This is a genomic window from Pseudomonas sp. MHK4 (assembly GCF_054600775.1).
On record NZ_BAAIAK010000001.1, the window covers coordinates 454,776 to 512,446 of the forward strand.

Here is a 57,671-nt window from a genome sequence, read left to right on the forward strand (position 1 = left end):
GCAGCGCATCAAGCTGCAAGACATCAATGTCGCCTTCGATGAGATGCGTCGCGGCGAGCTGGCGCGTTCGGTGATCGTCTTCGATCAATGAGTGCCGGGTGAGCCGTCGGGGCAGGGCGCGCAGACGGATTATCGCCCTGAATCCCAATGGCATCGGCGACCTAGCGAATACCAGTCCCCGCCATGGATTCCGGCACCCACTGCGCCGTCGACAGCGGCTCGATGTAGCGGATGCCGCCATGGGGGCCGACCACGCCATTGATGTTGTAGGTGCCACGCGACAGGTCGTACGTCATGAACGGGGTGGCATCCGGGACTTGCTGGTCATAGCTCTGGCTGAAGAAAGCGAAGGAGCCACGGTACAGCTGGCCACGGGTGTCGTACTGATCGGACGCGACCGCGGCCCAGGTGTCTTCATCGAGGTAAAAGCGGCGCTTCTGGTAGATGTGCTTGGCGCCGGCCTTGAGGTTGCCCTCCACGACGTAGACCCGGTGTTTTTCCCAGCGTACGAAATCGGGGGAAATGAAATCGGGGGTGGTCAGCGATTTGGCATCGCGCGCGTAAGTGAGTTTGTAGGTGTTGTAGGGCACGATCATTTCCCGCTTGCCAACCAGCGTCCAGTCATACAGCTCCAGTGCGCGGGCGGTGCCGGGGTTGGGGGTGTCGTAGGCCAGGATCGAAATCTGTTTGACCCGGCGCTGGGCCGGCATGTACTGCCAGGCGCGACCGGGAAACTCCTTGGGATTGGTCGCGTTCTTGAGCATGATCGATTCACCGGCGCGGCGTGCAGGGCCGGTATAGGACAGTTTCAACTGATAATAAATGTCCGAGCTGTTGAACGGCTTCGACATGTTCTCGTAGATCGGGAACGAGACGAATGCCTCGCCGGTAACCGCCAGGCTCGGTACGCCCGCCGTGTCGACGCTCCAGGAGTCGTACTTGGAATGGATGTTGACGCCCTGGTAGCGCAGCAGGAAGTTCCACATCGCCTCGGCGCCCGATTGCGGGATCGGGAACGGCACACCGGGCATCACATTGTCGATGGCGGTCCCGCCGTTGAGGGTCCTGGCGTTGGTGGCATTGATGCGGCTATTGTCCAGGACCGCCTGGGGCAGCGATGCCGTGCGGTGGGTCGGATACACGTCGACGCGAAAACCGGGGTAGCGTCGGGCCAACTCCAGGGTGGTGGCGGTGAGCATGCCCTTGTAGGCGTCAACGTTCTTGCCGTTGATCACCAGCAGCGGTTTTTCGTGGGCAAAGGGGTCAGGGCGCATGCTGTCGCCGGCCTTGAAACTGGCGGGGGCAGTGGTGAGACCACCGCTGTAGGGTGGAATGGAGCCATCGGCATTGCCGGCCTTTTCGGCACCCACCGACGTCAGGCTGGTGCCCAGCCGGGCGGCTTCCTGACTCGATACATAGGCGTTGGCATCGATGGCCAGCGCCATGAGGGGGATGGCGGCCAGCAGACTTTTCACGGATTTCATATTGTTATTCTCCTGCCTGGCGTACCAGGCAACTCGTGACTCAGGGGTCGCGGAGGGAATCCGTCGACTCAATTGCCAGAGACTTTTTTAGTACCTCCATTAAAAAGCCCCCGATACGGGGGCGCTTCGCATTTGACGACAGTTCGTTGACTTTTCATGACAGCGCCGCAGGCTTGCCGAGGAGGCGACACAAGAGAGTCTCCATTGCAGCGACTGAAGTATTGCCACTGCCTCAGGATCGGATCAGTGCATGCACGCGTGAACTGAGTTCATTCAGGCTGAAGGGCTTGGCCAGGACCCGCGTGGTCGCATCGACCGAAACCAGGTTGGAACCGCCCGCGAAACCGGTGATGAAGAGCACCTTGAGTTGCGGGTGTTTGAGCTTGAGCTCGGCGGCCAGGCTGATGCCGTTCATCATGCCTGGCAAGCCGATATCGGTCAGGAGTAGATCCAGGTGCTCCAGTTTCTCTGCCTGGTTGATCGCAGACACGCTGTCCACGGCTTCCACGACGCGGTATCCGGTCTCACTCAAAAGCTCGGAGGCCATTTGGCGTACGGCCGCTTCGTCGTCCACCAACAAGATGGTTTCGTTGTGTCCGGTTGTCTCCGTTGTTTGGGAGGTGTCTGAACTGGTTTTGTTCTCGACCGGCTGTGAATGGTCCGCGGGAAAATACAGGGTCACCGTGGTGCCCACACCGACGTTGCTGTGAACGCGCACCTGGCCCCCCGATTGCTGGGTAAACCCATAGATCATCGAAAGACCAAGCCCGGTGCCTTCGCCAATTTTCTTGGTGGTGAAGAACGGATCGAAAATGCGCGGCAGGATTTCAGGATTGATTCCCGTGCCGGAGTCCGTGACGGATATGCTCACATAGGATCCTGGCGGCATTATCTTGTCGCAAGACGTCGCTGGATCAATGACGCAGCGGTCGACCAGAAGAGCCAGCCTACCTCCGTTGGGCATTGCATCCCGTGCGTTGATCGCGAGGTTGAGCAGTGCATTTTCCAGTTGGTTGAGATCGCACTTGATACGATCATTGGCCTTGAATGAACACTCCACCGCGATGCTTGGGCCAACTGAACGCCGGATCATGTCTTCCAGGTCCGCCACCACTTTGCGAGGTTCGAGCAGCTCGGGATCGAGTGATTGCTGCCTTGAAAATGCCAGCAGGCGTTGCGTCAAAGCGGCAGCGCGAGATGCAGAAGTCATGGCGATGGCGTTGTATCGGTTCAATACCTCGTAGCGCCCGGCATCGATTCGCCGTTGCATCAGCTCCAGGTTACCGATAATGCCAGCCAACAGATTATTGAAGTCATGGGCGATTCCGCCGGTAAGCTGGCCTACCGCTTCCATTTTCTGACTTTGCCGAAGTTTGAGTTCGGCCATCGCGCGTTCGTGTTGTTCGGTTTCAAGCTGCTGGGTGCGTTGAACGATGCGTTCCTCCAGCAGGTCGTTCCAGTCACGCAGCGCGCTCTCCAACTGAACGCGATCGTCGATGTCGTCAATGGTGCCGTACCACTGTTCGCAGCGTCCGTCGCTGCCGAGACTGCACAGCGCACGGATTCTGAACCATCGGTAATCTGCCGAGTGATTGCGCAAGCGGATCTGCGAGTCGAAAGGCTGCAGCGTGGTCAATGATTGATCCCAAAGTTGAATCAATGACGCTTTATCCTGAGGATGAACTGCACTGGCCCATTGACGCCCCAACGTTTGCTCAGGGGTCAGGCCGGTATATTCAAACCAGCGCTGATCAATGGAAATAAGGTCGCCATGGATGTCCGCCGTCCAGGGCCAGAGTGGATTGAGCTCGGCCGCTATGCGGTAGTGCCGTTCGCTTTCACGCAGCTTTTTCTCAGTCAAATGCATGGAAAGCATGGTTTTCGAACGCTTCAAGACTGCGCCAAGCAGGTTGCTGTAGCCCCGAAGAAAATCGATATCGCTATCAGTGAACTGGCGAGGAACCCGACTATCGACCTCAAAGATCCCGAAAGGGCGCTCTCCATCAGCGCCAAGGACAAGCACGTTGACGAATGCCTGTACCCCATTGGCTATTTGAAAGTCGTGATAGCGGAATCGCGTTTCCGTTGAAATATCCGTCGAAATCACCGGACCCTTGGTGTCCAGGGAATGCCGCTCCGGGCTCCCTTCATCGGCCTGCACCCGAACCTTGCCGACCACATCGGGTGCCCAGCCCACGCCATTGCGCACCAGGAAGGTCATGCCATCCTCCTGCAGCAGCATGAATTTGGCCATGTTGGTTTGGAGGGCATCGCCAACCAAACGACATGCCTCGTTGAGAATGTGCTCCAGGTCATCTGACGCCAAGGCCAGCTCGCCAAATTTGGCGAGCACTTTGCGCTGGCGCAGAAGCGTATCCTCGGTTGCCATGTCGTCACCTATGGGCGTTTTAGTATCCGAGGATCGGGAGTTGGCCGAGGTTCAACCGATTTGATCAAACGTAGTCACTTCGGTTTTTTACCTGGCCATGACAACTTTCAAACTGCCGTGATGGTCGAGGTGATAACGCTGCAGGTCCCGCGCCAGGAACAGCTCACCGGTAAAGTGGGCTGCCGCCTCCTTTTGTACATCATCGATGCACGGACTGCGCTCGGGATTGTTCTGGTAGCGCGCACTGAAGTGGGTCAGCACCAGATTGGCAATGCCTGCCGACTCGGCAAAACGCGCCACGGCGGCGGCACTGCTGTGCCCGTAATGCTCGCGGGTGTGATCGATCAGGGCCTGGGTGAAGGTCGCTTCATGGACCAGCACATCCGCATCGCCAGCCACTGCTGCCAACAGTTCAGGGCTATCGTTATCGCCGCAGATAATGATGCGCTGAGCGGGGCGCCCAGGGCGCAGGTAGTGCTGCGCAGGGAATATTCGTCCGGCGTGCTCGATCTCGCGTCCATGGGCCAACTCGCCCCACAGCGGGCCGCAGGGAATCCCGTCGGCCTCCAGGCGTTGAATATCCAGGCGCGGATTGGGATCTGCTTCGGCAAAAACATAGCCATGGCAGGGAACACGGTGGGAGAGGGCAACGGTATTGACCTGAACATTACCGTTTTGCCAGCCATTGAAGGATTCGCTCGCATGCAGGTGCAATTCGAAGGGCAGCCAGGATTTGCTGACGGCGAGGCTCAGGCGTACCCAGGGATGAAGCGCAGCTGGCAATACGATGTCGAGGGGCTCGACTCGTCCGGACATGCCGGCACTGGCCAGCAAACCGGGTAAACCGAAGCAATGATCGCCATGTACATGGGTGATGAAGCACCCGCGCAGGTCGCGCAGAGACAACGGAGTGCGCATCACCTGGTGTTGAGTGGCTTCGCCGCAATCGACCAGGTACCAGCCCCTGCCTGATGATTCGATGAGGGCTGTGCCGCTCACATTGCGACTGCGGGTGGGAACGCCTGAGGATGTGCCTAGAAAAATCAGATCCATGGTCGATCCTTTATTCAGGCATTAACTTCTCGGCCAGCCCGACGATGAGGCCCTCGGGCCCACGGATATAGGCGAGCCGGTACGATGCCTCGTACTGCATCTGGCCAATGACTTCTGCGCCATGGGCCTGCATCCGCGCAACGACAGCATCGATGCCCTCGACGGCAAACATGATGCGACGAAGACCCAGCGCGTTCATTGGTGTATTCACGGGCCCGAACCTGACTGCGTCGGGTGTGTGGAACTTGTCCAGTTCGATTCCCTGCCCATCGGCTGTGCGCAGCATCGCGAGGGTGGCACGCACGTTTTCCAGCCCTATGAGCTTGCCGATAGCAGGCCCTTCAACGGTGGTCTGGCCCTCAAGCGTGAGGCCCAACTCGATAAAAAACGCCTTCACCGCCTCGAGATCGTCGACAACGATCAGCACGTTGTCCATTCGCTTGACTGTCATGGCCTTCGCTTCCTTTCTGTACTGTGTCGCGTATTTGGGGGAATTGGCGTGTGGGTTGACCTGAACAAATGAGTATAGCGAGCAAACAGCCCACCCAGGAGCAGCGTACCTCTTGGCGGATGACGCGACCCCAAAGGGGGGGCGGGTGGGGACATCCGGACATGCCACCCCACCCATCCAAGGGAGGGACATGCACGACTTTCTCTGGGTAAGCTGCCAATACCCGATCCCTTTCGGACTATCGGGGCGCAATGCGTCCAGAGAGGTAAAACTGGTGTATCACAACTTGTTTTCTGTGCCAGGCAGCCCCTGCAGGCTCGATGGCGGCGCACTGTTTGGCACCACCCCGCGCGGCGCCTGGGGCGCGAAACCTTGAACAAAGCACCCCGTACATCCCCGCCATCGCGGACACCGCTGGTTTACCCTTGCGGCGAGCCTCCGGCACCCGGCATGGCCAGGGAGATTGTCCCGGGCGTGTTGTGGCTGCGCATGCCGTTGCCACTCTCGCTGTCGCACATCAACCTGTGGGCGGTACGCGATGCCCGGGGTTGGGCCATTTTTGACAGCGGCATGCACACCCAAGCGACCGTGCAAGCCTGGCGCAGGCTGATTGGCACCGATGCCCCGTTGGGTGAGGCGGGACCCAGTCGAATCCTGGTCACCCATATGCACCCGGATCACGTCGGCATGGCCGGTTGGCTGACCGGTGAATACGGTTGCGATCTGTGGATGACCCTCGGCGAATACATGACCTGTCGGGTGCTGGTCGCCGCAGAAGGGTGCGAGGCGCCCAACGAGCATGTGGATTTCTACCAGCGCGCCGGTTGGGACGCTGGCGCGCTGGAGGAGTACCGTCAGCGCTACGGCGGCTATGGAAAAATGATTCATCCGCTGCCGCAGCAGTACCGCCGTCTGCGCGACGGCCAGACGCTGCGCATAGGCGAGCATGAATGGCAGGTGATCACCGGCTCCGGCCATTCCCCTGAACACGCTTGTTTCTACTGCCCGCAATTGAAGCTGTTGATCTCCGGCGATCAGGTCTTGCCGCGCATCTCCTCGAACGTCTCGGTGCTGGCCACCGAGCCCCGGGCCGACCCGTTGCATGACTGGTTGCAGTCGCTGGAAAAGATCCGCCGGCAGGTCCCCGATGATGTGCTGGTGCTGCCTGCCCATGATGATCCCTTCCAGCGTTTGCATGGCCGACTGGATCACCTGGACCGCAGTCACCGGCGTGCACTGGATCGACTGCAGGTGTTGTTGGCCGAAGGACCCAAGCGAGTCGTCGATGTGTTTTCGGTGCTGTTTGCCCGCAAGATCGATGACGGCGTCCTGTCGCTTGCCACTGGCGAGGCCCTGGCCAACCTGAACTATCTGGTCGAGCGGGGCAGGGTGGTCGTGACAGTGGATGCACAGGGCGTTGCCTGGTATCGGCTTTCATCAATGGAGACAGGCTCATGAAGCCGACCGAATTGGAAACGCTTGAGCAATTGCTGCAGCGCCGCCGCAGCTGCCGCGCCTTTCTTCCACAACCCGTCGACCCTGCGCTGATCACTCGCCTGTTCGCCTTGGCGCAACGCACTGCGTCGTGGTGCAACACCCAGCCATGGCAAGTCATCGTGACCCGGGGCGCCGCCACCGAGCGCTTCCGCGCCGCTTACCTCAACGAGCTGCAGACGGGCTCTGCGGCGCCGGACTTGCCTTTCCCCGATGAATACCATGGCGTGTATCAGCAGCGTCGACGCGAATGCGCACGACAACTGTACGAAAGCATCGGCATCGCGCCGGGAGATCGGGTCGCCAGCCAGCAACAGACCCTGCGCAATTTTTCACTGTTCGATGCACCGCATGTCGCGATCATCACCAGTGATCGTGCGCTAGGCACTTACGGTGCAATCGACTGTGGCGGCTACCTGGCCAATTTGCTGCTGGCAGCCGAAGCACTGGGCCTGGGGATCATTGCCCAGGCTGCGCTGGCCAGCCACTGCGAATTTGTGCGTCGACACTTTGGGATTGACGAGGATCGGCTGGTGGTCTGTGGTGTTTCCTTTGGCTATGCCGACCACGATTCACCTGCCAATGGCTTTTATACAACGCGAGCACCCGCCCAAGAGACGCTGCTGTGGCATGACCGCTGACGATGAGGCATTAACCCTCGCTGCTCGATGATGGACGCTGACTGCACAGAATGAACATGTCATTGCCGTCATCGAACAGGTAGCGCGTCTCGGACAACGACCCCATCCAGTAACTCACGCTGTTTTCCGATCGGAAAATGAACATCCCCAGTGCGCCCGACAGTTCAGGTATCGCGCTGTCTGCTTCGCCCTTGGCGGAACGCACGACATTGATCTGCAGGCGGTGTCCCTGTTGTTGCACTTCAAAGGCACTGTTGCGACGCAGGATGCCCATTTCAGCCCCTGAACCGGTATCGATCAATTGCGCGCGCATGCGCATATGACTGAGCCCGGTGGGCCTCAAGTCCAGTCTGAAACGAGTCGTCAACCACGCCGGACGTGATTCGTACGGCACTTGATGGGCGCTTTCTCCCGTGCACCAAAGATCCGGATTGCTCGTGTGTTCACCCGACAGGCGCCCCAGTGCCACACCCAACAGACCCACGAGTACGAAGGCCAGGCACCACACTGTGTTGGCGATGCGTCTAGTCATTTTGCTGTACGCCAATGCAGCGAGAGCTGGCCGTTTCCAGCACGCCATCGCAAAGAATCTGATCAGCACCACGACGGGACGGTAACAGGTACAGGTGCATGTTTTGCGCCGGGATGCCTAAATGCCCCGCCAGTTCGCGACTGTTGCGGACCATCAGTTGCAGGTGTGAGGTCGCCGGGGGATGTACGTCCTGGGCCGACAGATGTACGCGCACATCATCCATCGTGACGGGCGCGGCGAACGCTGGCGGTGCCACCTCAAGAGAGGGGGGCAGCCAGGTTCTTCCCGAGACAAATGCCAATACGCCCCAAAGAGACAGGGCGAGCCACAAGCCCCAACGCTTTGCCGGTGTTATCGGACGCACTGGCAGCGGTGTCGAATCGGGCTCGGCGGATGCAGGCATTGCCGAGAACGCTGACGTTTCGTCCGGCTCGCCTTCTGCATCGGCCATGGACGATGCAGTAGCCGCAGCCGGGGCGGGCGCCTCGCTGCCCGCCACAACCTCGCCCGGGGCGGGCGCCGTTTGCGCAACGGCTGACAACTCCTCGACGCGCACGCCATCGGCGAGCTTGTAGCCTATGCGAGGCAAGGTCTGGATGAATTCGCGATCGGGCTGCAGTTTCTCCAGGGCCAGGCGCAATTGCCGGATTACCTGGGCCAGGCTGTTGTCGGTCACTTCCAGTCCATATTGCCCCCATGCGCCGGCCATCAGTTCGCGCTTGCGCACCACGGCGCCACCCGACCTGAGCAGCATGGCCAGGCATCGACTGGCAATGGCGCCCAGGCGTAAAGGCTCTTCATTGATGGCATCGACGCGAAACAACAGGAAGTTGTTCTCGTCGAATACCAAGTGATCATCAATCAGCAATTGGCCCATGGCGAGCTTCCGTGCGTGGCAGGACGGCAGGTCGGATATGCGTCGTCGACCTCTAGAGTTAAGCGGCCAATTGTTGCTTTAGCCAACAACTGCGCTGAAAAGGCGCCGAAACTCGTCCGAATCAGGCTTCTACAGAATCGGGCAGGATTTCACTGACATAGCGGTTACGGCCTTGCTGTTTCGCTTGATAGAGCAGCCGATCGGCACGGATCAGCAGGTTCTGGACGCTTTCACCGGGGCCCTGCCAGGCACAGATGCCCAGGCTGCACGTGATGGCAAACTGTTTGCCGGCGTACTCGACGGTCGAATTGCGCAGCGTTTGCAGCAGACGATTGGCCATCTGTTGCGCGCCTTGCAGATCGGTATCCGGCAGCAAGACGAGGAACTCCTCACCGCCGATCCGGGCCACCAGATCCTGTTGCCGTACTGCACGGGTCAGCAACTGCGCGAAAAACTTCAGCACCTGATCTCCGCCGTCATGGCCGTGGGTATCGTTGACCTGCTTGAAATGGTCGATATCCAGCATCAATACGCATATCGGACCCGGGGTGCGCGTGGCGCGCGCCAACTCCATTTCAGCCCGAGTCATCGCATACCGGCGGTTGTACAGGCCAGTGAGAAAGTCGCGGGTGGCCGCCCGATGTTGCTCCACACCGTTATCCATCAGATGTGCCACCAGCCCACTGATCAGCAGTAAACAAGCCATGACGGCGAATGCCAGGATCAATCCCAGGCCGTTCAAGCTCAGGAACTGCGACAGAAAATCCGGGGCCAGTGGCTCGCTGTAGATATGCATTTGCAGCCCATGGTGCAGGTTTGCAAAGTCGCGGGAGAAGCGCTCCTCGCCTCGCACCTGAGGAGGCTGTCCGGTCGACCAGGCAGCATCCGTGGCCGGCAAGTAGGTTGCCTTGCCGGAGGTGAAATGGATGTCGAAATACAAGGTTGGCCCCTGACTCTGCGTCAGGGCGACATGCACGATGAGGCCCCTGGCAAGCGCTGACCCCATTGCCTGGGGCGGCAGCAGTGGTTGCGGCTCCATTCGGGTTTGCGTTTCCTGGATCACGGCGTAACGCCCATCACAAGTAAAACCCAGCTGTTGCCGACTGGTCATGTGGATGGCGCTATCTCTGAGCGTAATTCGAGGCGCCTGCGGCTTGGGCAACGGTGCCATCTGATGAATCGGCACCCGTAGCGTGAACTGTGCCAGCCCGTCGATATCAGTGCTCTGGGTCGCGGTAGAACGCTGTTGTCCGGCAATGAACTCATCTGACAGGCAACCTTTAGGCGGCGGATTGGCCGTCAGCATGGACTGTTGCAGTTTATGGGTTTGCAGATTGTTCAACAGGCCCGAGTACCCCCAGGCGCTACGTTGAGCCAGCAGTGCTTGCTGACTCTCCAACAGCATGTGGTATTGGCGCTCATAGCGATCGACCACGGCAACGACAATAAGCATCGACAAAACGGCCACTGTTATCCAGCAACTGCGCTTGATAGCCTGCGCGTGCCTTACGACCCAGCTCATGATCTTTACTCCGATGTGCCAGTCGGCACCGTTTGTTCGCAACTAAGCTGCCACGCCCCGGCAGCCGTCAACCCACCGCGACCTCAGGGGAGTCCTCGGTAACGGGGTCGGCGTAGCGTTCGGCGATCTGTTCAAACTCTTTTTCAAGGCCGATGAAGGCTGCCGCCACATCCGGATCAAAATGCCGGCCGGCACCGTCCTTGATGATCGCCACGGCGGTCTCGTGGCACATTTGCGATTTGTAGACCCGTCGACTGATCACCGCGTCGTAGACATCGGCGACCGCCATCAAGCGCGCGCTGACTGGAATGGCCTCACCGGCCAGACCTTCGGGATAACCGCTGCCATCCCATTTTTCGTGGTGGCACAGCGCAATTTCCTTGGCGATGCGCAGGAAGGGCACTTGCGCCCCCAACATTTCCTCGGCATTTACCAACGCCTCATAACCCAGTCGGGCGTGGGTCTTCATGACTTCGTATTCAGCGGGCTCGAAGCGGCCCGGCTTGAGCAGGATATGGTCGGCAATACCGACCTTGCCGATATCGTGCAGTGGCGCCGACTTGAACATCAGCTCAATGCTCTGATCATCCAGATGCGCGCTGAATCGAGGGTGATCGCGCAATTTTTCCGCCAACAACTGAACGTAATGCTGCGTTCGTCGCAGGTGGTTACCGGTCTCGTTGTCGCGAGTCTCGGCCAACGACGCCAAGGCCAGGATGGTCACGTCATGGGTGGCTTGCAGCTCACGGGTGCGCGCCAGGACTTCCTGGTCGAGCCAGGTATTGTGTGAACGCAACAGGTCTGCTGCGGCCTTGAGGCGCAACTGGGTCTGCACCCGCGCCAGCAGGGTAGGCGGGTTGATCGGCTTGAACAGGTAGTCGATCGCTCCAAGCTCGAACCCCAGGCACTCATCTTCGTCCTGATTGCAGGCGCTAAGAAACAGGATCGGCACATCCTGTGTCCTGGGATCACCCTTGAGGCGACGGCAGACTTCGTGGCCATCCATCCCGGGCATCATCACATCCAGCAGGATCAGATCGGGTATCGCCCGCTCGACGATCTGCAACGCCTGGGCACCGCTGGTGGCAATTCGCACGTGATAAAGCCCACACAGCAGCTCACTGATCAGCTGCAGGTTGGCCGGCATATCGTCGACCACCAGCACGGTGGGTCTACAGGTAGAGCTGTTCAAGTGGACGTCCTCGTGACGGGTGTCACCGGATGGGTCGGTAAAAGCAGCCGGGGGCAACCCCGCATTTCTGCCAAGTGAGCGCAGTAACGCACGCCTCCCACACCTCTGCTCTGAAATGGGTTGAACTGAGCCGCCGGGCGCTGAAAAACGCTGAAAACTTATGAGCCGCGCGGTTTCAACGGCTTGAACGGCGTATTGCCCGGGTGTTTCGATCCATTCATTGCGCCAGTTGTACAGCTCCCAGGCCCTCTCTCAGACAGACCCGCGCCCGCTCGAAATCGAATTCCATGACGGCGCTTTCCAGTGGCGGGAAGCGATGGGCAAACGCGCCGTGCAATACGTGCGCACCTGAGGAAAAACAGGGTACTGCCTGCGCATCGAAATCACCCAGCAGGGCGTCGAGATCGCGACAGATCCGTTGCAGCTCGACAACGTCGACCGTCGTTGGCGCAGTCTCGTTTTTGCCGGGCAATTTCTCGCGCAATTGCCCCAGCAGTGCGTCCAGGGAGGTAGACAATGCCCGCAGGCCAATTTGCAGCTCATCCACGGGGCGTTTGGCGCGCAGTGCCTGCTCCAATTCACTGGCCGCCTGTGCGACGGCGTCGGCACCGATGGTCGCTGACGCGCCTTTGCAGCCATGGACCAACCACTCGGCTTGAACGAGTTCGCCTGCCGCCAGCGCCGCACGCAACTGTTGCAACAACGGGCTCTGATCGGCCAGGTAGCGGTGCAACAGATCCACATACAGGTTGTGGCGGCCCATTACCCGTCGCAGCCCGGCAACCCAATCCAGACCGTCGAGCTGCAAGGCCGAGACAGCGCCACTCACCGCTGACTCCGGCGTCACCAGGTGTTTTGGGTCGGCCGAAGTCTCAGTGAGCCAACGTCGCACAATGGCGTAGAGCGTCTGCGGCTCGAAGGGCTTGCTGACAAAGTCATTCATGCCGGCCGCCAGACAAGCGTCACGATCACGCTGGCTGGCGTTGGCGGTAATCGCGATAACCGGCAGGGTACTCAGCCCCGGCAGCCGGCGTAGCAGGCGGGTGGTCGCCAGACCATCAAGCAGCGGAATCTGCATGTCCATGAACACCAGGTCATAGCGCATTTCAGACAACCGATTCAGCGCCTGACGGCCATCCACCGCGATATCGACCCAACAACCCACCGCCTGCAGCAATTCGGTGGCCACCTGCTGGTTCAGTTCATTGTCTTCCACCAGCAAGACACGGGTCCCTTCGCCAGCACTCCAATCGCTGTAATGCTCTGCAGCGGTGTGGCCATCAACGACATCGCTGCGGGCCAATGGCAGGCAGACCTCGAACCAGAAGTGACTGCCTTCGCCCAGCGCACTCTGGACGCCGACTTGCCCCCCCATCAACCCTGCCAGTTGCTTGGCAATGGCCAGCCCCAGCCCTGTGCCCCCGAAGCGCCGTGTGGTTGAGGCGTCAGCCTGCTGGAAGCTCTGGAACATGTGTTTGAGCTGGTCGGACGAGAGCCCTATGCCGGTGTCATTAACGCTGAAATACAGCAAGGCATCATCCGCGCCGGCCCGACGCAGGTTCACCTCAACCCGAATCCCTCCACGTTCGGTGAACTTCACCGCATTACTAAGGTAGTTGAGCAGTATTTGTCGCAGACGCAGCGGATCGCCGCACAGACATTCGGGCACATCAACAGCCACGTCGAGGTGCAAATCCAGGCCTTTATCGGCAATGCGTGGACGCACCTGATCGAGCACTTCTTCAAGCAAGCGGACCAGGCTGAAATCGCGATTCTCCAGCTGGAGCTTGCCGGCCTCGATCTTGGAAAAATCCAGGATGTCGTCAATGAGCCCCAGCAAATGGCGGCTGGAGCTTTGGACTTTGTCCAGGTAGTCGCGCTGACGCTCGTCCAGCTGCGTCTTCAACGCCAGATGCGTCATGCCGATGATGGCGTTCATCGGTGTGCGGATTTCGTGGCTCATGTTGGCCAGGAACTCGGCCTTGATACGTGCACTGTCTTCGGCCAGTTGCCGCGCCTGCTGCATCTCGTCTGCCGCGGCTTGTTGGGCGGAAATGTCTTCGATGATCCAGATCGAGCCGCGTGAATGGTTTGCGGATGCGATGGCCCGGGCACTGACGCTGGCCCAGAAGCATCGGGCATCCTTGCGACGAAGTTGCACTCGCTGCTGATAGATTTTGCCGCTGTCCAGCGCCTCTCGAACCTGCGTTTCAAGCGTCTTCAACGATCGCGCGGAAATGACCTGATCCAGCCAGATCAGCGGGGAGCACTGCAATTGCTCGCCCGGCGCATATCCCAATAATTCATCCAGCCGCGAATTGGTCTGTGTGATCAGTCCGTCCTGCACCAGTGCAATGCCATAGGGCGCCGAGGTCACGATGGCCTGCTGCTGTTCGTGCGCTTCGCGCAGGCTGCGTTCCTCCTCTTTGCGCTGGCTGAGATCGCTAATCGCGATGCACAGGCATGGCTTTCGATCCTGTCGCGCCGGCAGCAGGCACAGACGCACCTCGGCAGGAAACTCGCGACCATCGGCACGCCGAGCGAGCAGCTCGGCGGTGCCCGGTACCTTGTTCACACGCACTCGCTCGAGCAGGGCGTCGATGGCCCCGAGCTGGCTGTCTGGCACCAGCGAGCGATAACTCTGGCCCAGCAAGTGGCCGGGGGCGTAACCAAAGACCACTTCGCTTTCGTGATTGGCCAGGATCACACCGTCCTCGTCGAACACCAATAGCGCTTTAGGGGCAAATTCGACGATGCCGCGAAACCAGCTTTCGGTGGCTTCCAGGGACTGCTGGCGTTGTTGCAGAATCAACGCCTGACGCTCCAGTTGCCGGGCCAGCAGGTGGGCTTGCTGCAATAACTGCTGGTTGTGCGTGCGTTGCTCCAGCAAATTCAGCAATATGCCGAGACGATTGGGCAAGCTGTCGAGCAACTTCAACTGGGCAGGATCCGGGCGATGGGCGAAGCCGAGTTCGAGGCTGGCCAGCTGCTGCCCCTGTTGCTGCAGGGGCAAACTGTAGTGCACCTGGCCGGTACGCCTGGCGAACGGCTCCGAGTCGAATAGCAAAACCGTGTTGCACCCCAGCCATTCGCCCAGTTTCTGCTGCACCGCTGCGGCAAAAGTCTCGCGACTGGTGCACAACTGCAACGCTTGCACCAGCTCGCCGAGGTGCCCTTTGACCCAGTGCTGTCGATGCAGCTCTTCATTGACATCGACATACGCATCGAAGGCTTCGGCCAGGGTCACGACTTCAGCAAGTCCCTGGCGCTGCGGCGGTTCGCCAAGGGCTTCGCCTGCACGCAGGCGGCGCATGCGCTCGGACAGGCGCAACAGAGGGATCATCAACTGGCGGCGCAGCAAGACCAGAAACGTCCATAGGCCGGCGCCCAACGTCATCAGCTGCATCAGGACATTGATGTGGCTGGCCAGCCTGGCTTTGTTCCGGGCGGCCTCGAAGTCGCTGTTGAATCGTTGGGTAACGGAGAGGGTGAGTTGATTGAGCGCCTCTGCAAAATTCCACTCGGAGTTGATGTAGGTGGTCCCTGAAAGCAGGGATGGACCCCCTCGGTGCCAGCTCTCTTCCATTGCCTGGCGCTCCATACCCGTCTGCTTGAGATCCATCTCCTCGACCCTGAACAGCAATCGGGTTTCCAGGTCAGTCAGTCCAATCGCGCGAAAGTCCTGCGCCGCTTGCTGGAACGTCCGGTCTTTTTGCCACTTCTGGTTGTATTGGGTCAGAAACAGTTCGTCGCCCGTGCTGACATAAAGGCGAGCCAGTTGCGTCAATTCGCGGTTGAGCGTCGCCATCCGGGCAACGCCGGTCATGGTCTGGTGACGACGATCAGTGGCCCGCTCGGCTTGGGCACCGTAATACTCATCCAGCGTTACGGTGATCAGGCAGGCGATCAACGCCATGCCAAATCCAATCGAGATGAGTTTGCTCAGACGTTCCAGGCTCATGGGGTCTCCTGCGACAACAGCCACGGACAAGCGCCGCAAGCATGGGTGTGCAGTAAACCGTCACGGCGGTGCCGGTGCTGTGAAAACAGCTGATCCCAGCGTATTGATCGATGAAAAACGCTGAAAAGCTGTGAAACGCAACCAATGCCCCCGAGCTGCCGAGTGCAACGAGGCTGCGATCTTTTGATTTTTTAAAAGCAAGGTCAAAAGATCGCAGCCTGAGCATCAGTGCGAATGACGAGGCTCGCCACCACTTCGGGCTATCACCCGCAAATGCAGGGTGGCCGGCTCCAGGCAGCCGCCCGTGGATAGCTGGCCGACCAGTTGCCGGTACAGCTCTTGCCAAGGGGTCTGGGAGGCTGGGATGTTTGGCGTCCACTCGGCGCGGCGGCGGGCCATTTCGGCTTCGTCGACCAGCAGGTTGACCGAGCGCGCGTTGAGGTCCACGCGCAGGCGGTCGTTGGTTTTCAGCAATGCCAGGCCACCACCGACGGCTGCCTCCGGCGACATGTTGAGGATCGAGGGGCTGGCTGAAGTGCCGCTCTGGCGCCCGTCGCCAAGGCAGGGCAGGGAGTCGATGCCTTGCTTGATCAGCGCGGCCGGAGGGGCCATGTTCACCACTTCGGCACTGCCCGGGTAGCCCACCGTGCCTGCGCCACGAATGACCAGGATGCAGCGCTCGTCGATCTCCAGCGCCGGGTCATCGATCCGGGCGTGATAGTCCTCCGGCCCTTCGAACACGATCGCCCGCGCTTCGAAGCTGTTCTGCGCGCCAGGTTCGGACAGGTAGGTCTTGCGAAACGCCTCACCCACCACCGACATCTTCATGATCGCACTGTCGAAGAAGTTGCCGCTGAGCACAATGAAACCGGCGCGGTGCTTGAGCGGCGTTTCAAAGGGGTAGATCACGTCGGCGTTGCTGGTCAGCGTGCTGCTGACGATTTCGCCGATGGTCTTGCCGCTGACCGTGGCGCAGTCTTCGTGCAGGCGCCCGGCTTTCTTTAATTCATGCATGACCGCCGGAACGCCGCCCGCACGATGGAAACCTTCGCCCAGGTACTTGCCGGCCGGCATGCAGTTGACCAGCAGCGGTACGTCTTCGCCAATGCGTTGCCAGTCATCGAGGCTCAGCTCGACGCCCATATGGCGGGCGATGGCAATCAGGTGAGGAGGGCAGTTACTCGATGCCCCCAGTGCCGAGGCCACGGCGATCGCATTTTCGAAGGCCTCACGGGTCATGATCTGCGACGGACGCACATCCTGCATCACCAGCTCGCAGATGCGCTTGCCGGTGGCGTAGGCCATTTGTCCGCGTTCACGATAGGGTGCCGGAATACTCGCGCAACCCGGCAACGACATGCCCAAGGCTTCAGCCAGGGCATTCATCGACAAGGCGGTGCCCATGGTGTTGCAGTGACCCACCGAAGGCGATGCCGCGGTGGTCATTTCCATGAAGCCTTCGTAATCGATTTCCCCGGCGGCCATCAGGTTGCGTGCATGCCAGAGCACAGTGCCGGAGCCGATCAGTTCACCTTTATGGTGGCCATCGAGCATCGGCCCGCCAGACAGGACAATGGCGGGCAGATCGGTGGTCGCGGCAGCCATCAGGCAGGCCGGGGTGGTCTTGTCGCAACCGGTGGTGAGCACGACACCGTCCAGTGGATAGCCGTGGAGAATCTCCACCAGCCCCAGATAGGCCAGGTTACGGTCCAGTGCGGCGGTAGGCCTGCGTGACTGTTCGGCGATCGGATGGACGGGGAACTCCATGGGGATGCCGCCAGCATCACGAATACCGGCCTTGACCCGCTGCGCAAGTTCCAGGTGATGACGGTTGCACGGGGTCAGGTCGCTGCCAGTCTGGGCGATACCAATGATCGGACGGCCCGATTGCAGCTCTTCACGGGTCATGCCGTAGTTCATGTAGCGTTCGACATACAGGGCAGTCATGTCGGCGTGGGCAGGGTCGTTGAACCATTGCTCGCTGCGCAGGCGGCGTCCAGGCGTGTTACTCATGATTCATTTCTCTCTTGTCATTGGATGAATCGACAATCTGTGGTGGCATCAGCGTGCAAGCAGTCCACGGGCGGCCAGGTTGCGCAGCAAGGCACCCACGCCAAAGGTCCATGGCGTTGCCTCAGAGCTGTGGGTCACCTGGTTGTGCAGGCTGCCAAGCAAGGGACTGCTGATACTGACCCGGTCACCCAGTTTGTGGGTGAAACCGCTGCCGACATGATCGCGATCTGCGGTAGGGGCGAACAGCGTACCGAGAAACAGCAGGAAACCATCGGGATACTGGTGATTGGCGTTGAGGGTCTGGCCGGCCAGGTCTTGTGGGTCTCGGCTGATCTGGCTCATGGAACTCGACCCGTGCATCCGGTAACCGTCCTCACCTTGTACCTCAAGGTCGACCACGCAGGCGCGGACATCGTCCAGGCTGAAGTGCTCATCGAACAGGCGGATGAACGGCCCGATCGAGCAGGAAGCGTTATTGTCCTTGGCCTTGCTGAGCAACAGCGCGCTACGGCCTTCGAAGTCCCGCAGGTTGACGTCGTTGCCCAGGGTCGCACCGTGGATCTGCCCGCGGCTGTTCACCGCCAGCACCACTTCCGGTTCCGGGTTGTTCCACTGCGAACCAGGGTGGATGCCAATCCGGCTGCCGCTGCCGACAGAGGCCAGGACCGGTGCCTTGGTGAAGATTTCCGCGTCCGGACCGATACCCACTTCCAGATACTGTGACCACATGCCCTGTTCGATCAGAAAGGCTTTCAAGCGCATGGCCTGCTCGGAGCCTGGAACGATCGAGCTCAGGTTGTCGCCGATCACCCCGTGCACGGTGGCCCGCACCGCTTCTGCCTTGGCGGCATCACCACCGGCCTGCTCCTCGATCACACGCTCGATCATGCTGGCGGCGAAGGTCACGCCGGCCGCCTTGATCACCTGCAGATCCAGGGGCGGCAGCAAATAAGGCTTGGACGGGTCGGCGCCGGGACCGGTGTTGGCCAGCAGGGCTTGGACGCTGGCGATGAAAATGCCGGGCGTTTCGCGTACTGCCGAGAGGGGAGCGTCGGATTCCAGCAAGTCACTCAAGGTCGCGAAACGCTCCGACAGGTCGAATACGCCATCGGTGCGCAGGACGATCGGCGAAGGTCCGGCGATGTGTCCTGGCACCCAGGCACGGCCGATCAAGGTACCGGCCACACCATCGACTGGCAGGGTGTTTTCGGGAGTAAGCATTAGCGACATGGCAATCTTCCTGGTTCGTAAAGACTTCACGCTAGGGCGGCCAGCCGATAAACTCCAATGAGATAATTTCAATAATTGATAACGTGCAGTTATTGCTTCGCGAGGTGTGCCCATGTCGGAACTTTCATTTACCCACTTTTGCGGATGGCTCAAATTCAGGCATTTGCAGCTGATCGACACCTTGGGCCGCACGCGCAACATGCACCTGGCGGCGCAACAGATGAATCTCAGTCAGCCGGCCATCAGCAAGATGCTCAAGGAAATCGAAAGCCTGCTTGGCTTTGCCTTGTTCGAACGCCTGCCGCGCAGCATGCCCCCCACGGCATTGGGTGAGCATGTGCTGCGCTATGCGCAGATCGCACTGAATGATGCGCGCTCGTTCGTCGAACAAATCAGCAGCCTGCGCGAAGGTGGGCACGGCCACCTCAGGATCGGCGGTATTTTCGCCGCCACCGCCGTGGCGTTACCCGAAGCCATCTTGCAGATCAAGGAACGCTGGCCATTGCTGTCGATCGAGGTGGTGGAGCAAACCAGTAACCACCTGATGAAAATGCTCGAGGAAAAAAATCTCGACCTGGCCATCGCCCGTTTCACCGATCAAAGCCAACAGCAACATTACGACTACCAACCACTGGCGCCCGAACCGTTCTGCATCGTGGTCAACGACCGTAACCCGCTGGCCGCTGCCGGCCCCATCCCGTTGCAGCAATTGGTGGACTTGCCGTGGATTCTCTACCCGGTGGGCACACCCATTCGCGGGCGCATGGAACTGGCGTTCGCCGAGGCCGGCGTGGGAATGCCGCGAAACACCGTGGAAACCATCTCCATGCAGACCTTCCTGCAGGTGCTGAAACGCGGGCCCATGATCGGCATGCTGCCCAATGCCATGGTCGATCCACTCCTCGAGAGCGGCCAACTCAAGATGCTGGATACGCCGTTGCACCTGGTGCCACAGGATTACGGCATCCTCACGCGCAAGGGCGAGCAACTGGTGGGGGCAGCCCTGGAATTTGCCGAGATATTGAAGGCCAACGCCCGGCTGGCCCGGGACTCGACGAGCTGAAGACGCCGTCGTGTGCAGGGCTTTTTCGATAACCGATCGTTATCGGTTAATCGGAAAATGCCATTGGGAATGAATCGATTCGCGCCAGTAAAGTGACCCCGTCGATAAAAACAATCAGGCATGTCCACATGCCCAGGGGTTACTCATGCAAACGATATCCGAGCAGTTACCTGCGCAGGTACAAACCAGCGAGCTCGACTTTGAAGACCGGACCTACCGCAAGGTTATCTGGCGCATCCTTCCGGTCCTGCTCCTGTGCTACATGGCCGCGTACCTGGACCGGGTCAACATCGGCTTCGCCAAGCTCGACATGCTCAACGAACTGCAATTCAGCAACACCGTCTATGCCCTGGGCGCGAGCATGTTCTTCTGGGGCTATTTCCTCTTTGAAGTGCCGAGCAACCTGTTGCTGCATCGTTACGGCGCACGCTTCTGGATCGCCCGTATCATGTTGACCTGGGCCGCGATCTCCATGGCCGTGGCATTCACCGTGCCACTGGCGGGCTTCTTCCACATCCAATCGAGCACGATGTTCTACGTGCTGCGCTTCCTGCTGGGCATCTGTGAAGCCGGCTTCTTCCCCGGGGTGATTCTCTACCTCAACTACTGGTTTCCCACCCATCGGCAAAGCCGGGTGATGTCCGGGTTCCTGATGGCCATGCCGATCAGCCTGACCCTGGGCGGCATCCTTTCCGGCTGGTTGATGAACAGCATGCAAGGCGTGCACGGCATGTCCGGCTGGCAATGGATGCTGATCATCGAGGGCATTCCGTCGGTGATCATGGCGTTCGTCGTCATCGTCTGCCTGGCCAACAACATCGACTCCGCCAAATGGCTGTCCGCGGCGGAGAAAGCCTTGCTCAAGGCCAATCTGCAAACCGATAACCAAGGCAAGGCTTCGCGTTTGAGCGAAGTGTTCTTCAATCCGCGGGTTTGGCTGCTGGTCTTGATCCTGCTGACCTTCAACACCGGTTTTTACGGACTGGCGTTCTGGATGCCCTCGATCATCAAGAGCACCGGTATCACCAACAGCTTGCACATTGGCTTCCTGACCGCCATTCCCTATGCCGTAGCCGTCGTGGCCATGCTGCTCAACGCCCGCCACTCCAACCGCACCGGCGAGCGACGCATGCACGCCGCGATCCCTGCGTTCATCGGTGGTGTCGGCCTGATCCTCAGCGCCTTCTTTGCTGACAACCTGGTGCTGTCCGTGTTCTTCCTCAGCATCGCCGCGTCCGGGATTCTCAGCCTGATGCCGATTTTCTGGACCCTGCCGGGGACCGTGCTGTCGGGTGTCGCGGCGGCTGCCGGCATCGGCATGATCAACGCCATCGGCAATCTGTCCGGCTTCACCGGTTCCATGATCACCGCCGTGGCGGAGAACCTCACCGGCAACATCAACAACGGTACCTATGTCCTGGCGCTGTGCCTGTTCGTCAGCGGCGGGCTGATCCTGGCGATTCCCGCATCGATGCTCGGCAGGACTGCAAAAACCGCAACCGCCACCGCGAAGCTGGAGGCTGCATGAACCTGCACAACAAACGCGTGCTGATCACCGCAGCAGGGCAGGGTATCGGCCTGGCCAGCGCCATGGCCTTTGCCCAGGCCGGCGCCGAGGTGTTTGCCACTGACATCGATATCCAGGGACTGGCCGGCGTTGAGGGCATCACCGCCATCACCCTGGACGTGACGTCAGCCGAGGCCATCAGCGAAGCCAGCGAGCGTGTCGGTGGACTGGACGTGTTGTTCAACTGCGCAGGGTATGTGCACAGCGGTAACATCCTGGCGTGTGACGAAGCGTCCTGGGCGCGTTCGATGGACATCAATGTCACGGCCATGTACCGGATGATCCGAGCCTTTCTGCCGGGTATGCTGGCACGTGGCGGCGGATCGATCATCAACATGTCTTCAGTGGTCTCCAGCGTCATGGCCGTGCCCAACCGCTTTGCCTATGCTGCCAGCAAGGCAGCGGTGGTGGGGCTGACTAAAGCCGTTGCCGCTGACTTCATTAGCCAGGGTATTCGCTGCAATGCGATTTGCCCTGGCACAGTGGAGTCGCCGTCGCTGCGCCAGCGCATTGGCGCCCAGGCTGCGCAGCAGGGGGTTGACGAAGCACAGGTCTATCAGCGATTTCTCGATCGCCAACCCATGGGTCGAATCGGCAGCGCCGAAGAGATTGCCCGGTTGGCCTTGTACCTGGGCAGTGATGCGTCCTCATACACCACCGGTGGCGTGCACGTCATCGATGGCGGCATGAGTATCTGAATTGCGGTTTGTACTTTCAGTTTAAGCAGGAGAAGCACATGAAACTGTTGCGTTATGGCGAAAAAGGTGCGGAGAAGCCCGGCCTGCTGGATGCCGACAATCAAGTCCGCGACCTCTCGGGCCACGTGGCGGATATCGCCGGGCAGGTCCTGAGTCCTGAAAACCTGGCAGCGCTGGCCGCTATCGATCCGGCCAGCCTGCCGATCGTTGCCGGGCAGCCGCGCATTGGTGCTTGCGTGGGGCAGGTCGGAAAATTCATCTGCATCGGCCTGAACTACGCCGACCATGCGGCCGAGTCGAACATGGAAGTGCCCAAGGAACCGATCATATTCAACAAATGGACCAGCGCCATCTGCGGCCCTGACGACAACCTCGAGATACCACGGGGCTCGCTCAAGACGGATTGGGAAGTGGAGCTCGGCGTGGTGATTGGCAAAGGCGGGCGCTATATCGATGAAGCGAACGCCATGGAGCATGTCGCTGGCTACTGCGTGATCAACGATGTCTCGGAGCGTGAATGGCAACTGGAGCGTGGCGGCACCTGGGACAAGGGCAAAGGCTTCGATACGTTCGGCCCGCTCGGCCCGTGGCTGGTCACCCGCGATGAAATTGCCGACCCGCACTCGCTGGACCTGTGGCTGGAGGTCGACGGACACCGCTACCAGCAAGGCAACACGCGCACGCTGATCTTCAATGTGCCGCAACTGATTGCCTACCTGAGCCGCTGCATGAGCCTGCAACCGGGCGATGTGATTTCCACTGGCACGCCGCCGGGCGTCGGCTTGGGCATCAAGCCACAACCGGTCTTCCTGCGTGCGGGGCAGACGGTTCGCCTGGGCATTGCGGGGTTGGGCGAACAGCGACAAGTGATTGTGCAAGCGGATTGAGTTATCAATAAACAGACCCTCCTGCTCCCAATCGCGCCCGACAACGCGCGCCCATTCAACTGAAAGCGAGATCATCGGTGCTCAGAAATGTGACGGACATGGATCTGCGCCTGTTGCGCATTTTTTCCATCGTCGTGAAGTGCGGTGGGTTTACGGCTGCGCAGGCCGAGTTGAACATGAGCCAGTCCAACATCAGCACGCACATTTCAAGCCTGGAAAAACGCCTCGGTTATCGCATCTGCGAGCGCGGCAAGGGCGGGTTTCGCTTGACCGAAAAAGGCCAGCGAATCCTCAAGGCATCGACAGCGTTATTTGGTGCGGTGGATGCCTTTCGCGACGAGGCACAGGATCTGGCCGGGCGCCTGGTGGGTGATCTGTATCTGGGCCTGGCCGATAACATCGCGACCTTGCCCACCGCCCGGATCGATGCGGCCATCGGCCGTTTTTATCAGCGCGACCATGACATGCATGTGCACATCTTCGTCAACTCGCCCACGGAGTTGGAGTTGGCGGTCATCGATGGGCAACTGGACCTGGCGATTTCCTATTTCAGCCGGCCGTTGCCGACGCTGGCCTACCAGCCGTTGTACAAGGAAGAAATCGGTATTTTCTGCGGGCATAAGCACCCGTTGTTCTCGGTCGATGCGCCCACTGTCGAACAGCTGCGGGCCAGTGACTGGATCAGGCATGGTTTCCTGCCGGCCGACCAGGTCCTGCCGGTGGCACCCGAGCGCGCTTCCGCCACCGCCCATCATATGGAAGCGGTGGTCCATGGCGTACTGGCCGGGACACACCTGGGGTATCTCCCGGCCCATTACGCCCGGCCCTGGCTGGCGAGCGGTCAAATGCGCGCGTTGAATCCGGCGACGCTGCGCTACGAGGTACAACACAGCATGATCACCCACGTCGGACACCCGCAAAGCGAAGCCGTGCGAGCCTTCATCGATGACTTGCTGGCCGAGCACAACCTCTAAGCCTGTCAGCCAAGGCAGCGGGTGATGTGTTTGACCGACTGATAGGCGGCCAGGCCCCACGGGCCCAGCTCGCGACCGATGCCGCTGCCCTTGGTGCCGCCCCAGGACGTCTCGACGAACACCGCCTGGATCGAGTTGATCCAGACGTGCCCGACCTCCAGGGCCTGGGCGACGCGTTCGGCGCGAACCAGATCGGCGCTGATGACGGTAGCCACCAGGCCAAAGCGGCTGTCGTTGGCCAACGCCAGTGCTTCTTGCTCGGTGGAGAAGCGACGGGTACACAGCACCGGGCCGAAAATCTCTTCGGTCCACAAGCGGCTGGTTACCGGCACGTGCGCATAAATCGTCGGGTTGACGAACCAGCCCGGGTCACGCTGCACGTCGCCGCCGGTCACGCAATGCAAGCCTTCGCTGCGGGCGATGGCAAAGTATTGCGACACTTTTGACCATTGCGCCTGACTGGTGAGCGGGCCCATATCGACTTCGCCGTTCAGCGGATTGCCAACCCGCAGCGTTTCGAATGCGCTTTTCAGACGCAGCATCAATGCATCGGCGATGCTGTCCTGGACGAGCAGACGCGAGGTCGCCGAGCACATTTGCCCGGCATTCCAGCAGATGCCGGCGACGATCCATTCAACGGCCTGGTCGAGGTCGCAATCGTCGAACACGAGAATGGCGGACTTGCCTCCCAGCTCAAGCGTCAGAGGGCGGCAATGGGCCGCCGAACTGCGCATGACCTGGCTGCCGACGGCATTGCTGCCGGTGAACGACAGCTTGTCGATACCTGCATGGTTGCTCAGCGCTGCGCCAACTTCGGCTTTGCCGCCCACGATGTTCAGCACGCCCGCGGGCAGGCCCAGAGCATCGGCGATATGGCCGTAGGTCTGCTCGATCAACGGAGTGATCTCCGACGGCTTGAGTACCACCGTGCAACCGGCGGCCAGTGCCGGTGCGAGCTTCCAGGCACTGGTGACCAAGGGGAAGTTCCACGGCACGATCAAGCCGACCACGCCCACCGGATCAAGGCGCGTGTGGGCCTTGAAGCCCGGAACGGCCAGCGGCACATCGCGGTCCTGCCGGTCGTCCAGTCCTTGCGCCAGGCCGGCGTAATAGCGAAACGTGGCGACGGCATCGTCGATGTCCACCACGGCTTCATGGCGGGGTTTGCCATTGTTCTGCATCTGCAGCGTGATCAGTGCTTCGCGGCGCGCTTCGATCTGTTCGGCAAAACCATTCAAATAAGCCGCGCGTTGCGACGCACTGAGGTTGCGCCAGCCGGACAGTGCCTGGCGCGCAGCGGCAATGGCTTGATCGACTTGCGCAGCACTTGCTGCAGTCAGCTCGGCAAAGGGTTGGCCCAGAGCCGGGTCGAAGACGGTGATGCACTCGACACCTTCACCCGCTACCCAGTGTCCGTCGATGTAATGAGCGGCCGTCATGGTTGTACTCCCCGAAGAGCGCCCTGAACGGCGTTGCGGAAAATCTGGCTGTAATCGTCTGCGCTCAGGACGCAGGCGTTGGTGTCCGATGAAGAAATGTCGGCCAGTGCCTGTTCTCCTACCCAGGACGCTGCATCGGCATCAAGACCGATTTCAGCCAATGAATGAGGAATGCCGAGGCGTTGGCGCAGGTCCAGCACCCAGTCGAGAAAGCCGTCGAAATCGGCTTGCGGCAACTCCAGATAGCGCGCCAGGCGCGCGATGTCCGGGGCAATCGTTTCCCGGTTGGCAATCAGGACATAGGGCAGGAGGATTGCGTTCAACAAGCCGTGGTGTTTGTGATAGCGGGCGCCCAGTGGATGGGCGAGGGCGTGCACACCGCCCAGGCCCTTCTGGAAAGCCACGGCGGCCATGGCGGAAGCCACGAGCATGCCTTCGCGCGCGACCATGTCCTGGCCATTGGCATGGGCATTGATCAAGTGCTGCTCGATCAGGCGAATGCCCTCCACTGCAACGCCTGAAGACATCGGGTGATACAGGGGCGAACAAAAGGCTTCAATGTGATGGGTCAAAGCGTCCATTCCAGTTGCCGCCGTCAGGGTGGGCGGCAGACCTCGGGTCAGGATCGGGTCGAGAATCACGGTGGCCGGGAGCAGTTCCGGGTGGCTGATCACCCGTTTGATGTTCTCTTCGCGGTGGGTCAACACGGCTTCGCGGCCCAGTTCCGAGCCAGTGCCGGCAGTGGTCGGCACCGCAATCAAAGGTGGCAACCCCAGGCGCGGAAAATCCGCCAGGGTGGGGTAGTTGGCGATGACCTGCGACCATTCGAAGCGTTGCAGACCTTGCCCATCGACGACCGCCAGGCTGATGCCCTTCGCGGCATCCATCGCGCTGCCACCGCCCAGGGCGATCAGTGAATCATGCTTGCCGGCCTCGAACGCAGCCACGCCTTGGGCCACGTCCGCCATGCTCGGGTTGCTGGCGACTTCGCTGAACACGCTAAATGCAATATCAGCCTGGGTCAGGTGAGCCTTGAGCAGCGCCAAGGGTTCCAGGGACAGCATGCCAGGGTCGGTGACCAGCAAGGGATTGCGCATGCCCAGCAAGATGCAGCGTTCTGCCAATGCATCGAGCGCACTCGGTCCGCAGAAAATATCCGTGGGGTAATTCCAATAATGAAGGGACATCTGAAACTCCAGATCGGCAAGGCGCAGGGGAGGCGCCTTGCACGGCATGACAAGGGCGTTATTGAACGTGCAGGTGAGGGCTGACGGTGCGTTGATAGGGTTTGGCATAGATCATGTAGATCAGGCCCAGTACCGCCAGGATCGAGAACACCAGGATCACCGCCCAGACCTGAAACCACGGTGCACCGGGTGGTGCGAGCGATTCCCGTGGCCAAGCCACGTTGATGCTTTCGAACACCAGCCAGAAGAACGCGGCGAGGTTGATCGGCACACCCCAGCGACCGAGGCTGAACACGCCAGGCTCGGCTTTCCATTTACCGCTCAGGCGAGCGAGCAGGGCGCAGGTCACCACGATCAGAAACACCACGAAGAATCCGCCGCTGCCAAACGCGATCAGGGTGCCAACGGCCGTGGCGTTCAAGCCCAGGGCCAGGCCGAAGCTGGCAAACAGCGTGCTGAACACCATGGCGGCGAAGGGCACTTTGCGCTTGTCCACGCGGCGCAACAGCGTTGATGCGGGGAGGATCGAGTCCCGTGCCATGCCGAACACCGCGCGGCCGATGTAGGTCTGGACCGAGACGACGCACGCGATGAACGCTACCAGCACGATGCCCACGAACGGTCGTTCCGACCAGGTGCCAAAGGCATCGACGACCGCGGGGGTGACCGGGTCGACGACCTGGCCGGACACCATCGCCGCGGTGTCGGTATAGGACAGCGTGACAGCGAACGCCGTGAGCATCACGGTCAACCCGACCAGAATCATCGAGCGCAAGATGGCACGCGGAGTCGATGTGCGGGCGTCAGCGGTCTCCTCTGACACTTGCGAGCAGGCATCAAAACCGAGGAACGCCCAACCCCCAACGGCCATGGCTGTCAGGAAGCCCGACAGGTAGGAACCGTCGGCACCCTGCGTAGATGTCAGGCCTTCAAATACCAACGACAACGAATGGTTGCGAAAGAACAGCAGCAACAATACGCCGATGCCGATGGAGGCAATCGCCTCGGCGATGATGCCGGCATTGACGAAATATTTGAGCGGGTTGATCCCGAACAGATTCACCCCAAGCCCCAGCAGCAACAGCATGGCACCACTGAACACCTGGGCGTTGGCGGAAGGTGGTAAGCCTGTGAAAAACAGCCACAGCCAGAAGCCGCCCAAATAGGCCACGGTGGTTAACGAGGCCAGTGCAGAGGCCAGGTACATGAATCCGGTAAACCACGCCCAGCGATCGCCCGCCAGACGCTTGACCCATTGGTAGCAACCACCGGCAAGCGGGTACTGCGAGGCCAGCTCGGCATAGACCAGGGCCACGAGCAACTGCAACGCCAGGCACAACGGCACGATCCAGACCCATGAGGGGCCGACACTCATGGCACCCAGCGACATGACCGAATAGATGCCGACCACGGGCGAAACCGTGGCGAAGCCGACCGAAAATGATGACCACAGAGACAACCCCCGGTGCAGCTCCTGGGCATAGCCCTGGCTGTGCAGCAGGTGTTCATCGGCGCTTTGCCGTGTAGATGACATAGGAATTCCTTGAGTCGGCAGACACATTTATTTTTAGGATCGCCTTGTTTGTTCAGGCGTACCGACGAAACGAGCTCCTTCGGGAAAGGAGTCATAAAGAGCTTAAGGGGGCGAAACATCAAAGAAAATTCATATGTTTAGAGGCTGACATCTGGATTTATTGATGTATTGGAGAAAGGTACCGGTACCTCTGCGCATCCCCTGTAGGCGCTGTCGAGTGCAACGAGGCTGCGATCTTTTGATTTTTAAAAAGCAAGATCAAAAGATCGCAGCCTGCGGCAACTCCTACGCGATACACGCGGCCATCAACCGGCGGGTGCACGCCTTAAAGGCGCGACCACGATTATCGGCGTCGATGCAGTCGCCGAACGCATGAGCGTCGCCAAACAACTGGGTGCAACCCATGTGGTCAATTTCAAGGACGGCGATGTGGTTGAACAGATCATGGCCCTGACCGATGGGCGTGGCGTCGATGTGTCCATCGAGGTACTGGGCACCCAGGGGACCTTTGAATCGGCGCTGCGGATTCTGCGTCCGGGTGGTCGGCTTTCCAGCCTGGGGGTTTATTCCACCAACCTGCGCATTCCGCTGGGCGCTTTCGCTGCCGGTCTGGGCGACTACAGCATCATCACGACCTTGTGCCCCGGCGGCAAAGAACGCATGCGGCGATTACTCCGTAGAGCCGATTGCAACCTTTCGCCCCAACCTGCGAATCTGCCTGGAAAGGGAGGGGCATCTCCAGCGTCATTTCACAGTTTGAACCTCAACCTGATCCTTAGCCCTCGGACAGCTTCTTCAATCGATAGGCCAGCGCTGGTCGCGTTATGCCAAGTAGGCGGGCGGCTTCCGAGACGTTCTGGTTCGCTCGATCCATAGCGCCCTGTAACAGCTGTTGTTCCACGTCATCCAGACTCACCCCGAGATCGAGGAGCCTGTCCACCCAATCATCTGCAGGCTGAAGCTTCTGGCTGATCAAGTTACCTTCACTCGACAGCCCAATGCTGAGTGCCTCTACAGACAAGTGCGGGAAGAGCGCCTCCACCGAGATGGTCTTGTTGTTGTCCGTGATGATCACACCACGCTCCAGCAGGTTTTCAAGCTCGCGAATATTGCCCGGCCAGTCATAGCGCAGGCACGCCTCGTAGGCACGATCGGATAGGCCGAGGGTCTTTTTTTCGTAGCTCTGGTGCAACTTGTCCAGAAAATGCTCAATCAAGAGGGGGATGTCTTCGCGGCGATCACGTAATGCCGGAATTCGAACGGGATAGACATTCAGTCGGTAGTAGAGGTCGGCTCGAAATCTTCCATCTTTTACCGCCTGGCCCAGGTCTTCGTGTGTAGCGCCTATTACGCGCACGTCGACTCGTCGAGTCTGGCTATCGCCCACCCGTTCGAGCTCTCCCTCCTGCAGCACACGCAATAAACTCGCCTGAGCGCGTGGGCTGAGTTCGATAATCTCGTCAAGAAACAGGGTGCCTCCATGCGCCCGCTCGAAACGGCCCATACGAGATTGTTGTGCACCGGTATACGCGCCTCTTTCAACGCCAAACAGCTCAGCTTCTATCAGGTCTGGGCTGATTGCCGCACAGTTCAGAGCAATGAAAGGACCTCCCGCACGCTCACTGCGCAGATGCAGGCTGCGGGCGATGACTTCCTTTCCGACGCCCGTTTCACCCAGCAGCAACACCGACGCTTTCCCTGGCGCGACCTTGTCAATCAGATCACAGGTCTTGCGGTAAATGGCAGATTGACCAATCCCATAAAACTGCCCGTCCCGCAGCTCGAGACGTTTGTTCATGTTGTCGACTTGAAGCTGCAGGGTACGCAGCTCATCGATGATTGGGTCACTCTGGAAGTAGCGCATGAATGTATCGGCATCCTCCCACTCTTCAGCGGGCTTACCGATGATGCGACATACGCTGTCGCCACAGCCGCGGCAGCTGACTTCCTTGTAGATGATCTGGCGACCGGTAAAAAATGACGAATAGCTGATCGCATACCCGAGCAACGTCCAGCAGACGGGTTGCTCGGAATGCAGTTGCTCGCTCTGATGATTCTCGACCTCGAACGAGTCGATCCATTGGATTTCGGCGTAGAAGGTTCCTGCCTCGATATCAATGTTCATGACGATCGGATGTACCTTGACCATACCCTTGAGCGAGTGCAGTTGAGGGCCTATCAGGAACATGTCGATGTCACTGCCGTTGGGGCGTAATTTTCGGGCCAATTCAGCATCTTTCAGTCCGGACTGATAGCCCAGCCGAAGGAAAAACCCCTTTGCACGCTCTTCGCCGATCGTCTCGATGAGTTCTCGGCGAAACGACGCCATCGATGAAACCTGCATCAGCATCATCCGCTGTTCATCAAGCCAGATTTTCCCCTCACTGCCGAGGAAGTGGATGCGATCGGTCAGATCCTTGAGCAGCGCGGAGTGCTCCGACGCTCGGTACTTCATGGTCATGCAAACACACCCCTAAGTCTTTTTTGTTGGTGGGGATGATTCGTCACCCTGCGCCCAGGCTGAGGCGTTTGGGGTTGCGAACCAGAACTCTTGCAGCTTGCGCTCCTTGAAAAATCCGTATCCAGAGCGTCTTGAAAGCGGTCTTGGAGGCATCGCCAACACAGGGTCAAGGATAGTCCCAATGGCCATTGTCATATATGGGCCATTTGCTCAAATCGGCAGGCCCGGGATTGATCAAATGATCAAATCATCGTAATCAGCACGCTCGCCAAATTAGCCCCGTAAATAGAAAACGGATCGCTAAAACACGCTTTATCTATCTGTTTTATAAGATTTTTATTTTTTGTCATTTTCTCATTGCTGGTGCTGGCACCGTTGTTGCTCCGTCCCCCTGCAGAACAACAGGGGAGTACCCGAGCATGAATCAACCTGGTAGCAACTTCGACCAGATGCCGCGCTACATCCGCGTGCGCAGCAAACCAGAAGAAGCCTTTGTCGAGTTCGATTTCGCAATCGGCTACCCGGAGCTGTTTGTCGAGTTGGTGCTGCCGCATCAAGCCTTCAAGCAGTTTTGCCAGAACAACCATGTGCAACACATGGACGCGCAAATGTCCGACGCCCTGGACGCCGATGCACGCAAGTGGCGTTACGGCGACACCCGCGAAGCTGAATAAGCCGCCCACCATCCTAAAACAACAACTACAGGAGACCACTCCATGAGTGTCGAGATCAAGACGACGACTGCCGAGACGATCCGCAACACCTTCAGCCATACCCGTCGCCGTTTTGGCGACAAGGTTGCCAGCCGTTATCAGGAAGCCAGTTTCGACCTGGAATCGGCGACCAATTTTCATTATCGGCCGCTATGGCAACCCGACAAACTGCTCAACGATGCCACCCGTACCGATGTGGTCATGGCCGACTGGTATGCAGTCAGCGATCCGCGCCAGTACTACTACGGTGCCTATGTCCAGGCCCGGGCCAAGATGCAGGAAAACGCCGAGCACGATTACGCCTTCTGTGAGAAGCGCGACATGCTCGCCAGCCTGTCACCAGAGCATATCCAGCTGATCAGTACGCTGCTGCTGCCTCTTCGCCATGCGGAGTTGGGCGCGAACATGAACAACAGCAACATCGCCGCCGACGGCTTCGGCACCAGCGTCACGCAGATGCACATGTTCCAGGCCATGGACCGACTGGGCATCGCTCAATACCTGTCGCGAATCGGTCTGATGCTCGATGACGGCGACGTCCAGCTTCTCGCCCAGGCCAAACAGTCGTGGCTCAACGATTCTGCCTGGCAGGGGCTGCGCCGCTACGTCGAAGACACCCTGGTCATTCGTGACTGGTTCGAATTGACCGTAGCGCAGAACGTCGTCAGCGATGGTCTTGTTTACCCGCTGATGTTCCACAAACTCGACGAGCATCTGTCGGCCAACGGCGCCGGCCAGGTTGGCATGCTGACCGAGTTCATGCGCCTATGGTTCGCCGAAAGCCAGCGCTGGGTGGACGCTCTGCTCAAAACGGTTATCAACGAAAGCCCTGAAAACAAGGCAATGGTGCAAGGCTGGGTCGATCGCTGGAGCCAGCGCTCGCTTGAAGCCTTGGCCCCATTGGCAGCCAAAGGTCTCGGTGCTGCTGCGCTCCAAGCCGTCCAGGCGGAATTTATCGCTCGCTTGAAAAAAATTGGCCTGACAGGAGTTGCCGCATGACTTCCCTCGTTTACATCAACCTGCAAGACACCGATTACTCACGCTCGATCGTCGAAGCGATCAGGACAGACAACCCCCACGCGGTTGTCCAGCATCAGCCGTCGATGATCCGCATCGAGGCCAGTAAACGCCTTGAAATTCGTCGTGAAACCGTGGAGCAGATCACCGGCACCCCATGGGACATCCAGGAAATGCTGATGTACGTGATCACCCTGGGCGGCAACGTCGAGGAAGAAGACGACAGTTTTTCCCTGCACTGGAACAGCTGAGTGCTGCCATCGCGCCGTTAGCGTTTGTTCGAAAACAAGAATTCTGGAGAGCCATCATGGCCGTGAAAAAACGCCTCAATGCCAAAGAAAAATATCGCTGCATGACGCGTGACCTGGACTGGGAGCCCAGCTACCAGACACACGAGGACATCTACCCACACGAGCGTTTCGAAGGGATCAAGATTACCGACTGGGACAAGTGGGAGGACCCGTTCCGCCTGACCATGGACACCTACTGGAAGTACCAGGCCGAGAAAGAGAAAAAGCTTTACGCGATCTTCGATGCCTTCTCGCAAAACAACGGCCATACCACGCTGTCGGACGCCCGTTATGTCAACGCATTGAAGCTGTTCCTGTCCGGCGTAACGCCACTGGAATACCAGGCCTATCAAGGCTTCGCCCGGGTTGGTCGGCAGTTCAGCGGCGCCGGTGCACGCATTGCCTGCCAGATGCAGGCGATCGACGAACTGCGTCACGTGCAGACCCAGATTCACGCCATGAGTCACTACAACAAGCACTTCAACGGCCTGCATGATTTCGCCCATATGCATGACCGTGTGTGGTTCCTCTCGGTGCCCAAGTCGTTCTTCGAAGATGCGCGCACGGCGGGCCCGTTCGAGTTCCTGACGGCGATCTCGTTCTCCTTCGAGTACGTGCTGACCAACCTGTTGTTCGTACCATTCATGTCGGGGGCCGCGTTCAACGGCGACATGGCCACGGTCACCTTCGGTTTCTCCGCACAGTCCGACGAAGCCCGGCACATGACCCTGGGTCTTGAAGTGATCAAGTTCCTGCTGGAGCAGCACGAGGATAACGTGCCCATCATCCAGCGCTGGATCGACAAGTGGTTCTGGCGCGGCTACCGCTTGCTGACGCTGGTTGGGATGATGATGGACTACATGCTGCCCAACAAAGTCATGTCCTGGTCAGAAGCCTGGGGCGTGTATTTCGAAGAGGCAGGCGGTGCACTGTTCAAGGACCTGGAGCGTTACGGCATCCGTGCGCCAAAGCATGTCGAAGAAGCCAATATCGGTAAGGACCACATCAGCCATCAGGCGTGGTCGATCTTCTATCAGTACAGCCAGGCAACCAACTTCCACACCTGGATGCCGACCGACGAGGAGCTGGACTGGCTGTCCTCCAAGTACCCGGACACCTTCGACAAGATCTACCGCCCACGCTTCGAGCACTGGCGTGCGCTGCAAGAGAAGGGTGAGCGTTTCTACAACCCGACGCTGCCGATGCTCTGCCAGGTCTGCCAGATCCCGCTGGCGTTTACCGAGCCTGATGAGCTCACGACCTTGAGTCATCGCAGCGCTGAGCACGAGGGTGAGCGGTATCACTTCTGCTCTCAGGGTTGCTGCGACATTTTCGAGTACGAACCCACGAAGTACATCCAGGCCTGGTTGCCGGTGCACCAGATCCTCCAGGGCAACTGTGGGGGGGGCGATGTCGAGGGGGTTGTGCGCGATTACTACAACATCAATTCCGGCGAGGACAACTTCGAGTACCTGGGATCCGCTGAGCATCGACGCTGGCAGGACTGGCACCCGAATGATCGTGACAGCGCGCCGCCGACTCCCGTCGACCCGGATCTGCTCAAGACCGGTTGAGGTCTGGCGCTGTGCGAAGAAGCGGGTGTTCGCATCCGCTTGCAAACTACCTGACAAGAAGAAGGACAAGATCATGCCCGTGACTGCCATTGGTGCCTACAGCGCCCAACCCCTGGATAGCCAGGACAACTTCAATGGCCTGCAGTTGGTGTACCTGTGCTGGGAAAAACACCTGATGTTCTGCGCGCCCTTTACCTTTCCTCTGCCACCGACCATGCCATTCGCAGAGTTCATCGAGCAGGTCGTGAAATCGTCCATTGCGCAACATCCGGATGCCCGTCGCGTCGACTTCAGCCAAGCGCTGTGGCGATTGAACGACCGGCCTTTCACTCCGGACTACGCGGCCAGCCTGATCGATAACGGCATAGACCATAAAAGCCTGCTGCATATGAACACACCAGGCTTGAACGGCATCGCCGGCACTTTCAACTGAGGAACCGGTCATGAGCTACCAAGTAACCATCGAACCCACCGGTGAGCAAATCGAGGTGGAGGAGGGCCAGACCATCCTGCAGGCCGCATTGCGTCAGGGTGTCTGGTTGCCATTCGCCTGTGGCCACGGTACCTGCGCCACCTGCAAGGTTCAGGTGCTCGAAGGCGAGGCAGATCTGGGGGCGGCATCGTCATTCGCCTTGATGGATATGGAGAGGGATGAAGGCAAGGTTCTCGCCTGCTGTGCCATTCCTCAAAGCGACATGGTGATCGAAGCGGATATCGACGCCGACCCGGACTTCCTCGGACACCCTGTCGAGGACTATCAAGCTGTTGTCACCAGGCTTGAGGATCTGTCGCCCACCATCAAGGGCGTCCACCTGAAACTCGACCGGCCAATGGCATTTCAGGCCGGTCAGTACATCAACCTGCAACTGCCAGGAGTTGAGGGGACGCGGGCATTCTCGCTGGCCAACACGCCAAGGCGCGCAGACGAAGTTGAATTGCACGTGCGCCGTGTAGACGGTGGATTGGCCACCACCATGATCCACGATCGACTTCAAGTCGGTCACGCAGTGGAATTGTCCGGCCCCTATGGCCAGTTCTTCGTAAGAACATCACAACGTGGTGATCTGATATTCATCGCCGGTGGCTCGGGATTGTCGAGTCCCCAGTCGATGATTCTCGATCTCCTGGAGTCAGGTGATACCCGCCAGATTGTGCTGTTCCAGGGGGCACGCAATCGAGCTGAACTCTACAACCGCGAGTTGTTTGAAGAACTGGCGCGCGAGTTTGGCAATTTCACCTACGTACCTGCGCTCAGCCAAGCGGAAGACGACGAGGAGTGGACAGGTTTCAAGGGCTACGTCCATGACGCTGCGAAACAGCACTTCGAAGGACGTTTCAGCAGCCGCAAGGCTTACCTGTGCGGGCCACCAGTGATGATTGATTCAGCCATCACCTGCTTGATGCAGGGGCGATTGTTCGAGCGTGACATTTTCATGGAACGTTTCCATAGCGCCGCGGATGGAGCATCTGAAAGCACGAAATCGGCTCTGTTCAAAAGAATCTGATTGCACCGTAGAACAAAACGCCAACTCTGCTGGTTCCCCGACGACCAGCAGGGTGTCGGCTGACTATAAAAACAACAAAAGGTCATCAACTATGAAAGCAGCACCAAAGAAGACTTGCGCTCGTTATCTGTGCCACGCCGGTTTAAGTTTTTTAGGCGCCACCAGTATTGGGGTTCAGGCCACCGAGAACGGTGGTTCCTCTTATCCCATGGGTTCTGAGAATTACATGTCGGGGGCGATGCCTCCACCGGGTCTGTATTCGCAGTTCTTCGTCAATCATTACGAGGCCGATTCACTGCGTGACAATAGCGGCAACAAAGTGCCGGTGGATTTCAGGGTGCGGGCCAACGCCATTGCGCCGCGGTTGATCTGGGTCACTGGGCAGCAAGTACTCGGGGGGAGCCTGGCTTTCCACGCAATCGTTCCACTCGTGGATTTGAAAGTAGAGCTCAACGGGCAATCGCAAAGCAAACAGGGCTTGGGCGACATGATTTTTGGTCCGGCACTGGGCTTTCATCACAGCGAGAAGCTTCACAGCATTGTCGCCCTGGACTTTATCGCGCCCACCGGCGAGTACGATAAAAATGACCTGGCCAACCTCGGTCGTAACTACTGGGTGGTCGAGCCTGTTTTAGCAGTGTCTTATATCGACCCGAACGGACTGAACATCGATGCCAAGACCATGTATGACTTCAACCTGCGCAATAAAGCGACTGATTACCGCTCAGGTCAGGAATTACATATGGATTACGCAGTGGGTTGGGGGCTGGGTAATGGCTGGGTCGTGGGAGTGGGGGGTTATATTTACCAGCAGACCACGGATGACCGACAAGATGGCGATACCATAAAGGACAATAAAGGCAAGGTATTCGCTATTGGCCCTTCGGTGAAATACACGAGTGATAAGGGCTGGTTCTTGACTGCTAAATGGCAGCAGGAGTCCCAAGTTCGGAACAGGGCAGAGGGAGAGGCTTACTGGGTAAAACTGACCGTGCCTTTCTGATTTACTTTCAAGTTGATAGCCGCAGAGCTGAGTCGGAACACCCCGGCCTGTTATTGCGGCGACTACCGCAATAGCAGGCCGTGCAAAAGCCGACAGTGCGAATGACTTGGCTCACCGCCACCTCGGGCGAGGACCCGCCAATGCAAGTTGGCCGGCTCCAGGCAGCCGCGTGTGCGGCCCTAGAACACCTTGATCGGTACGTTGACGATAAGCCTGAGCTCGTCCTCATTGCCTTCCAGTTGATAGTCACTGGCACGGTGCGAGGAATAACTGGTGATCAGGCTGACGTTCTTGAAGGTACCCGATTGCACGGTGTAGCTGGCATTGATGCCCACTTCATAGTGGCTTTCCCCTCGCTGCTTGAGTACCGAGTTGTAGATGCCGTTCGGGCCACCGTCGTAATGACTGCCGTCGATGCCCATGCCCTTGATGTACCAGAGCGTAGTCTTGAAACCCGGTAGGCCATAAGCGACCCAATCGTTGTTGTAGAACACCCCGATTGAGCGCTCATTGGGGCCGTTGAAGAAAGACATCATGGTATTGGGCAGGCTGATGGCATTGGATTCGAAGGGATAATCGAAATATTCGTCACCCTTGATTTTCTGCAGGCCGATTTTCAGCGAGTGGTTGCGCCATTGCGGCGTGATACTCAGGCCGTAGGCCTGCTGGTCGATATTTCCGCCGATTTCGCGACCACTGGAACGGGTGTTGTAGGCATCCAGTTGCACGTCGACGTTGACCGGCCCCCAGTTGGTTTTCCTGCCCAGGCCCAGATACTCGCGATCCCAGATATCGTCAAAGCGAGAGACGTAGGCGCTGCTGCGCCAGCCAGCGCTCGATACATGGTCGGCGCCGACGTAAGCGTTGAAGTCACTGGTGACCAGGGGTGAACCAAAAGTGGGCGTCAAATCCTGGCTTGCGGCCCCTGTACGCGGCGAGCCCTTGTCGAAGTAGCCTGACTTGATCGTCAAGCCTTCGATGTCACGGCTTTCCAGGGACACCCCATTGAACGATGAAGGCAAGGTTCGGGTGTCGGTGTAGGACATCATCGGCGTCCTGACTTGCTGCCTGCCCACCTTGAGCAGTGTGTCGGCGATCTTGAATTTCAGCGCCGCGATGCCGAGCTTGCTCCAGTCATCGACCACGTCGCCGTCCTGGTTCACCAGCAATCGGTTACTGCCGCCTGCCGCGGCTTCGCGGCTACGTTCCAGCGCCACGGCCGAGAAGGTCGACAGATCCAGGCCAAACTTCACCGGCCCTTGGGTAAAACCGGAGACGAAGTCGAGCCTGATGCCCTGCAGCCAGGCGGTACGGTCACGCAGCTTGCGGACCCCGTCGGGTGTTTGCAGTTTGAAAAAAGTGTCCTTGTGGCCCACTTCGTGTGAGTACCACTGACGGGTATTGAGCGTCAGTGAGCTGTCTTGCAGAAAACCTTGCTCCTGGGCATGAACCTGGGAAGAAGAAACTGCGGCCGCCAGCGAGCCGACGGTGAATAACGCCAAATTACCTGTGCGATACATAGACCTTGCCTGTTGTTGTTTTTAGGGCAGATAAGAAGTAAGTCGCCGAGTCATCGTTATGGAGTGTTTGCGCGGGCAGGGCGTGGCCCGACGTGCCCCTCAGGCCGCGGGCGGCCGGAGGGTGGTCGTTCGGTTATCGGGTTGTCGTTTAGCGGCTGCAGAGATAATCCGTCACCAGTTTCAGCCAGCAGTCGGAGCCGATGCGAATCAGCGCGTCATTGAAGTCGTAGTGGGGGTTATGCACGGAGCAGCCATGAAACTCGCCTTCGCCGTTGCCCAGGAAGAAGTAGCAGCCGGGCACTTCGGTGAGCATCCAGGCGAAATCTTCTGTCGCCATGATCTTCGCCGCGTGCGGCAACAGGTGGCCGGGCTCGAACAGTGGCACCAGGCTCTGGCGCAGCAACTCCGTTTCCGTCGCCGTATTGACCAACGCTGGTGCCAGTTGCGTGGTTTCAAGTTCGATCTTGACGCCGAACGTGTATTCATGGCCCTGGGCGATTTCTGTCAGGCGCTGGTTGATCTTGCCTTCGGTCTGCGCGGTGTCGGTGCGCACGCTGATCAGCATCGAGGCCGTGTCGGGAATGATGTTGTAGACGGTGCCGGCCTCGACCATGCCGATGCTGATCACGGCGTGTTCATCCACGCACAGGTTGCGCGACTTCACGGTCTGGATCGCATTGATCAGGCTCGCCAGCACCGGTACCGGATCGACCGAGCGCTCGGGCATCGCGCCATGGCCGCCGCGACCCTTGATCAACACACGCACGCATTCCGAAGAGGCCATGGTGGGGCCGGCCTGGACCACAGCGGTCCCCAAGGGGATTCCCGGCAAGTTGTGCAAGGCAAAGATCGCGTCACACGGGAAACGTGTGAACAGACCGTCGTCCATCATGGCCCTGGCGCCGCCCAGGCCTTCCTCGTCCGGTTGGAAAATCAGGTTGAGGGTGCCATTGAAGTCGGGCGACCGGGCGATACGCCACGCGGCAGCCAGCAGGATGGCGGTATGGCCGTCGTGGCCGCAGGCGTGCATGCGGCCATCGATCCGGCTGGCATGGGCGAAGCGGTTGTTCTCCTGCATCGGCAGGGCATCCATGTCGGCGCGCAGGCCCAGGCGGCGCGTGCCGCTGCCTCGACGCAGTACGCCGACCACGCCATGGCCACCGATACCGCGATGCACTTCGTAGCCCCATTCTTCGAGCTTGCTGGCCACCAGTTCGGCGGTCAGCGGGGTGTGCGCGCCCAGTTCAGGGTACTGGTGGATGTCCCGGCGCAGCTGGATGAAAGCCTCCAGGTCCAGTTCGGCCGGGGTTTGGGTAGGGGTAGGGGTTGGGTTCAATGCATTCATCAGGTCACTCCCGACCAGGGTTTTCGGGGAATACCGCCAGGCACGCCAGACTGATGGCGCCACCGGCCAGCAGGTACAGGGCCGGCGCCTGGGGGTTATCCAGGGCCGACGTGAGCCAGGTGGCGATCAACGGCGAGAAGCCGCCGAACAGGGTGACGCCGAAGCTGTAGCTGACGGCGGTGCCCAGCGCCCGGCGATTTTTTGGAAAGGCTTCCATGATCAGGGCGAAGAAGGCTCCCGAACCGATGCAGCCAGGCAGCACCAGCATCGCGATGACGAACATCGCCACCCACAAATTGGTGCTCAAACCGAGCAGGTAGAAGGCAGGCCACGCCATCAGCACGGGCAAGGCGATGGTCCAGGCCAGCAGTTTCTTGCGCAGGCCGTGGCGATCGGCAAAGCGTCCGGCCAGGGGCGTGATGATCGCCAGGCAGGCACTGGCCACGCAGGCGATGGCCAAGGCGCTGCGTTGCGGGTAACCGAGGGTTACCGTCAGGTAGGCGGGCATGTAGAAAATGAACAGGTAGATGCCGATGGTGGCGCTGGCCATCAGGCCGATCGCCAGCAGGGTGTGCCGCAGGTCGATGTGATCGCGCAAGCGACCGTCGCGCTTGCTCGGTTCGGCTTCGTGGGTTTCCGGCAGGCAGCGACGGATGTACCAGCCTAGCGGTCCGATCAGCAGCCCGAGCATGAAGGGGATGCGCCAGCCCCAGCTCTCAAGGTCCTCGACGCTCAACGCATTGTTGAGCAGCAATCCGAGACCGGCCCCCACCATGGCCGCGTAGCCCTGGCTGGCAGCCTGCCAACTCACATTGCGACAGCGGTTCGCCGTGGCACTGGACTCCATCAGGTACACCGACGCAGTCCCTATTTCTCCGCCCGCGGAAAAGCCCTGGGTGAGGCGGCCAGCCACCAGCATCAAGGTGCCGAACAGGCCAATATCCTGATAGGAAGGCGCGAAGGCAATCATCGCGGTGCCGAAGGTCATCAAGCTGATCGTGAGACTCAACGCGGCCTTGCGGCCCCGGCGGTCGGCAAAGCGACCAATTACCAGGGCGCCCACCGGGCGCATGAGGAAGCCGACGCCAAAGGTGGCTAAAGACATCAGTAGCGAAGCCATTGCCGACTGCGCGGGGAAGAAGTTTTTCGCAATCACCACCGCGAAGAAGCTGTAGATCGTGAAGTCATACATTTCCAGGGCGTTGCCTAGCGCGCAGGCGACAGTGGCTTTCCTGGAGCCGATCGCGGAGGGCGTCGCGGCGCGGCGGAGGGGGGGCGCTTGCAGGGTAGTCATCGGTTTTTCCTGTGACAGTTTTGTTGTGGCCCGAATATCCGGCAAACACTGTCACTGCGCACTTGCGCTTTTCTTCGCGAATTAACCGTTGGTTAAGATGCCGGGTCGCCCTTGGCAAAGGCGGCGCCAGTTCGGTGCGATATCGCCCGATTATCGATCACATGCCCTGTTTGACGACAGCGGCGCGGTCATGGTGGCCACGCTACGTAGTCGGTAGGTGGATGTTGCAGCCCACTATCCAGGCGGACAGGGTCAGCGGACCCAGCAAACGGGGAGGAACTTAACCGTTAGGCATATCGTTGCGTTTTTCTTAAGTTTATCGAGCCTGCCCTAGCGCGAAGAATCCATGGTTTGATGCCTTGAGAGCACATTTCTGATCGCGTGATAAAGGTCGCGAGCCGTCGTTGTCAGAGCATTGCGGTCGATACAGACCAGATAGATGGGGTACTCGGGGATGATTTCTTCGATCTTGACCTGCACCAGGTCTTCATTGAGTCCCTTGGGCAGTGAGTTTTCCATGCCGGCTTCACTGAGCGTCATGAACGCATCGGCGTGGTGCAACAGATCCAGCGCCAACAATACCGACGAGCACTCGGTGATCCGCTGCGGGGGAGCAATCTCGTTGTCTTCGAACATCTGATAGAACTGCGACGAGTGATCGTCGATGGCATCGAGGCTGATCCAGTTGGCGAACTGCAATTGTCGCAGCGAGTGGGAGTGGCGCAGCGGATTGTTCTTTCGACAGACCACCAGGCCCTGCATGCGGCCCAGCGCCTCCCAATCCAGGTTCAGCCTCTGGGTATGCTGCTGCGAGGTGATGGCGAAATCCAGCGTACCGTCCCGCAGTCGCTGCAGCATCAGGTTGGGCCGAAGATCCACCAGGCGGATGCGCACACGCGGATTCTTGGTCTGGAACCCGGCAATGCATTCGCCCAGGCCTTTGAGCACCGATGTCAGTGAAGTGACACCGATGGTGACTTCACCGACCTGCATGTCCCTGATGTTTTCCGCCTCCAGTTGCAGGCGTCGCATGCTCTCGACCGTCAACTGTGCATGGCGAATGATGCGGCGGCCTTCGTCGGTGAGCGACATGCCCTTGTGGGATCGCTGCAACAGGGCCAGGCCCAGTTCGCTCTCCAGGTCCTTGATCGATCGGCTGATGGCGGGTTGGGTGACATGCAGGATCTGCGAGGCTTCACTGATGCTGCCGGTCTGGTGGATGGCGACCAGTGCCTTGATTTGATGGAGTTTCACTTAACGACAGGTCCTTGCAGTGCGACGAAGGTGCTGCACGTTACAAGTGCCAGACCGCCGCGTCCATGCTGACTTTGATGGGACTTTGCTCCACGTCGATCCTTGTTCACGTTTCTTCAGCGGTGCTACCGGCATGTGCGATCCAGGGATCGAATTTTGCCCGATCACTGGCGATTTCCCCGTGCATTGCTAGCCTCAGTCCTACAAGACATCCCTCACAAGGAGTGGGGCCGTGGATGGACGTGTGGTATTGGCGGTCTTGAGCGTAGGGCTCAGCGCAACCGTGTCGGGCGCCGAACTCCAGGTGCAGGTGCGGCTCGATGTGCAACGTGGCTGCCAACTGGTCGGGCAACAACGCAGTGCGGGTGTCGAGCAACTGGGCGTGCTGGACTTCGGCAGCAGCGCGCGCCTGGACGATCGCGCAGGGCCGCTCGAGGCCGCCCTGATGAACGAACGCCTGCCCCGGCTCGAATGCAATCCCGATACCACTTATCAAATACGCGTCGATGGCGGCCTGCACGGTGGCGTCGGCGACGTTCGTTACATGGCCGGTAGCGCCGAACACGACAAACCCATTCCTTATCGACTCTTTCAGGACCCGGCGCGGCGAATTTCGCTGGCGGTGGATGTGCCGGTGAGCGGTCGGGTGCCGGATACCGGCTCGGTGGACCTGCCGTTGTACGCCCGCATCGAACCCTTGGCACAGATACCCAGGGTCAGTCGCTATGCAGATCTGGTGAAGGTGACGCTCACCTGGTAATCGCATGAGCAGTCAACAACCCAGGCTCAGTCGGGTTGTGCAGGGAAGGAGGCGTTCGCGAACGAACGACCAGTTTGTCAACCTGAGGGAATCGGGATGGGTGTCATGACCAGGTTCTGGAAGATGTTCGCCGTGGGCGCGCTGGTGCTGTTGGCCGGTGTCGTACAAGCGGCCGTCAGCGGGCAGATCCAGGCGCGGCTGACCCTTATCGCCGGTTGCGAAGTGACTAACGGCGGCAATCCCGACAGCCCGGTCAGCGACCTCGGCGCCCTTGACTTCGGCCAGCAAGGCCCGACCTGGAGCAACCCGATCAAGGCCAATATCGCTGACGAAGTCAGCGGCAAATTGAACGTAGCCTGCAACCCTTCGGTCACCGGCTTTACCGTCACCATCGATGGTGGCACCCATGGCGACGGCACCACCCGGCGCCTGAGCAACGGCCGCCAGACCGTCGCTTATCAATTGTTCGTCGATGCCAGCGGCAACCGCAGCTACAGCATCGGCCAACACCACAATTTTGCTGTCACCAGCGGGGCGCAGATACCGATTCCGGTATTCGGCTCGGTGGTGGCCAATACCCGCGCGTTACCCGCCGGTGTCTATTCCGACACCCTGACGGTAACGCTCGACTGGTAACCCCGTAGAGGACGGACACCATGCGTACGTTTACATCAAGGATAGGTTTGTCATTGCTTGGCCTGACGCTGGCGTCCGGCGCCCAGGCTGCCACCACGGTCACCGGCCAGATCACCTCCAGCCTGATCCTGATCAGCAGTTGCCAGGTCAACGGGGGCGGCGGTTCCACCAACCTGAACTTTGGTGCCCTCAACTTCGGCACCGCCAACAGCCTGTTCACCACGGCCACGGGGCAAGTGCTGGGCGGAGGCGGCGGGGCGCTGTCGATTCTTTGCTCGGCGGGCACCACGCCAACGGTCAAGGTGCGCGCCGGGGCCCACGATGGACAATCGGCGGGCGGGACCCGGGCGTTGTACGACGGTGTCGCCAACTATGTGCCGTACGACCTGTACACCGACGCCGGGCACTCGCAGATCCTGGCGATTGACGGGGTGATCAACCTCGCCGCCAGTACCGGCGTGGCGCAGACCGTGAACCTCTACGGTCAGGCGGTGGGCAAGGCCGGTTTGCCGGCGGGCACTTATACCGACACGATTTCCGTCGAACTGACGTTCTAGCGCCATGGGCCGGCAGGGCTGTGCGGCGCTGCTCCTGCTGGGGGCGGGTGTGCTGCCGTCGCCGCTCACTGCGGCGACCAGCCAGAGCTTCCAGGTCAGCGCCACGGTGACGGCCGGTTGCCTGGTGGTCGGCGGGGTCTCCAATTACGGCAGCCTGAATTTCGGCAGCCGCTCGGCGCTGGCCACCGGCCCGGTGCAAGTCGCACTGACCGGGGGCGTACAGTTGCAATGCACGCCGGGCGTGACCCTGAACATGAGCATCGATGGCGGACAGTACAACAACGGTGGGCGACACATGCAATTGACCACCGGCAACAACCGGGTGGCGTATCAACTGTTTCGCGACGCGGCCTACAGCCAGGTCCTGGGGATCGGGCAAAGCGTGGCGGTGGCGTATGGCGATGCGAACAACATCAGCCTGCCGATCTACGGCCAGGTGCAGTTACCGGGCAATCAACCCGGGGGGACGTACAGCGACGTGCTGCAAGTGCAACTGTCGTGGTGACGGGGCGAACGGATCAGGCCTTCTGGGCAAAAAGGAGCAGGCTCATGGTTTCATCTTCGAGACGGCGGTGGGTCGTCGGTCATTTGCTGTTGGCACTGTTGTGGTCGGGGGCAACCCGGTTGCAGGCGGCCAGTTCGGTGCTGATCTGGCCGATCGATCCGGTGCTGGAGGCCGATCAACAGGCCAGCGCCCTGTGGCTGGAAAATCGCGGCAGCGAGACCGCCAATCTGCAGATACGCGTGTTTGCCTGGAGCCAGAGCGGCTTCAGCGATCAATACCAGAACCAGCGTGACGTGATCGGCAGCCCTCCGGTGGCGAAGATCGAACCCGGCCAGAAACAGCTGGTGCGCCTGACCCGCACCCGGGAAATCCCGCCGGGTCAGGAACTGGCCTACCGCATCATCATCGATGAAATTCCCTCGGCGAAACCCCCCGAGGCGGACGACGGCAAGACCGCGGCGGCGATTCGTTTTCAGATGCGTTATTCGGTGCCGTTGTTCGCCTATGGCGCGGGCCTGTGGAGCAAGGAAGACACCACTCGCCCGCGCGATCCGAAAGGCGTCGGCCTGCCGGACCTGAGCTGGCGCACGGTGGCCGTGGACGGTCGACCTTATGTCGAGGTGCGCAACCAGGGCGCGGTGCATGCGCGCCTGACCGATGTGGCGCTCAAGCAGGGCAGCCAGACCCGGCCGTTGGTAGACGGATTGCTGGGCTATGTGTTGCCCGGCGCGATCATGCGCTGGCCCGCGCCTGGCCCGGTGGCTGGCGACCCGGCGTTGCAGGTGCGGGTCAATGGTGCGCCGCAGGTGCAGAGCATAACGCCGGCTCGGTGACCTGCCGTTGATTCTTTTGCAGGCGCCTTTTGCCTGCGGTTGAGTGGTGGTTGAGTGGCGGTGGAGTAAAGGAGACCAAGTCCAATGACGGACAGGAAGCGGTAATGAGCCAGGGTTGGGCTCGCAGTTTGCGGCGTCCGTTTTGGGCCATGGGCTGTACGTGTTGCCTGGTGGTCAGTTATCACGCAGAGGCCGGTGAACTGCCGCCTCCGCCCAGCGGCATGGAGGCTGTTGCCGATGCGCAGTTGTTCCTGGAACTGGTGGTCAACCAGATGAACACCGGACGAGTCGTGGCGGTCGAGCAGCGCAATGGGCAATTTTTCGTGCCTGCCAGTGCGCTGCATGACACCGGCATGAAATTGCCGCAAGACATCAAGGCCGAAGTAGGCCTCGACAGCTTGCCGGGCTTGCACAGCGAGTACGACAGTCACGCGCAGCGCCTGTTGCTGGAGGTACCGCCCGACTGGCTGCCGGAGCAGTTCGTCGGCCGTCGCCAAGCCTATCCGCGTACCCCGGCCCTGAGCAGCTTCGGCGCCTTGCTCAACTATGACCTGTACCTCAACGACACCGATGATGCCGGCACTTACCTGGCCGCCTGGAACGAAGTGCGACTGTTCGACAGTTGGGGGACGCTGTCCAGTACCGGGCAATATCGCCGTACCTTGTCCGGGGACGCGGTTGACACGCTGAACAATGGTTACCTGCGCTATGACACCACCTGGCGCTATTCCGATGATGACCGGATGCTGACCTACGAGGCCGGCGACCTGGTCAGCGGTGCCTTGCCCTGGAGCAGTTCGGTGCGTCTGGGTGGCGTGCAACTGTCACGGGACTTCGGCGTACGCCCGGACCTGGTGACCTACCCCTTGCCGCAGTTCGCCGGGGAGGCTGCGGTACCGTCGTCGGTGGACCTGTTCATCAACGGCTACAAGTCCAGCAGCGCCGATCTGCAACCTGGGCCCTACACACTGACCAACATTCCGTTCATCAACGGTGCCGGCGAAGCCGTGGTGGTCACCACCGACGCGCTGGGACGCCAGGTCTCGACCACGGTGCCGTTCTACGTCACCAGCAGCTTGTTGCAAAAAGGCCTGTCGGACTTTTCCGTGGCGGCCGGCACCTTGCGCCAGGACTACGGCCTTCGGGATTTCAGTTATGGCCCTGGCGTCACGTCCGGTAGCTTGCGTTACGGCCTGAGTGACACCGTCACCCTGGAAAGCCACGCTGAAGCCACGGACACGCTGGCGCTCGGTGGTGTTGGCGGCAATGTGCGGCTGGGCAATTTCGGTGTGCTCAACAGCGCCGTCAGCCAAAGCCGTTTCGACGGCCAAACCGGCCAGCAACTGAGCCTGGGTTATCAATACAGCAGCCAGCGCTACAGCGTTTCCTGGCAGCGCCTGCAACGGCGTGATCACTATGGCGACCTGACGGTGGTCGACAGTCCGTACACCACCCTCAGCCAACGCAGTGAGCAGGCTACCCTGAGCGTCAATCTCGATACCTGGGGTAGCCTCGGCGCCGGGTATTTCGACGTGCGCGCGGCGGACGACTCGCGCACCCGCCTGCTTAACCTGACCTGGAGCAAACCGTTGTGGCGCAGTACCAGCTTGTACCTGTCGGCCAACCGCGAGATCGGCGACAGCAACTGGGCGGTGCAGGCGCAACTGGTCATTGCGTTCGACCTGCGTGGCAGCCTGGCCATCGGCAGTGAACGCAGCAAGGACGGCCAATCGCAGCAGCGGGTCAACTACAGCCGTGCCGTACCGACCGAGGGCGGGGTGGGCTTCAACCTCGGCTACGCCAAGGGAGACGGACCCGATTACCGGCAGGCCGATTTGACCTGGCGGCTACAGTCGGTGCAATTGCAGGCCGGGGTCTATGGCACCCGCGATGTCCAAACCCGTTGGGCCGATGCCAGCGGTTCGCTGGTGTGGATGGACCGCCAGGTGTTCGCCGCGAACCGCATCGACGACGCGTTTGTGGTGGTCAGCACCGATGGCTACGCCGATATTCCGGTGCGCTACGAAAACCAGCCGGTGGGCCAGACCGATCGCAACGGCCACTTGCTGGTACCCTGGAGCAGCGCCTACTACCGCGGCAAATACGAGATCGATCCGCTCAACCTGCCGGCCAACGTGCGCAGCCCGAACGTCGAGCAACGCATCGCGGTGCGCCGTGGCAGCGGCTATCTGCTGGAGTTTCCGTTAAGCCGGGTGATCGCGGCGAGTATCGTGCTGGTGGACGCGCAGCAGCAGGAGTTGCCCTTGGGCAGCGGTGTGGTGCATGAGCAGAGCGGCACGCAAACCGTGGTCGGCTGGGACGGCCTGGTGTACCTGGAAAACCTGCAGGCGCAGAACGATCTGCGGGTGACGTTGGGCGATGACAAGACCTGCCACGTGCAGTTTGCCGCCGATCTGACGCAGGATCAGATCCCGCTGATCGGGCCGTTGGTGTGCCGATGAAATGGCTGATGCTGCTGGTGCTCGGGCTGCCCGCCCCCGCGTGGGCCTTGTGTTCGGTGGTCGGCACTACGCCAGTGGCCTTCGGCTCATTGAGTTCGATTGCCGTGCGCACCACCTCGCAACAAGGTTCCACGCTCAACGGCGGCTTGAGTTGCAGCGGCTCGCTGTTGACGTTGCTGAGCAGCGACGATCACTTCTGGGCCACCGTCACCTCGACCCAGAGCGGTTTGCGCGGTCCCACCGGCGACATCATTGGCTATACGATCTACGCCAACAACAGCACCAGCTACCCGCTGACCCGCGGCACCGCCTACGACTTCGCACGCAACGGCATCATCGATGCGCTTGGCCTGCTCGGAGGCACGGTCCCACGAACCGTGCCCTTGTATTTCGGCACCACCCTGGGGAGCAACGTCGCGGCCGGGATCTATAGCGAAACCCTGAGCATTTTCTGGAACTGGAACTATTGCTCGGGCATCGGCATTGGCGGGCTTTGCCTGGGCCGCGACAACAGTAGCGGCACCGCCACGTTGACGATCAACCTGACGGTTGCCAACGACTGCACCATCACCGCCCCGAACATCGCCTTCGGCAGCGCGCCGGTGGTCAGTGCTTTCGCCCCGGTCACCGGACAGACCATCAACCTGGCGTGTACCAAAGGCAGCGCTTACACCGTGGGACTGAGTGATGGGCAGAACCCGCTGAGTGTCGGTGGACGACGCCGGATGATCTCGAGCGGTAATTACCTGGCCTATGACATTTTCAAAAGTGCCGGCACGACCCGCTGGGGAAGCGTGGGCAGTGCGCGTCGGGCCAGTTCGGATGCCGAGGTCAATCCGGGGAATGGACTGGGGATAGGGAGCCAGATCTTCAATTACAACGCCAGGATCTATACCGATCAGGCGACTCCGCCGGCGGGGACTTATCTGGACAGTGTGGTGTTGGATGTGGGCTTTTGATGTCTGGTCGCTCGACGGATCGAGCGAACGCTCGGGCATTGGGCCATGGCCACCGATAACGCGATGCATTTTGTTTTGAGGTTCAAGCATGGAATGTCAGCAGGCATGAGTATCGAACGTTTATGCCCAGGCGTTGAAGCATCCTGCTTTAGCGCTGCAGTGCTACTCACTCAGGTGACTTAATCGGAAAACAACTCGAACATCAGCTGGCGCAGCCAGCGATTGGCCGGGTCCTTGTTATAGCGAGCGTGCCAGAACAGGTTGATTTCGATGTTGGGCAGCTCCACCGGCGTCGGCAGCACCGTGAGCCCAAAGGGTTGTTCACAACTGCTGGCGAATCGTTCAGGCACCGTTGCCATCAAGTCGGTGCGTTGCAGGATGTGGCCTACCGCGACGAAGTGGGGGACCTCCAGGCGTATGTTGCGCTCGATGCCGGCCCGCGCCAGGAATGTATCGACTTCGCCATGCCCGGTGTTCGCCGCTACGACGCGAACGTGGTCATAACTGCAATAACGCTCCAGCGTGAGCGGCTCCCGGGTAGCAGGGTGGTCCTTGCGACACATGCAGACATAACGATGGTGAAACAGGCGCTGCTGGAAAAATCCGGCCTGCAGGTGCGGCAGTAACCCAACGGCGAGGTCGATCGCCCCGTTCTGCAAGCCTTCGGCCAGGGTATCGGAGGTGTTGCGCAGGGTGCTGATCGAGCAACCCGGAGCGCGCTCGGCCAGGGCGTCCATCAGCCGCGGCATGAAGTAGATTTCGCCAATGTCGGTCATCGCCATGGTAAAGCGCCGATTGCCGTTGAGCGGGTCGAAGGTGTCCTGGCGGCTGAGCGCATCGCGCAAGGTCTGAATGGCCATGGCGACCGGTTCAGCCAGCTGCTGGGCGTAGGGCGTAGGCTCCATGCCTTGATAGGTCCGCACGAACAGCTCGTCGTTCAAGGTGACACGCAGTCGCTTGAGCGCGTTGCTGACAGCGGGCTGGGTCAGGTCCAGATGATCCGCCGCCGTCGATACCCGGCGATCGAGCAGCAGCTGGTTGAAGACCAGCAGAAGGTTGAGATCAAGTTCACGTAATTCCATAACGCCTCATGCAGATTGCGCGCTCATGAGGGCGAAGATTTTCGCCCGTGGATGGGTCTGCACCGCTCTGAAATCGCCGTTGCAAGCACCAAAGCCTAACAAGTGCCAGACTGCCGCGTCCATGCCGACATCAACGGGACTTTGCTCCCCTTCGATCTTTATTCACGTTGGAAATAATGCCTATTCAACTGGCTGCATTTATCACGGCCGAGGGTTTGCCCATGATCGACGCCATGCCCGGTGCTGCACGCTCTGCGTAGAACCATTGGGTAACCGGAGGCGACAGACCTTCCGGCTCTATGACAATGACAAGAAGAGCGATGCCATGCGTACGATCGATGTATCGGCCCTGATTGACGGGGCACGTTTCAATACCTTCCATGCACGCGTGCTGTTGTGGTGCGCGCTGATCATCATTTTCGACGGCTACGACCTGGTCATCTATGGGGTCGTGCTGCCATCGCTGATGGCCGAGTGGGGCCTGAGTTCGTTGCAGGCCGGGGCGCTGGGCAGTTGCGCGCTGGTGGGCATGATGCTGGGGGCGTTGTTCTTCGGCTCATTGTCCGATCGGATAGGCCGACGCAAAACCATCATGATGTGCGTCGCCATCTTCAGCGGGGTCACGGCCATCAACGGCCTGGCCCAGAGCCCCGAGGCGTTTGCGTTATGCCGGTTCATCGCCGGCCTTGGCATCGGCGGGGTGATGCCCAACGTCGTGGCGTTGATGAACGAGTACGCGCCGAAGAAATCGCGCAGCACCCTGGTCGCGATCATGTTCAGTGGCTACTCGTTAGGCGCAATGCTCTCGGCGAGCCTGGGCATGGTGCTGATCCCGCAGTGGGGATGGCAGGCCGTGTTCTATGTCGCGCTGATTCCGCTGTTGGCCTTGCCGTTGCTGATACGCCAGTTGCCCGAGTCGATGGATTTCCTGCTGCGCACCGGGCAGACCGTCAAGGCGCAACACCTGTTGGCACAAGCCGCGCCGTCTTATCAACCAGGCGCCAATGACCAGTTGACCCAGAGGGTCGCCAAAGGCACGAGTGTGTCGATTGCGCAGCTGTTCCAGGACGGGCGCAAGGTGAACACCTTCATGCTGTGGCTGGCCTTCTTTTGTTGCCTGCTGATGGTGTACGCACTGAGCTCGTGGCTGCCCAAGCTCATGACGGCCGCAGGCTATGGACTGAACTCCAGCCTGGCGTTCCTGCTGGCGCTGAACCTCGGTGCGATCATTGGCGCGGTGGCTGGCGGATGGCTGGGGGACCGGATTGGCATCGCCAAGGTCCTGTTCGCATTTTTCGCCTGTGGCGCCTTGGCCCTGAGCCTGTTGGCGATCAAGGCGCCGTTACCCGTGCTTTATCTGCTCATCGGCATCGCGGGGGCGTGCACCATTGGCACGCAGATCCTGGCCAACGCCTGCACGGTGCAGTATTACCCCGCGCACATACGATCTACGGGGCTGGGGTGGGCGATGGGCGTCGGGCGCACCGGCGCCATCATCGGTCCCTTGCTGGGCGGCGCGCTGCACGCCTCATCAATGCCGCTGCAGGCGAGCTTTCTCATCTTCGCCGTACCGGGACTGATAGGGGCGATCGCCATCCTGGTCTTTCTCATGCAGACCGCTTCAAGCCGTCAGGCGGCGTCATCCCGGCAAACCGTGTCGCAATGACGAAGGCCCGAGCCCACGGTGGGCTCAATGGTCAATGCCTGCTCGTGCGCAACAGTAATATTCACATCTGTGATGGAGCGTATGAGAGTTGCGGTATTTATCAATAGCGCTCGGATAGCGATGATCTGGCTACACCAATAACAATCAGCCTCATGGGTAACTTGCTATGCGTACTTCTCAATCCAAACTGCAAATCGGCATTGTTGGCGGCGGTATTGCCGGCGTGGCCCTGGCCCTGGACCTGTGCCGTCATTCGCACCTGAGCGTGCAGCTGTTCGAATCCGCTCCAGCCTTTGGCGAGGTGGGGGCAGGCGTGTCCTTCGGCGCCAATGCCGTGCGCGCCATCGCGGGGCTGGGTATTGCCGAACCCTACCGCAAGATTGCCGACCAGACCCAGGACCCCTGGCAGGACATCTGGTTCGAATGGCGTCGCGGTGAAGATGCCGGTTATCTGGGCGCCAGCCTGGCCGAAGGGGTAGGGCAGTCGTCGGTACACCGTGCCGACTTCCTCGACGCCCTGGCCAGCCAGCTGCCCGAAGGGATCGCCCAATTCGGCAAGCGCGCCGTCAGCGTGGAGCAGGATGGCGACGAGGCTCGCGTAGTGTTCACCGACGGCACGCAGCATCGCTGCGACCTGTTGATCGCCGCGGACGGCATCAAGTCTTCCATTCGTGATCATGTGCTCGACGGTCTTGGCCAACCGCTGGTGGCGCCGCGTTTCAGCGGTACCTGCGCCTACCGCGGGATGATCGACAGCGAACAGCTGCGTGCGGCGTACCGGGCCCGGGGTGTCGATGAGCACTTGATCGATGTCCCGCAGATGTACCTGGGGCTGGACGCCCATATCCTCACATTCCCGGTCAAACAGGGCCGCCTGATCAATGTCGTGGCCTTCATCTCCGATCGCAGCCGCCCTGATCCGACCTGGCCAAGCGATGCCCCGTGGGTGCGCAATGCCAGCCAGGAAGAAATGCTCTCTGCCTTCAAACACTGGGGAGACGCTGCCCGGGTGCTGCTCGAATGCATTCCCGCGCCGACCCTTTGGGCGCTGCATGAACTCGATGAGTTGCCAGGCTACGTGCATGGCCGGGTGGGGCTGATCGGCGATGCCGCGCACGCCATGTTGCCACACCAGGGCGCTGGCGCAGGCCAGGGCCTGGAAGACGCCTGGCTGCTGGCGCGACTGCTGGCCGATCCGCAGGTTTTGGACAGCCAGCCACAAGTGGTGCTCGCAGCTTACGACGCCATCCGCCGTCCCCGTGCCTGCCGTGTGCAGCGCACCTCCTGGGAAGCCGGGGAGCTGTATGAATTACGTGACCCAGCGGTAGCCGATGACGAACAACTGCTGGGCAAGACCCTCGCCGAGCGGTTCGACTGGCTGTGGAACCACGACATGCAGGCGGACCTGCAAGAGGCACGTGCGCAGTTGGGTTGGCGAGCAGTCGCCTGACGACCGCCTGACGCCCTGAACCGGCCTGCACGAAGGGAGCACCCAGCGGCTCTCTTCGTGGGTCAATACCAATAAGATCTGGTGAATCAAGAGGACAGTGAAAATCTCTCAACTGCCGGCATTGCAGCAATTTTTCCGCGATTACCCAGGTCGGCTGCAGTAGCCCCGGCAACGCCAGCAGCAGCCACTTGCTCTTCAACTTCGGCCTCGTACGCCACGAGACGAATTGTCCTGCGTTGGGACGCCATGTCCTTACCCCGCCCAGCATGCCGTTTGATGATGCAGTCTCACCAACAAAGGAGAGGTTGCTGTGAACACACCCATCGGTTCGTTACTTCTGATCACTTCACTCGAGAAATTTGCCTCCTGTGCTCTGTATGGCCAGGCGCGAGCACTGGTCACCCAGCGTCAGCAAGACGTCAGTGCCTATATCGATGACCCCCAGACTCGAACGTTGGTCAGCGGCCTGCAGGGACGGTTGCAGGATTGCGCGAGCAACTACCTTGACGACCTGATGCCCGCTTCCATTGCCTGCATCGTCGATGTGGACGCCATTAGCGGGCTGATAAACACCTTGCGCGCCTCGCGACAGACTGGCGGCGACGATGAAATGGCTATTGCGGCGCAGCAGTTCTATCAAATGATCAGGTCCGATATTTCCCGCGCCCAGCAGCACATCGCAGTACTGGCAGAGCACACGACTCGGTGGGAGGAGGAAACCGGCAAGATCATTGGCCGGTTGCAGGTCTGTATCGATGCGCTGACCGTCGAGCTTGACGGTGACAAAGGCAAGATAGCCAGCATTCAAGCTGCAATCGGCAAGACCAGCCGGGACATGGATGAGGCCATCAGCCGGATGCTACTGGCCTCACAGTCGATAGGGGGAAACACCAAGGCGATCGCCACCTGGGTATTTTCGCTGTTCGGGTCCAGGGAAGAGCCGAAGACGATCAAGGTCAAGCCCAAGGCGGGAGACAAACAGCCACCGGCTGACGATGACACGGATGACGATGCCATGCCTGACGATGCCTCGCCTGACGAGGCCCGCAAGACCGAGCCCTTTCCAGTCGAGACAATTGGCGAAATCGCAAGCGGTGCCACTGAAGTGGTGGATGCCATCAACAGTTTCAGCGCCTTCACCGACGTGCTTCAGGACCAGTACCAACAACTCTACCGCCAGAAAGCCGCACTGTCGGTCGCGATCGTGATCAAGCAACAAGGCCTGGATCATCAGGTGGCCATCGAGCGATTCAGCCAGGCCGCCTCTGCCTTGAATGATGCCTGGACTCAGCTCGACGACACCTGGCAGCAGGCGGTCAAGGACAGCAGCGCTGTGGATGATCACTTGCTCGACGCCGGCTGGGAGCGGATCCCCGAGCGGTTGGACAGAATCAAACACTCCCTGACTGGCACGCAGGGGCATATCCCCCGACTGCAACACAAGGCTGCACTCGTCGTTTTACCCAAAGGAGTTACAAAATGAACGACATCAACACTGCCACCCAAGATGAAGACTACGGCCAGACCCGCATCGCACTCAAGGGCCAATCCTCGGCTGCCATGCTGGTGCAAACCCATTGCATGGCCGTAGAGAGGCAACCGTTTCTGGATTTCGGCAACCAGGAACGGCTCAAACCCCTGCAAGACGACATGAACAAAGGATTGGTCAAGGCGAAACAGAACGCGGTGTTATACCTCGATGACCTGCAGCCGCGGATCATCACCACGGTGACCAACATCGAGGCCTACTTCGAACTGCATAACGTGCTGTCCCAGGTGTTGCTACCCACCACAACCACTGCCGAAGCCATCGACATGCTGCGGGAAATGGAAAGTAGCGTCGAGGTGTACCGTCGCCAGGCCTCCATTATCCAGACCGACTTGTCGAAACTGCGCACCGCGTTCAGCGACGACAAGGCATTTTTCGATCGTTGCACCATTGATCTCAATGCGCTGGTCAATGGTGACAAAGGCGTGCTGGAGAGCATCAACAGCGAGCTTTCGGGTATCAACGGCAAGATAGCCGGAGCGGCCACCGGCATCGCCCTCGGTGGATTGGCGGCCATTGGTGGCGTCGTGATGATTTTGCTCGGGGCGGTGGGTACTGTCTTCACAGGGGGCGCCGCCACTGCTTTATGCGTCGGTGGCGGCGCATTGCTGATCGGTGGTGTGGCCGGAGCCGTGGGTTCCTCCATCGCACTGGCGGGCCTGCTCAATCTCAAGGGCGACTTGATCACTCGGCGTGAACGGCTCAATGCCGAAGTCGCGGTTGCCACCGGCATTGCCGCAGGCTTCGGCGAGTTGGGCGTCAGTGCCGGCCAGGCGCAGGAGGGCGCGCAATTGATGGCGAATGCCTGGGGCTTCATGGGCAGTCATCTGGAAACACTGCGTGACCAACTCAAGCGCGGGCAGATCGACAGCCCGATGTTGCGTCAGCTTTTAGTCCGCGCAAGCCAGGGCGGCGTGCGCTTGATCCTGGACGATGCGAACACCATCAAACGGCAGATGACCACCCCGCAGGCCACCATCGATACCAAAAAACGCATCGGTGACCTGATCACCGAACAAGCCAGCTCGCTGAAAGAGGCTGCCTGACAGCGTCATGACGGATCACACAAGGAGTTCATCATGTGGCAAGAAATCACGGCTCACATCAACGACGTGGTGCTTGAAACCCGCTCTCTGCCAGCCCCCCCGGGCCAACTGGGTGAGGTCAAGACGCATATTGACCAGTTGCCCGCGGCCATGCAGCAGGTGGAGAAGGTTCAACAACGCATCATCCAACACGTTGAGCGCTCTACCGAATTGATCAATACAGCGCTGTTGCACAGTACCCAAGGTACCACCGACAACAACGATGCCTTGCAGTCCTACACCTCCCAGGCGAGTGCCGAAATCGAGCAGGTCAGTGGTGAGTTGCAAAGCCTGATGCAGACGATAGGCAGCTTTCGAAGCCTGCTCGGCCAGGACTCCGGGGCCCTGAAGAGCGAGGCCATGCAGGCACGCGCGCGCATAAAGGCGCTGGAGGAGCGTCAACGGGAGTTGTCTGCCAAGGCCCAGGAGTTGCGTAATCGCTCGGCCTGGACGTGGTTGTTCCCGCCCGCCAAGGCGATCGATGAGTTGGTCAGCCTGTGCCAACACGGCAAGTCCACCGAAGCGGCTCTGGAGGATGCGATCCGGGAGCTGGGTGACAAGCGTCGTGAAGCAAGCAACCTGATCCGTATCAGCGATGTGTGCGAGCAACTGCTCAGCCTGCTCAGCGCCATGGCCGAGGGGCTGCAGGGGGTGATCAACCAGCAAGCGCTGCTCAAGGGCTACCTGAGTAATGAGGACCGCTTGGCGTCGTTGACGACGCCTGATAACGCGCGCCTCTACCTGAACACTGTGCTCGGCATTCTGCGAATGATGAGAGCCCAGGCCAACTGAGTGAGAAGAAGGAGTTTCATCATGATGTTATTTTTCGGCAAACCCAAAGGTGCAGCCACCACCGACGAAAACGCTTCCCGCGCAGGCCGCCTGCAAGCGCTGCGCAGCCACTTCTACGCCTGGAAGAAGTGGAAGGAGTTCGCGCCGGACGCGTCGTTCCAGCCCCATGCCATCCAGCAAATGCTCAATGCCCTTGAGCAAAAGCCAGTAAAGCACTTGCGTGACTACAGCGGTGACTCGTCGATACTGGTACTCAATGCCCACGGCAACGCGACGGTGTTCAACGGCTACACCGGTCAACAGGTCGCGACCATGCTGCAGAACCTGGGTATCAGCGAAGCCGGCACCCGGGAAATCTGGGTGGCCGCGTGCAGTGTGGCACTGCAGAAGCAGCAACCAGGACCGGCCGCCATCAGCCGCTTCGTCAATGACTTGCGCTTTCACTTGCTCCAGGCAGGGCTGGATATCAAGGTCTACGGGCCTCGCAATATCCTTTGGTACAGGGGCGGGCTGGTGCCCGTTGGTGATCAGCAGAAGTACGAGTACAACGAGGTCTACATTGCACCATTGCCACCGGAGATAACTTCGGGCAAGGAGCGCAAATATGCGTTTAACGAGGGGTGGTTGCTCGCCCATCCTTGACGCGGATGTTGAGCAGGCCGCCGGTTCCGAAGCCGACGGCCCGCTCACGTATCATCAAGCTCGCGCAGCGCGTTCAGACGCTCGCCGATACGTGCCTGGCGGTAGCGGCCGGCGGACATGCCAAAGACCTTGCTGAAGCAGCGGTTGAACGTCCTGACCTCCTCGAAGCCGCAACGGTATGCAACCGTTTCGATTGGAATGCTGTAGGGCGGTACGGCCAACATTTCGCTGGCACGCAAGAGCCGAAGCATGCGAATTGTTTCGGCCACTGTCTGTCGGCGCTGTGCAAAGGCGCGGTACACAGTGGTGCGTGAACAATTGATCAATCGCGCGACGGCACATACGTTTAACGACGTATCTGCCAGATTCTGTTCGATCATCCTGCAAGCTGTCTGATAGATCCATTCATGCGCCGGCCTGGCGCATGTCGTTGCCAAAATCGAGGCTGGACTCGGCCTGGAACGTGCCCAGAAGCAAACACCCTGATGATCATGGCTGGCCCACACGCACCGCAACCCAGACACGTCGG

49 protein-coding genes and 1 pseudogene (2 of these 50 cut by a window edge) are annotated in these 57,671 nt (G+C 60.0%); 29 read left to right on the plus strand and 21 right to left on the minus strand.

Annotated features, from left to right (window positions below):
• On the plus strand, positions 1–91 hold the end of the coding sequence (locus ACYP2Q_RS01955) for a Zn-dependent alcohol dehydrogenase (protein WP_459728914.1). 995 nt of this gene lie to the left of the window's left edge; the window shows 91 of its 1,086 coding nt (coding positions 996–1,086); its start codon lies off the left edge, out of view; the stop codon is at positions 89–91.
• Between the two features lie 70 nt (positions 92–161).
• On the opposite strand, the gene ACYP2Q_RS01960 is transcribed toward ACYP2Q_RS01955, so the two are convergent.
• The 4 genes from ACYP2Q_RS01960 to ACYP2Q_RS01975 form a co-directional block, all read right to left on the minus strand.
• Entirely contained in the window at positions 162–1,484 is a 1,323-nt protein-coding gene (locus ACYP2Q_RS01960) for a DUF1329 domain-containing protein (protein WP_459728915.1), read from the minus strand.
• A 232-nt stretch (positions 1,485–1,716) separates the two neighbouring features.
• On the minus strand, positions 1,717–3,873 hold the full coding sequence (locus ACYP2Q_RS01965; protein WP_459728916.1) for an ATP-binding protein: 2,157 nt from the start codon (positions 3,871–3,873) through the stop codon (positions 1,717–1,719).
• An 87-nt stretch (positions 3,874–3,960) separates the two neighbouring features.
• On the minus strand, positions 3,961–4,926 hold the full coding sequence (locus tag ACYP2Q_RS01970) for an MBL fold metallo-hydrolase (protein WP_459728917.1): 966 nt from the start codon (positions 4,924–4,926) through the stop codon (positions 3,961–3,963).
• Between the two features lie 10 nt (positions 4,927–4,936).
• Complete coding sequence (locus tag ACYP2Q_RS01975) at positions 4,937–5,377, minus strand: VOC family protein (protein ID WP_459728918.1); 441 nt, start codon at positions 5,375–5,377, stop codon at positions 4,937–4,939.
• A gap of 372 nt (positions 5,378–5,749) precedes the next feature.
• On the opposite strand from ACYP2Q_RS01975, the gene ACYP2Q_RS01980 reads away from it, so the two are divergent.
• Together ACYP2Q_RS01980 and ACYP2Q_RS01985 are read left to right on the plus strand one after the other, a co-directional pair.
• Positions 5,750–6,835, plus strand: a complete 1,086-nt coding sequence (locus tag ACYP2Q_RS01980) for an MBL fold metallo-hydrolase (RefSeq protein WP_459728919.1) — start codon at positions 5,750–5,752, stop codon at positions 6,833–6,835.
• Positions 6,832–7,512 (plus strand): nitroreductase, encoded by a 681-nt coding sequence (locus ACYP2Q_RS01985; RefSeq protein WP_459728920.1) that lies wholly within the window; start codon positions 6,832–6,834, stop codon positions 7,510–7,512. The genes ACYP2Q_RS01980 and ACYP2Q_RS01985 overlap by 4 nt, the downstream gene beginning before the upstream one ends.
• A gap of 10 nt (positions 7,513–7,522) precedes the next feature.
• Here ACYP2Q_RS01985 and ACYP2Q_RS01990 read toward each other — a convergent pair whose 3' ends face one another.
• The 7 genes from ACYP2Q_RS01990 to ACYP2Q_RS02020 all read right to left on the minus strand — a co-directional run bounded on the left by ACYP2Q_RS01990 (position 7,523) and on the right by ACYP2Q_RS02020 (position 18,839).
• Positions 7,523–8,044, minus strand: a complete 522-nt coding sequence (locus ACYP2Q_RS01990) for a hypothetical protein (RefSeq protein ID WP_459728921.1) — start codon at positions 8,042–8,044, stop codon at positions 7,523–7,525.
• Positions 8,037–8,921, minus strand: coding sequence for a winged helix-turn-helix domain-containing protein (locus ACYP2Q_RS01995; protein WP_459728922.1), 885 nt, complete (start codon positions 8,919–8,921; stop codon positions 8,037–8,039). The genes ACYP2Q_RS01990 and ACYP2Q_RS01995 overlap by 8 nt, the downstream gene beginning before the upstream one ends.
• Positions 8,922–9,042: 121 nt before the next feature.
• Positions 9,043–10,443 (minus strand): GGDEF domain-containing protein, encoded by a 1,401-nt coding sequence (locus tag ACYP2Q_RS02000; RefSeq protein ID WP_459728923.1) that lies wholly within the window; start codon positions 10,441–10,443, stop codon positions 9,043–9,045.
• 67 nt (positions 10,444–10,510) lie between these two features.
• Positions 10,511–11,635, minus strand: coding sequence for a response regulator (locus ACYP2Q_RS02005; RefSeq protein ID WP_459728924.1), 1,125 nt, complete (start codon positions 11,633–11,635; stop codon positions 10,511–10,513).
• A 217-nt stretch (positions 11,636–11,852) separates the two neighbouring features.
• Positions 11,853–15,596 (minus strand): response regulator, encoded by a 3,744-nt coding sequence (locus ACYP2Q_RS02010; protein ID WP_459728925.1) that lies wholly within the window; start codon positions 15,594–15,596, stop codon positions 11,853–11,855.
• Between the two features lie 225 nt (positions 15,597–15,821).
• Entirely contained in the window at positions 15,822–17,609 is a 1,788-nt protein-coding gene (locus ACYP2Q_RS02015; RefSeq protein WP_459728926.1) for an IlvD/Edd family dehydratase, read from the minus strand.
• 48 nt (positions 17,610–17,657) lie between these two features.
• On the minus strand, positions 17,658–18,839 hold the full coding sequence (locus ACYP2Q_RS02020; protein ID WP_459728927.1) for a fumarylacetoacetate hydrolase family protein: 1,182 nt from the start codon (positions 18,837–18,839) through the stop codon (positions 17,658–17,660).
• A 112-nt stretch (positions 18,840–18,951) separates the two neighbouring features.
• Here ACYP2Q_RS02020 and ACYP2Q_RS02025 point away from each other — a divergent pair, with 112 nt between their 5' ends.
• The 5 genes from ACYP2Q_RS02025 to ACYP2Q_RS02045 all read left to right on the plus strand — a co-directional run bounded on the left by ACYP2Q_RS02025 (position 18,952) and on the right by ACYP2Q_RS02045 (position 24,028).
• Positions 18,952–19,902, plus strand: a complete 951-nt coding sequence (locus tag ACYP2Q_RS02025; RefSeq protein WP_459728928.1) for a LysR family transcriptional regulator — start codon at positions 18,952–18,954, stop codon at positions 19,900–19,902.
• Positions 19,903–20,047: 145 nt separating this feature from the next.
• Complete coding sequence (locus ACYP2Q_RS02030) at positions 20,048–21,430, plus strand: MFS transporter (RefSeq protein ID WP_459728929.1); 1,383 nt, start codon at positions 20,048–20,050, stop codon at positions 21,428–21,430.
• Positions 21,427–22,167 carry an SDR family oxidoreductase gene (locus ACYP2Q_RS02035; RefSeq protein ID WP_459728930.1) on the plus strand — a complete coding sequence of 247 codons (741 nt, stop codon included), beginning with the start codon at positions 21,427–21,429 and terminating at the stop codon, positions 22,165–22,167. Before ACYP2Q_RS02030 ends, ACYP2Q_RS02035 begins: the two co-directional genes overlap by 4 nt.
• Before the next feature lie 38 nt (positions 22,168–22,205).
• On the plus strand, positions 22,206–23,054 hold the full coding sequence (locus ACYP2Q_RS02040; RefSeq protein WP_459728931.1) for an ureidoglycolate lyase: 849 nt from the start codon (positions 22,206–22,208) through the stop codon (positions 23,052–23,054).
• Positions 23,055–23,131: 77 nt separating this feature from the next.
• Entirely contained in the window at positions 23,132–24,028 is an 897-nt protein-coding gene (locus ACYP2Q_RS02045; RefSeq protein ID WP_459728932.1) for a LysR family transcriptional regulator, read from the plus strand.
• A 5-nt stretch (positions 24,029–24,033) separates the two neighbouring features.
• On the opposite strand, the gene ACYP2Q_RS02050 is transcribed toward ACYP2Q_RS02045, so the two are convergent.
• The 3 genes from ACYP2Q_RS02050 to ACYP2Q_RS02060 are packed head-to-tail and all read right to left on the minus strand — an operon-like array spanning position 24,034 to position 28,188.
• The gene (locus tag ACYP2Q_RS02050; RefSeq protein WP_459728933.1) at positions 24,034–25,467 is read right to left on the minus strand and encodes an aldehyde dehydrogenase family protein; all 1,434 of its coding nucleotides are present in this window, start codon (positions 25,465–25,467) and stop codon (positions 24,034–24,036) included.
• Entirely contained in the window at positions 25,464–26,654 is a 1,191-nt protein-coding gene (locus tag ACYP2Q_RS02055; protein WP_459728934.1) for an iron-containing alcohol dehydrogenase, read from the minus strand. The genes ACYP2Q_RS02050 and ACYP2Q_RS02055 overlap by 4 nt, the downstream gene beginning before the upstream one ends.
• A 58-nt stretch (positions 26,655–26,712) precedes the next feature.
• Positions 26,713–28,188 carry an APC family permease gene (locus tag ACYP2Q_RS02060; RefSeq protein WP_459728935.1) on the minus strand — a complete coding sequence of 492 codons (1,476 nt, stop codon included), beginning with the start codon at positions 28,186–28,188 and terminating at the stop codon, positions 26,713–26,715.
• Between the two features lie 312 nt (positions 28,189–28,500).
• On the opposite strand from ACYP2Q_RS02060, the pseudogene ACYP2Q_RS02065 reads away from it, so the two are divergent.
• Positions 28,501–28,863: pseudogene (locus tag ACYP2Q_RS02065) on the plus strand (zinc-binding dehydrogenase); the annotation flags it as partial.
• A 100-nt stretch (positions 28,864–28,963) separates the two neighbouring features.
• Here ACYP2Q_RS02065 and ACYP2Q_RS02070 read toward each other — a convergent pair.
• Positions 28,964–30,649 carry a sigma 54-interacting transcriptional regulator gene (locus ACYP2Q_RS02070; RefSeq protein ID WP_459728936.1) on the minus strand — a complete coding sequence of 562 codons (1,686 nt, stop codon included), beginning with the start codon at positions 30,647–30,649 and terminating at the stop codon, positions 28,964–28,966.
• A gap of 419 nt (positions 30,650–31,068) precedes the next feature.
• Here ACYP2Q_RS02070 and ACYP2Q_RS02075 point away from each other — a divergent pair, with 419 nt between their 5' ends.
• The 7 genes from ACYP2Q_RS02075 (at position 31,069) to ACYP2Q_RS02105 (ending at position 36,751) form a co-directional block, all read left to right on the plus strand.
• Positions 31,069–31,323, plus strand: a complete 255-nt coding sequence (locus ACYP2Q_RS02075) for a phenol hydroxylase subunit (protein WP_459728937.1) — start codon at positions 31,069–31,071, stop codon at positions 31,321–31,323.
• Positions 31,324–31,365: 42 nt separating this feature from the next.
• Complete coding sequence (locus ACYP2Q_RS02080) at positions 31,366–32,361, plus strand: aromatic/alkene monooxygenase hydroxylase subunit beta (RefSeq protein WP_459728939.1); 996 nt, start codon at positions 31,366–31,368, stop codon at positions 32,359–32,361.
• Positions 32,358–32,630: an MmoB/DmpM family protein gene (locus ACYP2Q_RS02085; RefSeq protein WP_459728940.1), complete on the plus strand. Its 273-nt coding sequence runs from the start codon at positions 32,358–32,360 to the stop codon at positions 32,628–32,630. The genes ACYP2Q_RS02080 and ACYP2Q_RS02085 overlap by 4 nt, the downstream gene beginning before the upstream one ends.
• Before the next feature lie 56 nt (positions 32,631–32,686).
• Positions 32,687–34,243, plus strand: coding sequence for an aromatic/alkene/methane monooxygenase hydroxylase/oxygenase subunit alpha (locus ACYP2Q_RS02090; protein WP_459728941.1), 1,557 nt, complete (start codon positions 32,687–32,689; stop codon positions 34,241–34,243).
• Positions 34,244–34,316: 73 nt separating this feature from the next.
• Positions 34,317–34,676: a phenol hydroxylase subunit P4 gene (locus ACYP2Q_RS02095; protein ID WP_459728942.1), complete on the plus strand. Its 360-nt coding sequence runs from the start codon at positions 34,317–34,319 to the stop codon at positions 34,674–34,676.
• Positions 34,677–34,686: 10 nt separating this feature from the next.
• Positions 34,687–35,748 (plus strand): 2Fe-2S iron-sulfur cluster-binding protein, encoded by a 1,062-nt coding sequence (locus ACYP2Q_RS02100; protein ID WP_459728943.1) that lies wholly within the window; start codon positions 34,687–34,689, stop codon positions 35,746–35,748.
• A gap of 91 nt (positions 35,749–35,839) precedes the next feature.
• On the plus strand, positions 35,840–36,751 hold the full coding sequence (locus tag ACYP2Q_RS02105) for a SphA family protein (RefSeq protein WP_459728944.1): 912 nt from the start codon (positions 35,840–35,842) through the stop codon (positions 36,749–36,751).
• A gap of 179 nt (positions 36,752–36,930) precedes the next feature.
• Here ACYP2Q_RS02105 and ACYP2Q_RS02110 read toward each other — a convergent pair whose 3' ends face one another.
• From ACYP2Q_RS02110 to ACYP2Q_RS02125, 4 genes are all read right to left on the minus strand, one after another.
• The gene (locus ACYP2Q_RS02110) at positions 36,931–38,271 is read right to left on the minus strand and encodes an OprD family outer membrane porin (protein ID WP_459728945.1); all 1,341 of its coding nucleotides are present in this window, start codon (positions 38,269–38,271) and stop codon (positions 36,931–36,933) included.
• Between the two features lie 148 nt (positions 38,272–38,419).
• Positions 38,420–39,616 (minus strand): M20 aminoacylase family protein, encoded by a 1,197-nt coding sequence (locus tag ACYP2Q_RS02115; protein ID WP_459728946.1) that lies wholly within the window; start codon positions 39,614–39,616, stop codon positions 38,420–38,422.
• A gap of 4 nt (positions 39,617–39,620) precedes the next feature.
• Positions 39,621–40,910 (minus strand): MFS transporter, encoded by a 1,290-nt coding sequence (locus ACYP2Q_RS02120; RefSeq protein ID WP_459728947.1) that lies wholly within the window; start codon positions 40,908–40,910, stop codon positions 39,621–39,623.
• A 330-nt stretch (positions 40,911–41,240) separates the two neighbouring features.
• Positions 41,241–42,164 carry a LysR family transcriptional regulator gene (locus tag ACYP2Q_RS02125; RefSeq protein ID WP_459728948.1) on the minus strand — a complete coding sequence of 308 codons (924 nt, stop codon included), beginning with the start codon at positions 42,162–42,164 and terminating at the stop codon, positions 41,241–41,243.
• Positions 42,165–42,396: 232 nt separating this feature from the next.
• On the opposite strand from ACYP2Q_RS02125, the gene ACYP2Q_RS02130 reads away from it, so the two are divergent.
• The 7 genes from ACYP2Q_RS02130 (at position 42,397) to ACYP2Q_RS02160 (ending at position 48,876) form a co-directional block, all read left to right on the plus strand.
• Positions 42,397–42,924, plus strand: a complete 528-nt coding sequence (locus ACYP2Q_RS02130) for a Csu type fimbrial protein (protein ID WP_459728949.1) — start codon at positions 42,397–42,399, stop codon at positions 42,922–42,924.
• A 105-nt stretch (positions 42,925–43,029) separates the two neighbouring features.
• Positions 43,030–43,560, plus strand: a complete 531-nt coding sequence (locus ACYP2Q_RS02135) for a Csu type fimbrial protein (RefSeq protein WP_459728950.1) — start codon at positions 43,030–43,032, stop codon at positions 43,558–43,560.
• A gap of 20 nt (positions 43,561–43,580) precedes the next feature.
• Complete coding sequence (locus tag ACYP2Q_RS02140) at positions 43,581–44,117, plus strand: Csu type fimbrial protein (protein WP_459728951.1); 537 nt, start codon at positions 43,581–43,583, stop codon at positions 44,115–44,117.
• Between the two features lie 4 nt (positions 44,118–44,121).
• The gene (locus ACYP2Q_RS02145; protein ID WP_459728952.1) at positions 44,122–44,622 is read left to right on the plus strand and encodes a Csu type fimbrial protein; all 501 of its coding nucleotides are present in this window, start codon (positions 44,122–44,124) and stop codon (positions 44,620–44,622) included.
• Between the two features lie 44 nt (positions 44,623–44,666).
• Entirely contained in the window at positions 44,667–45,455 is a 789-nt protein-coding gene (locus tag ACYP2Q_RS02150; protein WP_459728953.1) for a fimbrial biogenesis chaperone, read from the plus strand.
• Positions 45,456–45,559: 104 nt separating this feature from the next.
• Positions 45,560–47,917, plus strand: coding sequence for a fimbria/pilus outer membrane usher protein (locus ACYP2Q_RS02155; RefSeq protein ID WP_459728954.1), 2,358 nt, complete (start codon positions 45,560–45,562; stop codon positions 47,915–47,917).
• The gene (locus ACYP2Q_RS02160) at positions 47,914–48,876 is read left to right on the plus strand and encodes a Csu type fimbrial protein (protein WP_459728955.1); all 963 of its coding nucleotides are present in this window, start codon (positions 47,914–47,916) and stop codon (positions 48,874–48,876) included. The genes ACYP2Q_RS02155 and ACYP2Q_RS02160 overlap by 4 nt, the downstream gene beginning before the upstream one ends.
• Positions 48,877–49,055: 179 nt before the next feature.
• On the opposite strand, the gene ACYP2Q_RS02165 is transcribed toward ACYP2Q_RS02160, so the two are convergent.
• The gene (locus ACYP2Q_RS02165; protein WP_459728956.1) at positions 49,056–49,958 is read right to left on the minus strand and encodes a LysR family transcriptional regulator; all 903 of its coding nucleotides are present in this window, start codon (positions 49,956–49,958) and stop codon (positions 49,056–49,058) included.
• Between the two features lie 325 nt (positions 49,959–50,283).
• Here ACYP2Q_RS02165 and ACYP2Q_RS02170 point away from each other — a divergent pair, with 325 nt between their 5' ends.
• The 6 genes from ACYP2Q_RS02170 to ACYP2Q_RS02195 all read left to right on the plus strand — a co-directional run bounded on the left by ACYP2Q_RS02170 (position 50,284) and on the right by ACYP2Q_RS02195 (position 57,142).
• Positions 50,284–51,624, plus strand: coding sequence for an MFS transporter (locus ACYP2Q_RS02170; RefSeq protein WP_459728957.1), 1,341 nt, complete (start codon positions 50,284–50,286; stop codon positions 51,622–51,624).
• A 166-nt stretch (positions 51,625–51,790) separates the two neighbouring features.
• Complete coding sequence (gene salA / locus ACYP2Q_RS02175) at positions 51,791–53,074, plus strand: salicylate 1-monooxygenase (protein ID WP_459728958.1); 1,284 nt, start codon at positions 51,791–51,793, stop codon at positions 53,072–53,074.
• A gap of 454 nt (positions 53,075–53,528) precedes the next feature.
• Positions 53,529–54,557, plus strand: coding sequence for a hypothetical protein (locus ACYP2Q_RS02180; RefSeq protein WP_459728959.1), 1,029 nt, complete (start codon positions 53,529–53,531; stop codon positions 54,555–54,557).
• Complete coding sequence (locus ACYP2Q_RS02185; RefSeq protein ID WP_459728960.1) at positions 54,554–55,669, plus strand: HBL/NHE enterotoxin family protein; 1,116 nt, start codon at positions 54,554–54,556, stop codon at positions 55,667–55,669. The genes ACYP2Q_RS02180 and ACYP2Q_RS02185 overlap by 4 nt, the downstream gene beginning before the upstream one ends.
• A gap of 33 nt (positions 55,670–55,702) precedes the next feature.
• Complete coding sequence (locus ACYP2Q_RS02190) at positions 55,703–56,500, plus strand: hypothetical protein (RefSeq protein ID WP_459728961.1); 798 nt, start codon at positions 55,703–55,705, stop codon at positions 56,498–56,500.
• 21 nt (positions 56,501–56,521) lie between these two features.
• The gene (locus ACYP2Q_RS02195) at positions 56,522–57,142 is read left to right on the plus strand and encodes a hypothetical protein (RefSeq protein ID WP_459728962.1); all 621 of its coding nucleotides are present in this window, start codon (positions 56,522–56,524) and stop codon (positions 57,140–57,142) included.
• 44 nt (positions 57,143–57,186) lie between these two features.
• On the opposite strand, the gene ACYP2Q_RS02200 is transcribed toward ACYP2Q_RS02195, so the two are convergent.
• A protein-coding gene (locus ACYP2Q_RS02200) for a helix-turn-helix domain-containing protein (protein ID WP_459728963.1) crosses the window boundary here: on the minus strand, positions 57,187–57,671 show its 3' portion. It continues 19 nt past the right edge of the window; only the last 485 of its 504 coding nucleotides appear in the window; its start codon lies off the right edge, out of view; the stop codon is at positions 57,187–57,189.

What these genes read in the sequence shown, in the direction of transcription:
- ACYP2Q_RS02195 (WP_459728962.1), top strand. Translation starts at nt 56,522, where the DNA reads ATGATGTTATTTTTCGGCAAACCCAAAGGTGCAGCCACCACCGACGAA.
- ACYP2Q_RS02190 (WP_459728961.1), top strand. Translation starts at nt 55,703, where the DNA reads ATGTGGCAAGAAATCACGGCTCACATCAACGACGTGGTGCTTGAAACC.
- ACYP2Q_RS02170 (WP_459728957.1), top strand. Translation starts at nt 50,284, where the DNA reads ATGCGTACGATCGATGTATCGGCCCTGATTGACGGGGCACGTTTCAAT.
- ACYP2Q_RS01995 (WP_459728922.1), bottom strand. Translation starts at nt 8,921, where the DNA reads ATGGGCCAATTGCTGATTGATGATCACTTGGTATTCGACGAGAACAAC.
- ACYP2Q_RS02095 (WP_459728942.1), top strand. Translation starts at nt 34,317, where the DNA reads ATGCCCGTGACTGCCATTGGTGCCTACAGCGCCCAACCCCTGGATAGC.
- ACYP2Q_RS02025 (WP_459728928.1), top strand. Translation starts at nt 18,952, where the DNA reads ATGTCGGAACTTTCATTTACCCACTTTTGCGGATGGCTCAAATTCAGG.
- ACYP2Q_RS02000 (WP_459728923.1), bottom strand. Translation starts at nt 10,443, where the DNA reads ATGAGCTGGGTCGTAAGGCACGCGCAGGCTATCAAGCGCAGTTGCTGG.
- ACYP2Q_RS02080 (WP_459728939.1), top strand. Translation starts at nt 31,366, where the DNA reads ATGAGTGTCGAGATCAAGACGACGACTGCCGAGACGATCCGCAACACC.
- ACYP2Q_RS02120 (WP_459728947.1), bottom strand. Translation starts at nt 40,910, where the DNA reads ATGACTACCCTGCAAGCGCCCCCCCTCCGCCGCGCCGCGACGCCCTCC.
- ACYP2Q_RS01975 (WP_459728918.1), bottom strand. Translation starts at nt 5,377, where the DNA reads ATGACAGTCAAGCGAATGGACAACGTGCTGATCGTTGTCGACGATCTC.
- ACYP2Q_RS02020 (WP_459728927.1), bottom strand. Translation starts at nt 18,839, where the DNA reads ATGTCGCTAATGCTTACTCCCGAAAACACCCTGCCAGTCGATGGTGTG.
- salA (WP_459728958.1), top strand. Translation starts at nt 51,791, where the DNA reads ATGCGTACTTCTCAATCCAAACTGCAAATCGGCATTGTTGGCGGCGGT.
- ACYP2Q_RS02145 (WP_459728952.1), top strand. Translation starts at nt 44,122, where the DNA reads ATGGGCCGGCAGGGCTGTGCGGCGCTGCTCCTGCTGGGGGCGGGTGTG.
- ACYP2Q_RS02140 (WP_459728951.1), top strand. Translation starts at nt 43,581, where the DNA reads ATGCGTACGTTTACATCAAGGATAGGTTTGTCATTGCTTGGCCTGACG.
- ACYP2Q_RS02090 (WP_459728941.1), top strand. Translation starts at nt 32,687, where the DNA reads ATGGCCGTGAAAAAACGCCTCAATGCCAAAGAAAAATATCGCTGCATG.
- ACYP2Q_RS02160 (WP_459728955.1), top strand. Translation starts at nt 47,914, where the DNA reads ATGAAATGGCTGATGCTGCTGGTGCTCGGGCTGCCCGCCCCCGCGTGG.
- ACYP2Q_RS02150 (WP_459728953.1), top strand. Translation starts at nt 44,667, where the DNA reads ATGGTTTCATCTTCGAGACGGCGGTGGGTCGTCGGTCATTTGCTGTTG.
- ACYP2Q_RS02030 (WP_459728929.1), top strand. Translation starts at nt 20,048, where the DNA reads ATGCAAACGATATCCGAGCAGTTACCTGCGCAGGTACAAACCAGCGAG.
- ACYP2Q_RS02035 (WP_459728930.1), top strand. Translation starts at nt 21,427, where the DNA reads ATGAACCTGCACAACAAACGCGTGCTGATCACCGCAGCAGGGCAGGGT.
- ACYP2Q_RS02115 (WP_459728946.1), bottom strand. Translation starts at nt 39,616, where the DNA reads ATGAATGCATTGAACCCAACCCCTACCCCTACCCAAACCCCGGCCGAA.
- ACYP2Q_RS02060 (WP_459728935.1), bottom strand. Translation starts at nt 28,188, where the DNA reads ATGTCATCTACACGGCAAAGCGCCGATGAACACCTGCTGCACAGCCAG.
- ACYP2Q_RS01985 (WP_459728920.1), top strand. Translation starts at nt 6,832, where the DNA reads ATGAAGCCGACCGAATTGGAAACGCTTGAGCAATTGCTGCAGCGCCGC.
- ACYP2Q_RS02165 (WP_459728956.1), bottom strand. Translation starts at nt 49,958, where the DNA reads ATGGAATTACGTGAACTTGATCTCAACCTTCTGCTGGTCTTCAACCAG.
- ACYP2Q_RS01965 (WP_459728916.1), bottom strand. Translation starts at nt 3,873, where the DNA reads ATGGCAACCGAGGATACGCTTCTGCGCCAGCGCAAAGTGCTCGCCAAA.
- ACYP2Q_RS02135 (WP_459728950.1), top strand. Translation starts at nt 43,030, where the DNA reads ATGACCAGGTTCTGGAAGATGTTCGCCGTGGGCGCGCTGGTGCTGTTG.
- ACYP2Q_RS02040 (WP_459728931.1), top strand. Translation starts at nt 22,206, where the DNA reads ATGAAACTGTTGCGTTATGGCGAAAAAGGTGCGGAGAAGCCCGGCCTG.
- ACYP2Q_RS02105 (WP_459728944.1), top strand. Translation starts at nt 35,840, where the DNA reads ATGAAAGCAGCACCAAAGAAGACTTGCGCTCGTTATCTGTGCCACGCC.
- ACYP2Q_RS02110 (WP_459728945.1), bottom strand. Translation starts at nt 38,271, where the DNA reads ATGTATCGCACAGGTAATTTGGCGTTATTCACCGTCGGCTCGCTGGCG.
- ACYP2Q_RS02185 (WP_459728960.1), top strand. Translation starts at nt 54,554, where the DNA reads ATGAACGACATCAACACTGCCACCCAAGATGAAGACTACGGCCAGACC.
- ACYP2Q_RS02010 (WP_459728925.1), bottom strand. Translation starts at nt 15,596, where the DNA reads ATGAGCCTGGAACGTCTGAGCAAACTCATCTCGATTGGATTTGGCATG.
- ACYP2Q_RS02100 (WP_459728943.1), top strand. Translation starts at nt 34,687, where the DNA reads ATGAGCTACCAAGTAACCATCGAACCCACCGGTGAGCAAATCGAGGTG.
- ACYP2Q_RS01960 (WP_459728915.1), bottom strand. Translation starts at nt 1,484, where the DNA reads ATGAAATCCGTGAAAAGTCTGCTGGCCGCCATCCCCCTCATGGCGCTG.
- ACYP2Q_RS02050 (WP_459728933.1), bottom strand. Translation starts at nt 25,467, where the DNA reads ATGACGGCCGCTCATTACATCGACGGACACTGGGTAGCGGGTGAAGGT.
- ACYP2Q_RS02085 (WP_459728940.1), top strand. Translation starts at nt 32,358, where the DNA reads ATGACTTCCCTCGTTTACATCAACCTGCAAGACACCGATTACTCACGC.
- ACYP2Q_RS02015 (WP_459728926.1), bottom strand. Translation starts at nt 17,609, where the DNA reads ATGAGTAACACGCCTGGACGCCGCCTGCGCAGCGAGCAATGGTTCAAC.
- ACYP2Q_RS02070 (WP_459728936.1), bottom strand. Translation starts at nt 30,649, where the DNA reads ATGACCATGAAGTACCGAGCGTCGGAGCACTCCGCGCTGCTCAAGGAT.
- ACYP2Q_RS02155 (WP_459728954.1), top strand. Translation starts at nt 45,560, where the DNA reads ATGAGCCAGGGTTGGGCTCGCAGTTTGCGGCGTCCGTTTTGGGCCATG.
- ACYP2Q_RS01970 (WP_459728917.1), bottom strand. Translation starts at nt 4,926, where the DNA reads ATGGATCTGATTTTTCTAGGCACATCCTCAGGCGTTCCCACCCGCAGT.
- ACYP2Q_RS01990 (WP_459728921.1), bottom strand. Translation starts at nt 8,044, where the DNA reads ATGACTAGACGCATCGCCAACACAGTGTGGTGCCTGGCCTTCGTACTC.
- ACYP2Q_RS02075 (WP_459728937.1), top strand. Translation starts at nt 31,069, where the DNA reads ATGAATCAACCTGGTAGCAACTTCGACCAGATGCCGCGCTACATCCGC.
- ACYP2Q_RS02055 (WP_459728934.1), bottom strand. Translation starts at nt 26,654, where the DNA reads ATGTCCCTTCATTATTGGAATTACCCCACGGATATTTTCTGCGGACCG.